Origin of the sequence: Streptomyces zaehneri, from assembly GCF_032248645.1 — a bacterium.
GTDB lineage: Bacteria > Actinomycetota > Actinomycetes > Streptomycetales > Streptomycetaceae > Streptomyces > Streptomyces coriariae.
The window spans coordinates 1-57,671 of sequence record NZ_JASTTJ010000027.1 but is presented as its reverse complement, the minus strand read 5'-3'; the positions used below and the strand labels follow the sequence as shown (position 1 = coordinate 57,671).

Annotated in this window: 39 protein-coding genes (1 of these 39 running past the window's edge); 24 read left to right on the top strand and 15 right to left on the bottom strand. The window is 72.5% G+C overall.

Translation table 11 applies throughout. The annotated features are described in order from the left end of the window. From QQM72_RS34045 to QQM72_RS34010, 8 genes are all read left to right on the top strand, one after another. On the top strand, positions 1 to 1,974 hold the 3' portion of the coding sequence (locus QQM72_RS34045) for a serine/threonine-protein kinase (RefSeq protein ID WP_314224694.1). Its footprint begins 216 nt before the window's first position; 1,974 of the gene's 2,190 nt are visible here — the last part of the coding sequence; its start codon lies off the left edge, out of view; its stop codon occupies positions 1,972 to 1,974. Positions 1,975 to 2,150: 176 nt separating this feature from the next. Then, on the top strand, positions 2,151 to 4,910 hold the full coding sequence (locus QQM72_RS34040; RefSeq protein WP_314224693.1) for a protein kinase: 2,760 nt from the start codon (positions 2,151 to 2,153) through the stop codon (positions 4,908 to 4,910). Positions 4,911 to 5,068: 158 nt separating this feature from the next. Continuing rightward, positions 5,069 to 6,766, top strand: coding sequence for a serine/threonine-protein kinase (locus QQM72_RS34035; protein ID WP_314224692.1), 1,698 nt, complete (start codon positions 5,069 to 5,071; stop codon positions 6,764 to 6,766). Positions 6,767 to 6,838: 72 nt separating this feature from the next. Further along, positions 6,839 to 8,497: a serine/threonine-protein kinase gene (locus QQM72_RS34030; RefSeq protein WP_314224691.1), complete on the top strand. Its 1,659-nt coding sequence runs from the start codon at positions 6,839 to 6,841 to the stop codon at positions 8,495 to 8,497. A 92-nt stretch (positions 8,498 to 8,589) separates the two neighbouring features. Further along, a complete protein-coding gene (locus tag QQM72_RS34025) occupies positions 8,590 to 10,203 on the top strand; it encodes a serine/threonine-protein kinase (protein ID WP_314224690.1) in 1,614 nt (537 codons plus the stop codon). A 114-nt stretch (positions 10,204 to 10,317) separates the two neighbouring features. Continuing rightward, positions 10,318 to 12,201 carry a serine/threonine-protein kinase gene (locus tag QQM72_RS34020; protein WP_314224689.1) on the top strand — a complete coding sequence of 628 codons (1,884 nt, stop codon included), beginning with the start codon at positions 10,318 to 10,320 and terminating at the stop codon, positions 12,199 to 12,201. A gap of 122 nt (positions 12,202 to 12,323) precedes the next feature. Continuing rightward, a complete protein-coding gene (locus QQM72_RS34015) occupies positions 12,324 to 13,967 on the top strand; it encodes a succinic semialdehyde dehydrogenase (protein ID WP_314224688.1) in 1,644 nt (547 codons plus the stop codon). A gap of 217 nt (positions 13,968 to 14,184) precedes the next feature. Beyond that, on the top strand, positions 14,185 to 15,963 hold the full coding sequence (locus tag QQM72_RS34010) for a GMC family oxidoreductase (RefSeq protein WP_314224687.1): 1,779 nt from the start codon (positions 14,185 to 14,187) through the stop codon (positions 15,961 to 15,963). A 76-nt stretch (positions 15,964 to 16,039) separates the two neighbouring features. Here QQM72_RS34010 and QQM72_RS34005 read toward each other — a convergent pair whose 3' ends face one another. Then, a complete protein-coding gene (locus QQM72_RS34005; RefSeq protein WP_314224686.1) occupies positions 16,040 to 17,071 on the bottom strand; it encodes an LPXTG cell wall anchor domain-containing protein in 1,032 nt (343 codons plus the stop codon). Positions 17,072 to 17,886: 815 nt separating this feature from the next. After that, on the bottom strand, positions 17,887 to 18,168 hold the full coding sequence (locus QQM72_RS34000) for a chorismate mutase (RefSeq protein ID WP_314224685.1): 282 nt from the start codon (positions 18,166 to 18,168) through the stop codon (positions 17,887 to 17,889). A gap of 342 nt (positions 18,169 to 18,510) precedes the next feature. Between QQM72_RS34000 and guaA the strand changes: the two genes are divergently transcribed. Then, positions 18,511 to 20,091 carry a glutamine-hydrolyzing GMP synthase gene (gene guaA, locus QQM72_RS33995; protein WP_314224684.1) on the top strand — a complete coding sequence of 527 codons (1,581 nt, stop codon included), beginning with the start codon at positions 18,511 to 18,513 and terminating at the stop codon, positions 20,089 to 20,091. 57 nt (positions 20,092 to 20,148) lie between these two features. Here the strand turns inward: guaA and QQM72_RS33990 are convergent, their stop codons facing one another. Beyond that, positions 20,149 to 20,622, bottom strand: coding sequence for a pyridoxamine 5'-phosphate oxidase family protein (locus QQM72_RS33990; RefSeq protein ID WP_314224683.1), 474 nt, complete (start codon positions 20,620 to 20,622; stop codon positions 20,149 to 20,151). A 121-nt stretch (positions 20,623 to 20,743) separates the two neighbouring features. Then, positions 20,744 to 21,370, bottom strand: a complete 627-nt coding sequence (locus QQM72_RS33985; protein WP_314224682.1) for a hypothetical protein — start codon at positions 21,368 to 21,370, stop codon at positions 20,744 to 20,746. 109 nt (positions 21,371 to 21,479) lie between these two features. Here QQM72_RS33985 and QQM72_RS33980 point away from each other — a divergent pair, with 109 nt between their 5' ends. Continuing rightward, on the top strand, positions 21,480 to 22,274 hold the full coding sequence (locus QQM72_RS33980) for a class II aldolase/adducin family protein (protein WP_020132127.1): 795 nt from the start codon (positions 21,480 to 21,482) through the stop codon (positions 22,272 to 22,274). A gap of 186 nt (positions 22,275 to 22,460) precedes the next feature. Here QQM72_RS33980 and QQM72_RS33975 read toward each other — a convergent pair whose 3' ends face one another. After that, the gene (locus QQM72_RS33975) at positions 22,461 to 23,426 is read right to left on the bottom strand and encodes a DUF4429 domain-containing protein (RefSeq protein ID WP_314224680.1); all 966 of its coding nucleotides are present in this window, start codon (positions 23,424 to 23,426) and stop codon (positions 22,461 to 22,463) included. Positions 23,427 to 23,627: 201 nt separating this feature from the next. Here QQM72_RS33975 and QQM72_RS33970 point away from each other — a divergent pair, with 201 nt between their 5' ends. Continuing rightward, on the top strand, positions 23,628 to 24,917 hold the full coding sequence (locus tag QQM72_RS33970) for a hypothetical protein (protein ID WP_314224678.1): 1,290 nt from the start codon (positions 23,628 to 23,630) through the stop codon (positions 24,915 to 24,917). Positions 24,918 to 25,150: 233 nt separating this feature from the next. Then, positions 25,151 to 25,687, top strand: a complete 537-nt coding sequence (locus QQM72_RS33965) for a DoxX family protein (RefSeq protein ID WP_314224677.1) — start codon at positions 25,151 to 25,153, stop codon at positions 25,685 to 25,687. A 170-nt stretch (positions 25,688 to 25,857) separates the two neighbouring features. Here the strand turns inward: QQM72_RS33965 and QQM72_RS33960 are convergent, their stop codons facing one another. Both QQM72_RS33960 and QQM72_RS33955 read right to left on the bottom strand, forming a co-directional pair. Then, positions 25,858 to 26,103, bottom strand: a complete 246-nt coding sequence (locus tag QQM72_RS33960) for a hypothetical protein (protein WP_314224675.1) — start codon at positions 26,101 to 26,103, stop codon at positions 25,858 to 25,860. Further along, positions 26,090 to 27,574: a PspC domain-containing protein gene (locus QQM72_RS33955; RefSeq protein WP_314224745.1), complete on the bottom strand. Its 1,485-nt coding sequence runs from the start codon at positions 27,572 to 27,574 to the stop codon at positions 26,090 to 26,092. The genes QQM72_RS33960 and QQM72_RS33955 overlap by 14 nt, the downstream gene beginning before the upstream one ends. A 461-nt stretch (positions 27,575 to 28,035) precedes the next feature. On the opposite strand from QQM72_RS33955, the gene QQM72_RS33950 reads away from it, so the two are divergent. After that, positions 28,036 to 29,364, top strand: coding sequence for an ATP-binding protein (locus QQM72_RS33950; protein WP_399079661.1), 1,329 nt, complete (start codon positions 28,036 to 28,038; stop codon positions 29,362 to 29,364). Next, a complete protein-coding gene (locus tag QQM72_RS33945; protein WP_314224673.1) occupies positions 29,361 to 30,107 on the top strand; it encodes a response regulator transcription factor in 747 nt (248 codons plus the stop codon). Before QQM72_RS33950 ends, QQM72_RS33945 begins: the two co-directional genes overlap by 4 nt. A 40-nt stretch (positions 30,108 to 30,147) precedes the next feature. Here the strand turns inward: QQM72_RS33945 and QQM72_RS33940 are convergent, their stop codons facing one another. Further along, positions 30,148 to 31,227: a C40 family peptidase gene (locus QQM72_RS33940; RefSeq protein WP_314224672.1), complete on the bottom strand. Its 1,080-nt coding sequence runs from the start codon at positions 31,225 to 31,227 to the stop codon at positions 30,148 to 30,150. A gap of 462 nt (positions 31,228 to 31,689) precedes the next feature. On the opposite strand from QQM72_RS33940, the gene QQM72_RS33935 reads away from it, so the two are divergent. Further along, a complete protein-coding gene (locus QQM72_RS33935) occupies positions 31,690 to 32,043 on the top strand; it encodes a hypothetical protein (RefSeq protein WP_171398995.1) in 354 nt (117 codons plus the stop codon). Here QQM72_RS33935 and QQM72_RS33930 read toward each other — a convergent pair. After that, entirely contained in the window at positions 32,021 to 33,028 is a 1,008-nt protein-coding gene (locus QQM72_RS33930) for a tellurite resistance/C4-dicarboxylate transporter family protein (RefSeq protein ID WP_314224671.1), read from the bottom strand. The two genes, QQM72_RS33935 and QQM72_RS33930, sit on opposite strands and share 23 nt — an antisense overlap. A 302-nt stretch (positions 33,029 to 33,330) precedes the next feature. Continuing rightward, the gene (locus QQM72_RS33925) at positions 33,331 to 34,506 is read right to left on the bottom strand and encodes a C40 family peptidase (RefSeq protein WP_314224670.1); all 1,176 of its coding nucleotides are present in this window, start codon (positions 34,504 to 34,506) and stop codon (positions 33,331 to 33,333) included. A 456-nt stretch (positions 34,507 to 34,962) separates the two neighbouring features. Here QQM72_RS33925 and pcrA point away from each other — a divergent pair, with 456 nt between their 5' ends. Continuing rightward, positions 34,963 to 37,488 (top strand): DNA helicase PcrA, encoded by a 2,526-nt coding sequence (gene pcrA / locus QQM72_RS33920; protein ID WP_314224669.1) that lies wholly within the window; start codon positions 34,963 to 34,965, stop codon positions 37,486 to 37,488. Positions 37,489 to 37,660: 172 nt separating this feature from the next. Here pcrA and QQM72_RS33915 read toward each other — a convergent pair whose 3' ends face one another. Both QQM72_RS33915 and QQM72_RS33910 read right to left on the bottom strand, forming a co-directional pair. After that, positions 37,661 to 39,157 (bottom strand): M23 family metallopeptidase, encoded by a 1,497-nt coding sequence (locus QQM72_RS33915; protein WP_314224668.1) that lies wholly within the window; start codon positions 39,155 to 39,157, stop codon positions 37,661 to 37,663. A 408-nt stretch (positions 39,158 to 39,565) separates the two neighbouring features. Beyond that, positions 39,566 to 40,546 (bottom strand): esterase/lipase family protein, encoded by a 981-nt coding sequence (locus QQM72_RS33910; protein ID WP_314224667.1) that lies wholly within the window; start codon positions 40,544 to 40,546, stop codon positions 39,566 to 39,568. A gap of 500 nt (positions 40,547 to 41,046) precedes the next feature. On the opposite strand from QQM72_RS33910, the gene QQM72_RS33905 reads away from it, so the two are divergent. Continuing rightward, positions 41,047 to 41,463 (top strand): cobalamin B12-binding domain-containing protein, encoded by a 417-nt coding sequence (locus QQM72_RS33905; RefSeq protein ID WP_020132112.1) that lies wholly within the window; start codon positions 41,047 to 41,049, stop codon positions 41,461 to 41,463. Between the two features lie 297 nt (positions 41,464 to 41,760). Here the strand turns inward: QQM72_RS33905 and QQM72_RS33900 are convergent, their stop codons facing one another. Further along, positions 41,761 to 43,371 (bottom strand): DUF5691 domain-containing protein, encoded by a 1,611-nt coding sequence (locus QQM72_RS33900; protein ID WP_314224666.1) that lies wholly within the window; start codon positions 43,369 to 43,371, stop codon positions 41,761 to 41,763. A 97-nt stretch (positions 43,372 to 43,468) separates the two neighbouring features. Next, positions 43,469 to 44,824, bottom strand: a complete 1,356-nt coding sequence (locus tag QQM72_RS33895; RefSeq protein ID WP_314224665.1) for an SWIM zinc finger family protein — start codon at positions 44,822 to 44,824, stop codon at positions 43,469 to 43,471. 179 nt (positions 44,825 to 45,003) lie between these two features. Here QQM72_RS33895 and QQM72_RS33890 point away from each other — a divergent pair, with 179 nt between their 5' ends. The 6 genes from QQM72_RS33890 to sucD all read left to right on the top strand — a co-directional run bounded on the left by QQM72_RS33890 (position 45,004) and on the right by sucD (position 54,244). Continuing rightward, the gene (locus QQM72_RS33890; protein ID WP_314224664.1) at positions 45,004 to 46,146 is read left to right on the top strand and encodes an ATP-binding protein; all 1,143 of its coding nucleotides are present in this window, start codon (positions 45,004 to 45,006) and stop codon (positions 46,144 to 46,146) included. 112 nt (positions 46,147 to 46,258) lie between these two features. After that, complete coding sequence (locus QQM72_RS33885; protein WP_314224663.1) at positions 46,259 to 49,009, top strand: DUF5682 family protein; 2,751 nt, start codon at positions 46,259 to 46,261, stop codon at positions 49,007 to 49,009. Then, positions 49,006 to 50,178, top strand: a complete 1,173-nt coding sequence (locus QQM72_RS33880; RefSeq protein ID WP_314224662.1) for a VWA domain-containing protein — start codon at positions 49,006 to 49,008, stop codon at positions 50,176 to 50,178. The genes QQM72_RS33885 and QQM72_RS33880 overlap by 4 nt, the downstream gene beginning before the upstream one ends. 65 nt (positions 50,179 to 50,243) lie before the next feature. After that, positions 50,244 to 51,413 carry a hypothetical protein gene (locus QQM72_RS33875; protein WP_314224661.1) on the top strand — a complete coding sequence of 390 codons (1,170 nt, stop codon included), beginning with the start codon at positions 50,244 to 50,246 and terminating at the stop codon, positions 51,411 to 51,413. 743 nt (positions 51,414 to 52,156) lie between these two features. Continuing rightward, positions 52,157 to 53,335, top strand: a complete 1,179-nt coding sequence (gene sucC / locus QQM72_RS33870; RefSeq protein WP_314224660.1) for an ADP-forming succinate--CoA ligase subunit beta — start codon at positions 52,157 to 52,159, stop codon at positions 53,333 to 53,335. A 21-nt stretch (positions 53,336 to 53,356) separates the two neighbouring features. Beyond that, positions 53,357 to 54,244 (top strand): succinate--CoA ligase subunit alpha, encoded by an 888-nt coding sequence (gene sucD, locus QQM72_RS33865; protein ID WP_314224659.1) that lies wholly within the window; start codon positions 53,357 to 53,359, stop codon positions 54,242 to 54,244. Positions 54,245 to 54,344: 100 nt separating this feature from the next. Here sucD and QQM72_RS33860 read toward each other — a convergent pair whose 3' ends face one another. Further along, on the bottom strand, positions 54,345 to 55,550 hold the full coding sequence (locus QQM72_RS33860) for a helix-turn-helix domain-containing protein (protein WP_314224658.1): 1,206 nt from the start codon (positions 55,548 to 55,550) through the stop codon (positions 54,345 to 54,347). Between the two features lie 96 nt (positions 55,551 to 55,646). Here QQM72_RS33860 and QQM72_RS33855 point away from each other — a divergent pair, with 96 nt between their 5' ends. Beyond that, positions 55,647 to 57,527 carry a cell division protein PerM gene (locus tag QQM72_RS33855; protein ID WP_314224657.1) on the top strand — a complete coding sequence of 627 codons (1,881 nt, stop codon included), beginning with the start codon at positions 55,647 to 55,649 and terminating at the stop codon, positions 57,525 to 57,527. Positions 57,528 to 57,671 lie beyond the last annotated feature (144 nt).

Below are 57,671 nucleotides of genomic sequence, written 5' to 3'. Positions count from 1 at the left end.
CTGCGCGAAGCCAAGGCCATCGCGCGGATCCGCAACAACAGCGCGGTGACGGTCTTCGACGTGGTCGAGGAGGACGACCGGCCGTGGATCGTGATGGAACTCGTCGAGGGCAAGTCGCTCGCCGAGGCCATCCGCGAGGACGGCGTGCTGGAGCCGAAGCGTGCGGCGGAGGTCGGGCTGGCCATCCTCGACGTGCTGCGTTCGGCGCACCGCGAAGGCATCCTGCACCGTGACGTGAAGCCGTCGAACGTGCTGATCGCCGAGGACGGCCGGGTCGTGCTCACCGACTTCGGTATCGCGCAGGTCGAGGGCGACCCGTCGATCACCTCCACCGGAATGCTCGTGGGCGCGCCGTCGTACATCTCCCCGGAGCGGGCCCGCGGTCACAAGCCGGGCCCGGCGGCCGACCTGTGGTCGCTCGGCGGTCTGCTGTACGCGGCGGTCGAGGGCTCGCCCCCGTACGACAAGGGTTCGGCGATCGCCACGCTCACCGCGGTGATGACCGAGCAGCTGGAGGAGCCGAAGAACGCGGGTCCGCTGAAGGACGTCATCTACGGCCTGCTCACCAAGGATCCCGCGCGGCGGCTCGACGACGCCGGTGCGCGGGCGATGTTCAACGCGGTGCTGCACGCGCCCGAGCCACGGCACGCCGAGCCTGCGGACGCGACGAAGGTCGTGCCCTTGCCGATGCTGCCGGACGCCGCCGGAGGCAGGGGGAGTTCGGCGGGCGCCGAGGCGGGCGAGAAGCTGCGCGGCGCGTTCCGCTCCGTGCGCAAGGCCGCCGTCGCGGCGGGCGCCGCGACCTCGGCGGCCGCGGCTCGCGCCAAGTCGGCGAACGGCACGAGTGCTTCCGGTTCCGTGGGTGCGCCCGAGACGCGGCAGAGCGACGCACGGCAGGGCGGTGCGCAGCAGGGTGGTGCGGGCCGGGGTACCGGGGCCACCGCTTCCGCCGCCGCTCCGTCCGCCGCCGCGCCCGCGGCCCCGGTCTCCCGGGCCACGACGGGATCGGCGCCGGCTTCGGCGTCCAGGCCGGCGTCCGGGCCGGTGTCCGGTGCGGCGCAGGCCTCGCCGTCCGTACCGGCGGCGCGTTCCGGTACCGGTTCGGGTGCAGGCAGCGGCGCGGGTGCTGGTGCTGGTTCCGGGGGTAATGGCGGGGGTGCCGGGCGGAGTTCCGGGTGGCCCGTGATGACGCCGCCGGATCTGCCGCCGCGGTCCGTGCCCAGGGCGCCGCTGACCGATGTGGTGCCCAAGCGGACGCTGGTGATCATCGCCGTCGTCGTGGCGCTCGCGGTGCTCGGTACCGTGCTGGCTCTCACCCTCGGCGGTGGCGACGACACCGCCGGCGGCGCGAAGGGCGGCAGCGGTTCCCGGTCGGTGGCCAGTGCGAGCGCGAGCACGAGCGCGGACACCAAGGAGGACGAGGCCAGCGGGACCCGTACGGACGGCTCGCCGTCCTCGGAGTCCGCCGCGTCCTCCGGTTCCGCGTCCGGCGACACCTCCGCGGCCGGGGGCGCCGGATCCGGCGTCTCCGCGTCCGGGGACAGCAGGACGACGACGCACAAGGGCGGCCAGGGGTACTCGATCGGGCTGCCCACGGGGTGGAAGTACCGGTCCTCGGACTCCGCGGGCGACCGTTTCACCGGGCCCGACGGACAGAAGCTGCTCGTCGCCTGGACGACCACGCCCAAGGGCGATCCCGTAGCCGACTGGAAGAACCAGGAGCGCTATATGACGCGCTCTCAGTACAAGAAGATCCGAATAGCGGCGGTGGACTACCGCGGCTGGAACACGGCCGACTGGGAGTTCACCTACACGGACGGCGGGACGGCGTACCGCACCATCGACCGCGGGTTCGTCGTGAACGACGGCCTCGGGTACGCGCTGATGTACACGGCGAAGTCCGCCGCCTGGGGTACCGACCTGCGGCAGACCACCTGGACGACGTTGACGGAGACGTTCACGCCCAAGAAGTAGCGGCCGCCGAGCAGCCGTGTTCGGGCGTGAGATCTGGCATCCCCTCTTTGCGAGTTGCCTCCGGCACGTATCGTGAGTGCTTGCGGACCGTACGCATCCAGCTATACGGCCGGATACGGCTGTAACGGCACGCAACGCGAACGGAATTGACCGACCGGGCGGCCGGGGGAGGCAACGTGGACGACTACGCGGGTCGAGTGCTCGTCGACCGGTACCGCCTGCCGTTGCCGCCCTCCGACGAGTACGAACTCACCGAGACGCGCGCCTTCGACACCTACAGCGGGCAGGAAGTCCTGGTCCGCCAGGTGCCGTTGCCGGAGGTGGTCGAGGCCGAGGTGCTCGACGCCGAGGGGTTGCCCGAGGGCTTCACGGCCCGTGAACGCGGGGCACGGGGACCGAGGCCCCGGGGCGTGGGAGTGGGCGAGGGAACACGACGGCCCGCCGACCCCGTCGTCCGGCGTGCCATGGAGGCGGCGCAGGCCACGGCGAGCATCCCCGACCATCCGCGGCTCGACCAGGTCTTCGACGTGTTCGCCGAGGGCGGCTCGCTGTGGATAGTGAGTGAACTGGTGGCCGCACGGCCGCTGTCGGCACTGCTCGCCGAGAAGCCCCTGACGCCGTACCGGGCCGCCGAGGTCGCCTCCGACGTTCTCATGGCGCTGCGGGTGCTGCACGCTCACGGCTGGGTGCACCGCAACATCACCGCGCGCACGGTCCTCGTCTGCGACGACGGGCGGGTCATGCTGACCGGCCTGGCGGTCGGCGCGGCGGAAGAGGCGCTGTGCGGGTACGACCCGGTGCCGGCGCCGGAGCCGGCAGAGCGTGAGCGGGGCGCGGCGGGCCGGGGGAACGGGGACGCGGGCGGCCACGGCGGGAGCGTCGTCGGGCCCCGGACCTCCGAGGCTCCGCCCCGACAGGGACAGGACGGACCGGACGCTCTGGGCGGCCCGGGTGGTCCCGTCGGTTCCGGCGGCTCGGGCGGCTTCGGTGGATTCGCCGGTTCCGTCGGGGGCGGACCCGGTGGGGGTGAGCTCGGTACCGGTGCGGTCGATCCCGAGGCCGCTCGGCGGGCCGCCATAGAGGCGCGGGCGTCCGGTGCGTTGCCGGTGCCGGCGGGTGAGCCGTCCGGTGGCGGCGGGGCATCCGGGGCGGTGGCCCGCAGGGCGCCCGTGGAGACCGGCGGAGACATTCGGGCCGCGCGTGCCGGGGCGATCGCCGCGTACCGCGCGGGAGCGCGGGCGGCGGCCCGGGTGCAGGAGGCCCAGGAAGCACAGCAGAACGGACGTGCGGCCCTGCCCGGCGCCCGTACCCCGGGCGACGACGGCCACGGGACCCCGGCAGGCAATCCCCCCGGGCAGATCGCCGACCCCTACGGCGTCTCGGGCGCGCCCGTGCCCGGCCCCGCCGGGTACGGCCAGGGCCAGGGTCAGCCCGGCGGCTACGGCCAGGGCCAGCCGGCTCACCTCCACACCGCAGGTCCAGGTCCCGGTCCCGGCGGCGCACCGCATGCCGCCCCTGCGGCGTCGCATCCTTCGCTCACGCCCGTCCCCGGCGCCCAGGTGCCCGCTCAGGGGCAGGGCCAGGGGCCGTCGGGTGAGCTGCGGGGCGGGGCCCGGTGGGACGAGCGGGTGGCCGGGACGCCGGGGAGTGTGCCCCGGCGCGGGCCTGCCACCGCGTTGGCCGCCGAGCGGGCGCGGCAGGCGAGGATGGCCGTGGTCGGGCCGGTCACCGAACGGTGGGCGCCCGAGCAGGCCGGGCCGGTGCACGAGAACTGGCAGCTGGCCGCGCCGATCGGCCCCGCGACCGACCTGTGGGCGCTGGGCGCGCTGCTCTTCCGGGCCGTACAGGGGCATGCGCCCTATCCGGAGGAGTCGACGGCGGAGCTGGTGCAGATGGTGTGCGCCGAGCCGCCCGCCTTCGCCGAGGAGTGCGGACCGCTCAGGCCGGTCGTCGAGTCGCTGCTGCGCCAGGACCCGACCGAGCGCCTCGGCTTCGAGGAACTGCGGGGCTGGCTGCGTTCGCTGGTGCGGTCCGCGCCGGAGCCGGAGGCGGGCACGTACGTCGTCGCCGCGCCGCCGGCCGATCCGCGCCGGCTGCCGATCGTCCGCCGCCGGGGCGAACTGGTGCGCAGGCGCCGTGCCCGGCTGCCCGCCACCCACGCGCGGCACAAACGCGGCCGGCCGGAGACGAGCGGTTCGCCCCGCAGCCTGGGCCGCACCCTGCTGGTACTGATCCTGCTGCTGCTGGCCGGGGCGATCGCGTACGCCCTGATGTTCATGCCCAAGGCGGACGAGGAGGGCGCGGCCGGTACGGACGGCGCCCAGCGGACCGGGGCCACCGGGGCACCGGGCGGCCAGGCGCCCGAGGCGAGCAGCGAGCCCCGGCCCGACCAGACCTCGCCGGGCACCGGCGCCTCCCCGTCCTCCGCGTCCTCGGGAGCGGAGGCCACCCAGACGCAGACCGGCGGGTCCGGCGCACAGGCCGCTGCCGGGTTCACCGTCCGCGCCGACGACGCCGGTTTCCGGGTCGCCGTGGCCAACGGCTGGGACCGTACCCCGAAGAACGGACGCGGCCAGGTCGTGTACACGCACGGCGACTTCGAGCTGATCGTGGTACCCGGCCGCGACAGCGCGGCGTCGAACGGCAGCGACCCGATGGTCTACCAGCGGGAGAAGGAGAGCGAGCTCCAGCCGTACCGTGACTCCAGCTGGGCGACGGCGTCCGGGCTGCGTACGACGACGGTGGGCGCGCGGACCATGGCCGAGGGGCAGTTCACCTGGACCGGCGGCGACGGGCGGGCGCTGTACGTCCGCAATGTCGCGATCCTCATCTCGGGGCGGTACCACATCGTGCAGGTCAGGGGTCCGGAGGCGGAGCGGGACGAGGTCACCCGGCTGTTCGAGCAGGCGTCGGCCACCTACCAGTACACCGGCTGAGCGCCCGTCCGGTCCCACCCGGTTCCGTTCGGTTCCCCGCCGGCCGGGGAAGCGACAACCGTCACAGTGCTGTCACCTTGGCACCCTGCCGGTTCCCCGGAAGCTGCCCGGTCCTTAGGCTTGCGCTGTCAAGAGCATTGCGGGGCAACGTGAATCAGATGCAGGGCCTGCTCCTGGCGGGTCGCTACCGGCTCGCCGACGCCATCGGGAGCGGCGGTATGGGCCGGGTGTGGCGTGCGCACGACGAGCTGCTCCACCGGGCGGTCGCCATCAAGGAGTTGACGGCGGCGCTCTATGTCGCGGAGGGTGACCAGGCAGTCCTGCTGGCGCGGACCAGGGCGGAGGCCCGCGCGGCCGCGCGGATCAACCACTCCGCCGTGGTCACCGTGCACGACGTGCTCGAGCACGACGGCCGGCCGTGGATCGTGATGGAACTGGTCGAGGGCCGCTCGCTGGCCGACGCCGTCAAGGAGGACGGGCGGGTCGAGCCCACCGAGGCGGCCCGGATCGGTCTGTGGGTGCTGCGCGCCCTGCGCGCCGCGCACTCCGCGGGCGTCCTGCACCGTGACGTCAAGCCCGGCAACGTGCTGCTCTCGCACGACGGCCGCGTCCTCCTCACCGACTTCGGCATCGCCCAGATCGAGGGCGACAGCACCATCACCCGGACCGGGGAGGTGGTCGGCTCGGTCGACTACCTGGCCCCCGAGCGGGTGCGCGGTCAGGACCCCGGCCCGTCCTCCGACCTGTGGGCGCTGGGCGCGACGCTGTACACGGCGGTCGAGGGGCGGTCGCCGTTCCGGCGCACCTCGCCGCTGACCACGCTTCAGGCCGTCGTCGAGGAGGAGGCCGCCGACCCCCGGTACGCCGGCCCGCTCGGCCCGGTCATCGCCGCCCTGCTGCGCAAGGACCCGGCCACCCGTCCCGACACCGCCGAGACCGAGCAACTCCTCGCGGAGGCGGCCGAGGGCCGGCGTCCCAGCGGGGCACAGGCATACGTGCCGACGCAGTACGGGGGGCCGGACCGCACCGCCGGGGATCGTCACTCCGGGGCGCACCCGCTGTCCCACCCGACGGCCGGTACCGCGTACGTTCCGGTGTCGCCGGAGGCGGCGACGCCCGTTCCCGGTCACCCGGTCACCGCCGCGACGGCCGTGGGACCGACGGACATCGGCCCGGTACCGGACACCCGCCTGTCCCCGCCGCCTCGGCGCCGTCGTCGGGTGCTGGCGCTCGTGGTCGTCCTCGCCGCGCTGGTCGGCGGGGGTACGGCCGTGGCGTGGCAGAAGTGGGACGAGGGGCGGCAGGACACCGGAGGGTCCGCCACGGCGTCCACCTCGCCGAACCCGAGCACCCCCGCCGGGACGAGCACCCCCGGCGGGCAGGGCGCCGACTCCTGGAAGGACGTCAACGACCCGCTGGGCTTCGGGCTCTCGCTCCCCGAGGGCTGGGAGCGGGACGTGTACCAGGACGCCGGCGACCTCAAGCAGATCGACTACACGCCCGACGGCGGCGAGCACTTCATCCGTATCGCCCTCGACAAGTCCCCCGACTTCAGCGACCCGTACGCGCACCAGATCGACCTCGAACAGCAGCTCGAGCGGCTGGTCGCCTACAACCGGGTCACCCTGGAGAAGAACGTCTACCGGGACCGGGAGGGCTCCGAGTGGGAGTACACCTGGACCGCACTGGCGAAGGACACGGAGTTCCCCGGGCCGCGCCGCGCGATCGAGGAGACGTACGTGTCCCGCGACGGCACCGAGTACGCGATCTACATGTCCTCGCCCGCCGAGGACTGGGCCGAGGCGGCCAAGCAGTTCAAGTCCGTACTGCAGAGCTGGCGGGAGCCGACTTCGTAGAGTTCCGCCCGTCCCGGTAGTTGGCCGGACGGCGCCCCGGAGGCGTGACGTCCGGTGGGGCATGATGTGCCCATGGGGACCGAGGGGGGCGGGAGCGCCGTACGGGTCATCGCGGGCCGTTACCGGCTGGACGCGAGACTCGGGCGTGGAGGCATGGGGGTCGTGTGGCGTGCCACCGACCAGCTGCTCGGACGGCGTGTCGCCGTCAAGGAGCTGACCCAGGACGACGCGCTCTCCGACGAGGAGGCGCGTGGCCGCCGCGACCGGACACTGCGCGAGGCTCGCGCGGTGGCCCAGCTGAGCCACCCGCACATCATCGTCGTGCACGACGTCGTCGAGGACGGCGAACGCCCGTACATCGTGATGGAGTTGATCGACGGCGGCTCGCTCGCCGACCGGATCGCCGCGCGGGGACCGATCGAGCCGGCCGAGGCGGCCCGGATCGGCATCGCCCTGATCGGGGCCCTGCGCGCCGCACACGCGGCCGGGGTCCTGCACCGGGACATCAAGCCCGCCAACGTCCTGCTCGAACGCGACAGCGACCGCGTCGTCCTCACCGACTTCGGTATCGCGCAGGTCGCGGGCGCCACCACGCTCACCGAGACCGGGTCGTTCGTCGGCTCGCCCGAGTACACCGCGCCGGAGCGGATGTCCGGGGCGCGGACCGGCGCGGAGGCCGACCTGTGGTCGCTGGGCGCACTGCTGTGCACGGCGCTCAGCGGCGAATCCCCCTTCCGCCGCGACTCGTTGGGCGGCATCCTGCACGCCGTCGTCTTCGCCGAGATCCGGACCCCCGCGCAGGCCGAGCCGTTGCTGCCCGTCGTCCGCGGGCTGCTGGAGCGCGATCCGGACCGGCGACTGGGCGCCGAGGAGGCGGAGCGGCTGCTGCGCGCCTATCTGGACACCGGGCGCACGCCGACGCCGGTGTCGTCGAGGTACACGCCGACCCAGGCGGACCTGCCCCGGCCGCAGTGGGAGGCGCCGGCCAGGGAGCGCTCCACGCGGGGTGTGCTCGTGGCCGCGCTGCTGGTCGCCGCGATGGCGGGGGCGGGGGTGTCGGCGGCGGCGCTGCTGCTGAACGGTGACGGCGACGGCGGACGCACACCCACGAGTTCGGCGCCGGGGTCCTCGGCGAGCGGCTCGACGAGCCCCGCGCCCACCCGGGCCTCCTCGGCGACCCGTTCCCCGTCCGGTGCCACCGCGTCGTCTGGGCCCTCCCGGCCGGCCGCGTCCTCCACGGCCGGCTCCGCCTCCCCCGCCTCGGACGACCGTCCCGGTACGCCCACCGCCCCCTCCGGCTACCGCGTGGCGGTGGATCCCGCCGGGTTCTCGCTCGCCGTGCCGGAGGACTTCACCCGCGTGCCGCAGGGCGAGCGGGTCTTCTACATGTCCCCCGGGCAGGTCTTCCGGCTCGGCATCAAGGTGGCCGCCGCCCCGCCCGGCGGCCCGCTCGCGGTGATGGAGTCGGCCGCGGCCAAGGGCCCGGACACCAACCCGGGTTATCACGACGGCCGGGTCACCGAGACCGGTCACGGCGGGCGCCCCGCCGCCCTCTGGGAGTTCACCTGGAACGGATTCAGCGCGGCGGAGGGGCCCCGGCACACGTACGACCTGTGCTGGGAGGAGGACGGGCTGCTGTACGACGTGTGGGTGTCGGCGCCGGTCGGGAAGGTGCGGGAGGCGCGGGAGTACTTCGACGTCGCGGTCGACACGTTCGCCGTATCGACCTAAACGGGAAATAAGGAACGTTGCGCGTCACGGGTCTGTGACCGGTGGACGCCGCCGGTGGATACCGGCCTGCCTGGCGCGATATGGATGGACTCATGAGTTTCGACGGGGGCGCCGGCCACGAGGCCGACGATACGACGAGTTTTGTTCTGCAACCGCCCAGGCCGGCACCGCAGCAGCAGGCCGCGGTGCCCGTCCAGGTCGCCCCGCCGCAGGATCCGGGCGTCGGGCGGCTCATCGCGGGACGCTACCGGCTGCTCGCCAAGCTCGGGCACGGCGGCATGGGCACGGTGTGGCGCGCCAAGGACGAGACGGTGGACCGCGAGGTCGCCGTCAAGGAACCCCGCGTCCCGGACCACCTTCCCGAACGTGAACAGGCCAACGCGTTCGAGCGGATGCGCCGTGAGGCGCGGGCCGCGGCCCGGCTGGACCATCCGGCCGTGGTGAACGTGCACGACGTGGCGGTCGTCGACGGCCGGCCGTGGATCGTGATGGAGCTCGTCCACGGCCGCTCGCTCGGCGACGCCCTCCAGGAGGGCACGCTCGGCGCGCGGGAGGCGGCCAGGGTCGGCCTGGAGGTGCTCGGCGCGCTGGAGGCCGCGCACGCGGCGGGCATCCTGCACCGGGACGTGAAGCCGGACAACATCCTCCTCGGCCGCCACGACCGGATCGTCCTCACGGACTTCGGCATCGCCCAGATCGAGGGCGAGACCAACCTGACCGACACCGGCGGCTTCGTCGGCTCACCCGAGTACATCGCCCCCGAGCGGGTGCTGGGCCAGCGCCCCGGCCCGGCCTCCGACCTGTGGTCCCTGGGCGTGGTGCTGTACGCGGCGACGGAGGGCGTCTCGCCGTTCCGCCGCAGCAACACCCCGGCCACGCTCCAGTCCGTCCTCAACGCGGTGCCCGCGCCGCCCGCCGCCGCCCAGGGCCCGCTCGCCGAGGCCGTCAACGGACTGCTGGAGAAGGATCCTGCGCGCCGCCCGGCCGCCGCACGGGTGCGGGCCCTGCTGGAGGCCGCCGCGAACCCGCCCGCGCCCCAGGCCACCCAGGTCGTACGGCAGGTGGAAGTCCCGCGTGCCCGGCGCCGGTTCGGCCGCGCGGTGTGGACCGGGCTCGGTGCGGCGGTCGTCGCGGTGGCTGTGGCGGCGTACCTGGTGGTCGCCGACCCGTTCGCGGGGCCGCTGCCGGACGGCTGGACGACGAAGCCCGAGAAGACGGTCACCGCGACGCTGGCGGTGCCCCACAGCTACGTACGCGGCGAGCCCGGGAAGAACGCCGCCGCCGACGAACACTGGGTCAGCTACACCGACCCGAGCGGCGCGATCTCGGTCGTCCTGGTGGTGGACCGCAAGGCCGAGGACACCGGGCACGAGATCAAGGCCTCCGCGGCCGCCGAGATGTACGCCGACGACGGGGACTTCAAGGAGTCCGGCAGCTACGAACTCGAGATGCCGGAGGGGCCGAAGACCTCGACCGACGACAACCTGACCTTCCACGACCGGAAGGCCGCGGGGAACACGGTCGTCTACACCACCACGGACACCCAGGAACCGGCCCCGCGCGAGCTCAGGATCCTGTACTACAAGTCCACCGGCGGTGACATGTACAAACTGATGATCGGCTATCCGGGCAAGGGTGACTTCACCCGGCGCGGCCGCGAGGTGGCCGACACCGCGATCGCCAACCTGAAGATCGACAAGCTCTAGTCGTATTGACCCGCAGGGTTGTCGGGGCGGGTGCGGTGGAGGTGCGACGGCTGGAAACGGGGCGGTTCGCCGTGGGCGGGTGAGGGCGCCGGGGATCGTGGTAGTCATGGAGACATGAGCAACGACGGGGACCCCGGCGGCGCCGGAAGCCGGACGGTGGGCGGGCGCTACCGGCTGCTGGAACGTATCGGCTCCGGCGGTATGGGCACCGTCTGGCGGGCTCGTGACGAACTCATGGAACGCGAGGTCGCAGTCAAGCAGCCCCGGCTGCCGGGGGATCCGGGGGACGAGTTCCACCGCCGGGCCGCCCGCCGCCTTCACCGCGAGGCCAGGGCCGCCGCCCGGGTCGACCACCCCTCCGCCGTCGCCATCCACGACGTCGTGGTCGAGGAGGGCCCGGGTGCCGACGCGGAGGGCGGACTCCCCTGGATCGTCATGGAGTTGGTCCGCGGCGAGTCCCTGCACGAGGTACTGAAGCGCGGCCCCCTCGACCCGGCCGAGGCCGCCCGGATCGGCCTCGACGTCCTCGGCGCCCTGCGTGCCGCGCACGCCGTCGGTATCGTCCACCGGGACGTGAAACCCGCCAACGTCCTGCTCGGCCCTCCCCCACTCCCGACTTCGCTCGAGCGGGGACACCCCCATGGCCGGGTCGTCCTCACCGACTTCGGCATCGCCCACATCCAGGGCGAGGAATCCCTCACCGTCAGTGGCGAGTTCGTCGGCTCGCTGGAGTTCGTCGCGCCCGAGCGGATGGCCGGACGGGGCGGCGGTCCCGCCTCCGACCTCTGGTCCTTGGGCGTCCTGCTGTACGCGGCCGTCGAGGGCTGGTCCCCGTTCCGCCGTACGACCGTGGAGTCCACGCTCGCCGCGGTCATCGCCGCGGACCCGCCGGAGCCGAAACAGGCGGGCCCGCTCGGCCCGCTCGTCGTACGGCTCCTGGTGCGCGACCCGGTACAGCGGCCCGACCCGGCGGAGGTCGCCGAGATCCTCGCCGCGGTCGCGCAGGGCCGACCGGTCCCCGCCGGGGAGACCGGGGAGACCGGGGAGCACAGGACGGGGCGGTCGGAGGAGGGGGCCGAGGGGGAGAAGGCGGAGGAGAGGACCGAGGGGGAGAGGACCGAGGGGGAGAAGGCGGAGGGTGCCGAGCCTCAGGACCCGCGGGCCTTACGGGAGTTCGGTGAGGACGCGGGAACGGTGCGCGTGGGGGCGGCACGGCCCGACCCGGCGCGACCGAGCGCGGAGCCCGCGGCGAACGACCGCCCCGGACCACAGCCCCACCCCGCCTCGGCCACCGAGCCGGGATTGGCCGGTGCGGGCCGCCTCCGGCGGCCGCTGACGCGAAGCTCGCCGGCGCTGGCGCTGGCCGTGCTCGTCGGGCTGCTCGCCGGCGGGACCTGGTGGGGGAGCGCCTGGCTCGGCGGAGCCGACAGCGGGGCGGCCGAGCGGCCGGTGACCTACGCCGCTCCGACGCCGACGCCGACGCAACCGTCCGCCTCTGCCTCGTCCTCCGCCTCGGTCTCCGCCTCCGTCCCCGCCGTCGCGGGGGCGCGGTGGGTTGCTCACCGCGAGGCCGGGCTGGCCGCCGTCCTCTCCCTCCCGAGCCGGTACCGGCAGTCGGCCCGGCAGGCCGACGCGGATCGGCAGCCGCGCCTGGTGGTCTACTCGGCGGGCGCGGTCGACGTACGCCTCACCCTCTGGGACAAGGCGCCCGCCGCCCCGATGGCCAGGGCCGCCCAGGCGCACGAGACCTGGAACGGCTACGCCCCGGACGCGCGCACGCAGACCACCCGCACCAGCTTCCACGGCGACCAGGCCGCCCTCGCCGACACCACCTACGGGCTGGACGACACCCCGACCCGTGTCATGGAGCTGTTCGTCCTCACCGCCGACGCCCGCATGTACGAGCTGCGCGTCGACATGCCCAAGGGCACGCCGGAGGAGAAGCAGGGCACGGCGGTGTTCAAGGAGGCGCGTGACCGCCTGGAGATCGGCAAATGACCGGGCATGACGTCCTGATCAGCAGGTTTGTTGCCAGTGAACGCTGGCGTCATGTGTGCGGTCGGTGAAACCGTATTACCGGCGGGTACCCAAAGTCTTCCCCACGTCATACCCTGCGCCTCATGACGGACTCGCAGGCCCCGGAAAAGACCGGCACCGAGATCAGTGGGACGACCACGACCGGTACCAACCCCCTCGCCCCCGCCCCCACCGGCGTCCGTACCGCCGCGGACGTGGTCACGCCGGAGCTGGTCGCCCAGCTCACCAAGGGGGTGACCGGCTCCGGCCGTACCGCCAACCACACGCCGTTCACCGGCGGGAAGCTGGCCGACCTGCCCGAGTCCACGCCGGACGACGTACTCAAGGCCTTCGAGGCGGCCCGCAAGGCGCAGGCGGTCTGGGAGCGGACGCCCGTGCGGGAACGCGCCGCCGTCCTGCTCCGCTTCCACGACCTGGTGCTGGAGCGCCAGGCCGAGGTGCTCGACCTCATCCAACTGGAGACCGGCAAGGCCCGGCTGCACGCCCACGAGGAGGTGCAGGCGGTGGTCGTCGCCGCCCGGCACTACGGCCGCAAGGCCCCCGCCTACCTCCGCCCCAAGCGGCACGCGGGCGCCATGCCGACGCTGACGAAGGTGACCGAACTGCGCCACCCGCGCGGTGTCGTGGGCCAGATCGCCCCCTGGAACTACCCGCTGGAGCTGTCGGTCGGCGACGCCCTGCCGGCGTTCGTCGCGGGCAACGCGGTCGTGATGAAGCCGGACACCGAGACCTGCCTGACCGCGCTCTGGGCCCGTGACCTGCTCGTCGAGGCGGGTCTGCCCGCCGAGGTCTTCCAGGTCGTCCTCGGAGAGGGTCCGGTCGTCGGCCCGGAGATAGTCCGGCACGCCGACTACGTCTCGTTCACCGGCTCCACCCGTACCGGCCGCGAGGTCGCCCAGGGCGCCGCCGCCCGTCTCGTCGGCGTCTCCCTCGAACTCGGCGGCAAGAACGCGATGCTGGTCCTCGAGGACGCCGACATCGAGAAGGCCGCGGCCGGCGCCGTCCGCGCCTGCTTCTCCTCCGCGGGCCAGCTCTGCATCTCCATCGAGCGGCTGTACGTCCACGAGTCGATAGCGGACGCCTTCGTCGAGCGCTTCGCCGCCCGCACCAAGGCCATGCGCCTGGGCACCTCACTGGCCTACGGCGCCGACATGGGCTCCCTGGTGGGCGAGCGCCAGCTGGAGACGGTGACCCGGCACGTGGAGGAAGCCGTCGCCAAGGGCGCCAAGGTCGTCGCCGGCGGGGTCGCCCGCCCGGACATCGGCCCGTACTTCTTCGAGCCGACGATCCTCGACGGAGTGACGGAACCCATGTCCGTCTGCTCCGAGGAGACCTTCGGCCCGGTCGTCTCGATCTACCGCTTCAAGACCGACGACGAGGCCGTCGAGCAGGCCAACTCCACGCCGTACGGGCTGAACTCGTCGGTCTGGACGAAGGACGGCCGCCGCGGCCGTGACGTCGCCTCCCGCCTGCGCACCGGCACGGTGAACGTCAACGAGGGCTACGCCCCCGCCTACGGCAGCGTCCAGTCCCCGATGGGCGGCATGAAGGACTCCGGTCTCGGCCGCCGCCACGGCTCCGAGGGCATCCTCAAGTACACCGAGGCCCAGACGGTGGCCCAGCAGCGGCTCCTCCCGATGGCTCCGGCACTGGGCATGAACGACGAGAAGTACGCGGAGTTCATGAGCCGGAGTCTGAGGCTGATGAAGGCGTTCCGCTTCCGCTAGGGCGCTTCTTTCGGATCAGCCCGGGTCCGCGGCGCCCGGCACGGCACCTCGCGGCGTTGTCGCACGACCCGCGTACACCCGGTACGCGGATCATGCTCCGCCTTGCGATGCACCGCACCGGACACCGCGGCCTGATCCGACCCGATCCAAAAGAAACGCCCCAGGCCGCCCGCGCCGGCGCGCACCCCATCACACCCGTTCTCAAAGAGGAGAGCACGTGTCCCAGGACACCTACGACTACGACGTCCTCGTCGTCGGATCAGGCTTCGGCGGCTCGGTGACCGCCCTGCGCCTGACGGAGAAGGGCTACCGGGTCGGCGTCCTGGAGGCGGGCCGCCGTTTCACCCGGGAGTCGCTGCCCAGGAACTCCTGGGATCTGAAGAACTACCTCTGGGCCCCCAGGCTCGGCATGTACGGCATCCAGCGCATCCATCTGCTGGGCAACGTCATGGTGCTGGCCGGCGCGGGCGTGGGCGGCGGCTCCCTCAACTACGCCAACACCCTCTACGTGCCGCCGAAGCCCTTCTTCGACGACCCCCAGTGGCGCGACATCACCGACTGGCAGGAGGAGCTGAAGCCGTACTACGACCAGGCGCGGCGCATGCTAGGCGTACGGCTCAACCCGACGACGACCCCCTCCGACGTGCATCTGAAGGCGGCCGCGGAGCGGATGGGCGTCGGCGACACCTTCCACATGGCGCCCGTCGGCGTGTTCTTCGGCGACGGCGAGGACGCCGACGGGACGGCGAAGGCCGAGCCGGGGGAGCAGGTCGCCGACCCCTACTTCGGGGGCGTCGGCCCGGCCCGCAAGGCCTGCACCGAGTGCGGCGAGTGCATGACCGGCTGCCGGCACGGCGCGAAGAACACCCTGAACGAGAACTACCTCCACCTCGCCGAGAGGGCGGGCGCGGTCGTGCACCCGTTGACGACGGTCGTCTCGGTCACGGACGACTCGCAGGGCGGCTACGCGGTCGCCACCCTCCCCACCGACGACCGCCGCAAGGCGAAGGGCCGGGTCTTCAAGGCCCGCCGCGTGGTGCTCGCCGCGGGTACCTACGGCACCCAGACGCTGCTGCACCGTATGAAGTCCAACGGCCAACTCCCTTACCTCTCAGAGCGGTTGGGTGAGCTGACCCGCACCAACTCGGAGGCGCTGGTCGGTGCGCAGACCGACGACCGCCGCTACCGCAAGGCGACCGGCGCGGCGAAGGTGGACTTCACCCGCGGAGTCGCCATCACCTCCTCCGTCCACCCGGACGACAGCACCCACATCGAGCCGGTCCGCTACGGCAAGGGCTCCAACTCGATGGGCGGCCTGTCGATCCTGCAAGTGCCCTACGCGGAGGGTTCGTCGAGGGTCGCCGGCTGGCTCGCCAACGCGGCCCGCCACCCGCTCCTCGTCCTGCGCTCGCTCTCCAACCGCCGCTGGTCGGAGCGGACCATCATCGGCCTGGTGATGCAGTCCCTGGACAACTCTCTGACGACGTACCTGAAGCCGACGGGTGTGGGCCGCGGCCTGCTGACGGCACGCCAGGGACACGGCGCCCCCAACCCCAAGCAGATCAGGGCCGCTTCCGAGGCCGCCTCCGCGATCGCCGCCGACATCAACGGCTTCGCCGGCTCCAACGTGGGCGAGCTGATGGGCACCCCGCTCACCGCGCACTTCCTCGGCGGCTGCCCGATCGGCGACTCGCGTGACACGGGCGTCATCGACCCGTACCACCGCCTCTACGGCCACCCCGGCATCTCGGTCGTCGACGGCGCCGCGGTCTCGGCGAACCTGGGCGTGAACCCGTCGCTCACCATCACCGCCCAGGCCGAGCGCGCGATGTCGTACTGGCCGAACAAGGGCGAGACGGACCCGCGTCCGACGCAGGGCGCGGCCTACGAGCGGCTGAAGCCGGTGGAGCCGGTCAGCCCGGCGGTACCGGCGGAGGCGTTCGGCGCGCTGCGCCTGCCGTTCCTGGGAATCCCGGCCGTCCCGCCCAAGCAGTAGCGGATCCTCCCGGACAAAGGCGAAGGGACCTGCGCCCCCCTCCGAGCGCAGGTCCCTTCGCTGGTCTGTACGCGCGTTACGCGTGCGTGCCCGCCTTGCGGCGACGGGCCGCGAACACCGCACCGGCGCCGGCCACCACGGCGACCCCGCCGACCAGTCCGATCATCGGCAGCGCGGAGTTCGAACCGGTCGAGGCGAGGCTGCCGCTGATCGGCTTGGCGCTGCCCTGGGGCTTGGCGCCGTCGGTGGGCTTGTCACCGTTCGGCTTGGCGTCGTCGACACCGTCCGCGTCGCCGCCGGCGGCGAGTATCTCGACGTCGTAGTAGTCACCGTTGATGTGGCAGTCGGACTCGTCGCCCACGTACAGGGCGTCGCTCATCGCCAGCGAGGAGCCCGCCGGGGCCGACGCCGCAACCTTCACGCGGAGGTCGAGAGACGCGGAGGAGTCCTTCTCCAGTTCGTCGAGCTGGGCGAGGAAGGAACCCGTGACGTTGACCGTCTTGCCGTTCTCGTCCTCGTAGGAGTCCTGGTAGGCGTTGGTCCACTTACCGTCTTCCTTGACCTGGATGATCGCGAGCCCGTCAGCCAGCCAGGCGTCCGTGTCGTCGGCGTAGTCCAGGAACATGGTCATGTACACGTTCTTGAAGTCGACGTCGGAGTTGTTCCCGACCTCGTACGTGAAGCCGTGCCAGCCGGAACCGGCGACGATCTTGCTGGGCAGACCCTTGATCTCGGCCGTGAGGTTCTCGTCCAGGTCGAAGGTCTTGCAGTCCGTGGTCGGGTCGAACCCGTCCTCGCTCTCGCTCGCCGACGGGCTCGCGAAGGCCTTGCCCGAGCCGGACGCGGACGGCGACGAGTTGCCGGACGGGGAACCGGAGGCGCTGCCGCTCTGCGATCCGGACGCCGACGGGGACGAGGTGTCGGACTCCGAGGCCGAGGCGGACGGGCTCGAGTCGCTCGAACCGGACGGCGAGGCGGAGGTGCCGTCGGACGCGCTCGCGGACGGCGAGCCGCTCTCCTCCGCGAAGGCGGCGGGCGCGGACAGCAGGGCGAGCGGCGCGATGACGGCCGTCGCGGCCACGGTGACGAGCGTGCGGCGAAGCTTCATGAAGACCTCGGTCGATCCGGTGGGAGGCCTTCCGCATGGGGGTTGGGATGTGGCCTTTGGTTCGGTAGGTGTGACAGGCCAAAGCTGTGAACAGTTGTACTGGGCTCACAGGATCTTTATATGGCGCGCGTCACACCTGCCCGGCGAGGCCTTCCGCTCAGCCCTTCGTGCCACCGTCGGCGCCCGTGCCGCCGTTTCTTGTGGGGGCATCTTGTGGGGCGCCTGGAGGGGCACTCCGCGGGGCGCCTGGAGGGGCATTCTGCGGGGGCATGACGAAGGGCCCCGCGGGACGGATCCGCGAGGCCCTTCTCTATCGTCAGCACCGGCGTCAGGGCAGCGCCGGTGCCTGGGAGCGGCGCCGGGGGGTCGCGCCGCTGGCCTGGACCTGTGACAGTGCGGGCAACGCACCGAAGAGGGTTGCCCGGAGGGGGACTTGGGGCTGGTCGGGGCCTTCTACGCATCGTGCTGGATGAGCGCGGTGCCCGCAACCGTTTGACCCAGCCCTTGTGCATTTTTGCATTTTTCGCCGGTCGGCTCGGCCCCGGGCGTCCCCGAGGCCGGCCGTTTCTCTTGGGTGACCGGGCTGCTGTCCCCTGCCGTCCGGTCACTTGTCCGGAGCGAGGTCCCACGGCGCACGGCACGATCCGTACGCCTCATCGCTCCAGCGAGCCACGCGTGGTTATTCCGGGCCCGCCCCTGGCTGGAACGGACACCGGGACCAACGAAGCCGTCCGGGAGGCGGTCACGCGCCCGTACGGGTGAGAAGAGTGCTGACGGGGGTCGAACGCTGACGGGGGTCGAACCGACACCCGGCCTCAGACGCGGCCCCGGCACAGTTCGAGGAGCGTCATCGCCAGGGACGTGCCGGGCTTGCCGAGGGCGTCCCTGTAGTGGCCCAGGATCTCCATCTCGCGGGAGAGGTTCACGCGCCGGCCGCCGGAGGTGATCCGCGCATCCTGGATGACGGCGGAGACGGCCATCCGTTCCTGGATCAGGCCGATGATCCGGTCGTCGAGCGAGTCGATGCGCTCACGGGCGCCGGTGATCACGTCGGCGGCCTCGGAGGTACGGGCGCCGGTCAGGTCGATGGTGGTCATGGGGGCTCCTGTGGTGGATAAGGGTGCCCCGGAGCGGCAGGACCCGGGAGAAACGACAGGCGCCCCGGGCCTTGTCGGCCCGGGGCGCCTGGGAAGTCGCTCGTCAGTTGCTCAAGCAGCACGACCATGGCAGCCGGTGGGCCGGTTGCCATAGGTAAAGACGAAGGTCGGGTGCGTGAGCATGGGGTCAGTATGCAGGGTCGCCGGGTGAGGTCCAAGGCGGTTCGCGACGCGGTTCGCATCCTGAGACGCGGTGGTGGATCCGGTGCCGGGACCGGTCCCACGTCCACCTCGGTAGAATCGGGTTACACAGAGACCCCGCCCCACCGCCGGAAGGCCCCCGTGTCATCAGCGACTCCTACTGCCGCCGCCCCCGACACCGTCCTGGTCGTCGACTTCGGTGCGCAGTACGCCCAGCTCATCGCCCGTCGAGTCCGCGAGGCGCGGGTCTACAGCGAGATCGTGCCGAGCACCATGCCGGTCCAGGAGATGCTCGCCAAGAACCCGGCGGCGATCATCCTCTCCGGCGGCCCCTCGTCCGTGTACGAGGAGGGCGCCCCCCGCCTCGACCGCGAGATCTTCGAGGCCGGCGTTCCCGTCTTCGGCATGTGCTACGGCTTCCAGCTGATGGCGCAGACCCTCGGCGGCACGGTCGACAACACCGGCGCCCGGGAGTACGGCCGCACCGAGCTGCACGTCTCCCGCTCGTCCTCCACCCTCTTCGAGGGCACCCCGGCCGAGCAGGCCGTGTGGATGTCGCACGGCGACGCCTGCTCCGCCGCCCCCGAGGGCTTCAGCGTCAGCGCCTCCACGGACGTCGTCCCGGTCGCCGCCTTCGAGAACGACGAGAAGAAGCTGTACGGCGTCCAGTACCACCCCGAGGTCATGCACTCCACGCACGGCCAGCAGGTGCTGGAGCACTTCCTGTACCGCGGCGCCGGCCTCACCCCGGACTGGACCACCGGCAACGTCATCGACGAGCAGGTCGCGGCCATCCGTGAGCAGGTCGGCGACAAGCGCGCCATCTGCGGCCTCTCCGGCGGCGTGGACTCGGCGGTCGCCGCGGCCCTCGTCCAGAAGGCCATCGGCTCCCAGCTGACCTGCGTGTACGTCGACCACGGTCTGATGCGCAAGGGCGAGACCGAGCAGGTCGAGAAGGACTTCGTGGCCGCGACCGGCGTCCAGCTGAAGGTCGTGGACGCGGAGGAGCGCTTCCTCACCGCCCTCAAGGGCGTCTCGGACCCCGAGGAGAAGCGGAAGATCATCGGCCGCGAGTTCATCCGGGTCTTCGAGCAGGCCCAGGCGGAGATCATCGCGGACGCGGGTCCGGCGGTGGAGTTCCTGGTCCAGGGCACGCTGTACCCGGACGTCGTCGAGTCCGGCGGCGGCACCGGCACCGCGAACATCAAGTCCCACCACAACGTGGGCGGTCTGCCGGAGGACCTCGAGTTCCAGCTGATCGAGCCGCTGCGCAAGCTGTTCAAGGACGAGGTCCGCATGGTCGGCCAGGAGCTCGGCCTGCCGGAGGAGATCGTCCAGCGCCAGCCGTTCCCGGGCCCCGGCCTCGGTATCCGGATCGTCGGCGAGGTCACCAAGGACCGTCTGGACCTGCTCCGCGACGCGGACGCGATCGCCCGCGAGGAGCTGACGGCCGCCGGTCTCGACCGTGAGATCTGGCAGTGCCCGGTGGTTCTCCTCGCGGACGTCCGCAGCGTCGGCGTGCAGGGCGACGGCCGCACCTACGGCCACCCGATCGTCCTGCGCCCGGTCTCCTCCGAGGACGCGATGACCGCCGACTGGTCGCGACTCCCGTACGACGTCCTGGCGAAGATCTCCACCCGGATCACCAACGAGGTGCGTGACGTCAACCGGGTCGTCGTCGACGTGACCTCGAAGCCGCCGGGCACCATCGAGTGGGAGTAGGTCCTTCCGAGGCCCTCTGAGGCCCTCTGCCCTCTGGGTCCCTCCGAGGCCCTGAGATCAGGTCCGTTTGAGCGTGCGCACCGGCGCTCCGGGCTGCCAGACCTGGGCGACCAGATAGGTGTCGTCCTCGACGTAGGTCCGTACGACCTCCGTCAGCTCGGTGCGGAAGAGGTGGAACGGCTGCGGCGGTTCCACCTCTTCCACGTACGCCGCCCTCGCCTCCCCGTCCGCGACCTCGACCGCCCGACCCGCGATCCGTACGTCGCCCCCGCCCATCCCGGTGCCCTCGCCCGGGTTGGCCTGGAGACAGAAGCGTGCGTCACGGCGCAGGTCGAGGGCCTTGAGCGAGTCCGGCATCATGCCGAGCCACAGCTCACCGCCGAGGAAGCGGACCTCGATGCCGGTGGTGCGGGGGGAACCGTCCTTGCGGAGCGTCGCGAGAACGTGATGCGTGAAGGCTCCGAACCGCTCCTCGGTGATCTTCGCGAGTGCGGGTTCGGCTGCGGCGAAGGCCGCCCAGTTCGCTGTCATACGGCGAGTGTGGCCCCGATACCCGACATCCGCTGTCGGGTATGGCCGGGCTGTGGGGCGCAAGCGCCGCGGATCACCAGCCCTGCGGGTCAGAAACCCTGCGGGTCAGAAACCCTGCGGGTCAGAAACCCTGCGGCACCGGCCGTACGTACCGTTCCAGCCCCGCCGCGTCCCGCACCGGTGTGCAGCCGGCCGCCGTGAGCCGCTGCGCCAGCTTCGCGCGCCGGGTCGTGTTGACCTTGAGGGAGCCCAGCATGAACAGCGGCATCAGCACGGCCAGCGGAAGCAGGACGGCGTAGTTGCCGGTCAGTACCGCCATGAGCAGGAACAGCACCGCCGAGCCCCAGCCGATGGCCAGCAGCTGCTTGCGGTTGGCGGCCGCGCCGAGGGCGTCGTGGCGGATGAGCGCCGTGATCACGTCGACCTCCGGCTGCACCTCGGGGACCGGGGTGAGCGAGCCCAGGTACATGCCCGGCACCGGGCGGCCGGGGCCCGGGTCGGGGAAGGCCGCCGAGTTCGCCGCGGCCCGCTGCCGTGCCCAGGGGCTGGAGTCGCGCACCAGCTGGACGTGCATGATGCGGTGCTTGCCGACCAGGCGCACGCTCTCGTACCGGAATCCGTAGCACTCGGCGAGGTAGACCAGCGCGCCGAACGTCTCCAGTTCCGCGAAGGGATGGACCAGCTCGATGTCGTTGCGCGTCGCGATCTGACGCATGAGGGCGGTGATGTGGCGGTCGGTGAGACTCACGGTGTGCTCCGAAGGTGACGGAAATCGTCATCTTTACATAACGGCTCTGCCCTTTTGCACTGACCGACGGTAACTTCCGCGTCGTAAAGCAACCAGTGCTGGAGGACCGATGCACGGGCCCACGCCGCCTGCCCCCCTGCCCACCGACCGGCTTCAGTTCGCGATGCCGCCGATGCACGACTCCGTGGAGGACGAGCGCCGACACCGCAAGGAACGCCTGGCGGGCGCGGTGCGCATCTTCGGGCGGCTCGGCTTCGAGGACGGGGTCTCGGGGCACATCACCGCCCGCGACCCGGAGTTCGACGACTGCTTCTGGGTCAACCCGTTCGGGATGCCCTTCAAGCACGTCACCGTCGGCGACCTGGTGCTGGCCAACGCCGACGGACAGGTCGTCGAGGGCCGCTACCACGTCAACCAGGCCGCCTTCACCGTGCACGCCCAGGTGCACGCCGCCCGCCCGGACGTCGTCGCGGTCGCCCACTGCCACTCGGTGCACGGCCGTGCCCTCGCCGCGCTCGGCGAGCTGCTCGACCCCATCACCCAGGAGAGCTGCGCGTTCTACGAGGACCACGCCCTCTACGACGCCTACACCGGCGTGGCCGTCGACGCGGAGGAGGGACGGCGGATCGCGTCCGCGCTCGGCTCCCGCAAGGCTCTCGTACTGCGCAACCACGGGCTGCTGACGGTCGGCGACTCGGTGGACGCGGCCGCCTGGTGGTTCCTGTCGATGGAACGCTCCAGCCAGGTCCAGCTGACCGCGCGGGCGGCGGGCCGGCCCGTCCTGATCGACCACCGGGCGGCGGTCGCGACCCGGGAACAACTCGGCGGCGACCTCGTGGCGTGGATCAACTACCAGCCGCTGTGGCAGGACATCAGCCGGGGAGAGCCGGACCTGCTGAGCTGAGCCCCACCCCGACGGCCTTGTCCGCAGGCCGTGTTCGCAGGTCGCGTCCGCAGGTCGTGTCCGGAAGGCGCGTTCGGAAGCCGCGTCCGCAGGCCCGGTGCTGGATGGCCGCCTCGTGCTGGATGGGCCGCCGCGTGCTGGCTGGGCCGCCGCGTGCTGGATGGAGGCCGTGTGGCGGTGCGCGTTCTAGAAACCGCGGAGCACGACCGCCTTCGTCCGGGAGAACTCCTCGTCGGTGAGCACCCCGTCCCGGTGCAGCTCGCCCAACTCGCGCAGTCGGCGCAGCAGGACGTCGTGGTGGTCGGACGGGTGCGGGACGGACGCCGCGAGCGCGCGCCCACGCCCGCGGGCCAGGTCCCCGTACTCACGTACCTGCTCACGTACCTGCTCACGTTCCTGCTCACGTTCCTGGTCGCGCTCGTGGTTGCGCTCCGCACCCGTGTGCGTGGAGGGATGCGGGAGACGGGCGGTGACCGCGGTCGCGACCAGGGCCGTCAGCAGGTCGCGGCTCACGTTCCCCCACAGGTCCAGGGCGTACGGGTCCTTCTCGGCCGGCAGCTTCGAGAACACCGTCTCGCGGGTCACGAACCGCAGGAAGCCGTCCTCCAGACCGGAGTTGGGCAGCCACTCGACCCCCACCACATCGCCGACGCTGATCACGCGAGGGCCCGTCGCCCGCTTCACCCGGTCCGAGGTGTCCGCCCAGTCGATCCGTACCTGGGTGCCGTCGAAGGAGACGGTGCCGTCGGAGGAGCGTACGGAGACCGGAACCGACGGACCCGGCAGGAGATAGGCCTTGGTCGGTTCGCCCGGGACCTGGTCCAGGAGCAGCGCGTGCCGGATCTCCTCGGCGAGGTACTCGGCGACCTCGGAACGGTCCACGTCCACGGTGAGCCGGTAGGGATCGGCACGATCGGGGAGCCGGCCGCCGGTCGCGTGCAGCAGCGGATCCGCCCCTTCACGCAGCCGCATCCGCAGCCGCCCGCGCTTGCGTTCGGGCTCGTAGACGATCCCGGCGACCGCCTCCAGGGGTACGGTGATCTCCCCGTACGTCTGCCGGAACAGCGGTACGGAGCGGTGGAGTCCCGGGGTGATCCTGACCGATGTGCCGTCGAAGGCCCAGGTCCCGTCACGCTGGATGATCTCGGCCATACGGAAATTCTCGCAGTCGGGTCAACACGGCCCGGCCCGCTTCACCCGCGCTGACCAGACCTGCCGGGAACAAGGGGTGTGCCGTAGGGCACAATTCGCTGTCATTGCGGGGGAGTTGTTCTCAGTGCGGCGGCCGGGATCCGGACAGGGTCCTTCGAGGGTCGCCATCCGATCGGGTCGTGGGGAAGGCGGGCGTCGGACATGGCGGTACAGGAGGCGAGACAGGGCACCGAGTCGAGCAGGGGGCCGGGCACTCACGAGGGGGGCTGTACCTGCGGGGACTGCCCGCACGGCGCCCGCGCGGGACACCGGCGAGCGGTGGCGGAGTTCCTGGTGCAGCGGGACGGGTTCGCGGCCGGGCACGGCCTGCCGGCCGCCGTCGCCCACTCCGTCTCGGCCTCCCGTCAGTGGGTCTCCGAGGAGCTCACCCAGTCCGCGGAACTCGTCGCCGAACGCGGCCGCGCCGAGGGCGAGGCCTGGCTGTCCCGCCTGTGGCTCCGCACAGCGGTCACCGTGTGGGTGTCGGTCGTGGCGCTGTTGCTGGTGCAGTCCCTGACCGCCATCGGCGCGGGCTGGACCGACGCCCGCACCGCAGGCCTCCTCGCCGCGCTCGTCGTGGCCGGCGCGCTGACCACCGCCTCCTGGTTCCACCGGGCGCGCGGCGGTGCCCTCGCCCCCGTGATCGGCGAGGACAACCGCCTCTCCACCTCCCGCGCGGTCGCCGTCGGCTGGGTGCTGCTCGTGGCCTACGCGGTACTGGTCCTGGTGGGCCGGCTCGCCGCCGCCTCCGGGCACGCCGAGCGCGACGCGCTGCTCGCCGGGCTCGATCTCTCCCGCGGCGCCGGCGTGGTGACCGTCCTCGCCGTCGTCTGCGGGATCGCCGTGCTGGTGCGCCGGGTGGTCGGCCTGCGGGTCCTCGGCCAGCGGCTGCAGAAGGTCCGCGCCCACCGCCCGCGGGCCGCCGACCTGCTGACCGACGACTCCGGCCGCGGTACCTTCGCCGACATCCAGTACGTCGTGATCTGCGCCGTCGCCCTGGCCTTCGCCGCGGTCCGGCTGGCCCGGCGCCCCGACCAGCTGCCCGACCTCCCCTGGGGCCTGGCGGGCGTGGTCCTGGTCTCGGCCGCGACCTACCTCGCCGGCAAGTACGCGGAGGGCGGCCGCCCCGTCATCCTCTCCGTCGTCCGCTCTCGCGAGGCGGGCGACCTCGACGCCCCGATCCGCACCGGAGACGACATCGAGATCCGCGGCGCCGGATTCGTCCCGCCCGGCGCCCAGACCGCCGACCGGCTCTCCCGCATGGTCGTCCGGATCGGCCCGGTCCATGTCCACGTCCCCCTCGTGCCGGTCACCGGTGGCTTCAGCAACCCCACCGACGCCGTCCTGACCGTCCCCGTCCCGGCGGACGTGGAACCGGGCCGGGTGGACGTACAGGTCGTCACCGCCGCGGGTACGGAGACGAACCGGTACGCCATCGACGTAACGGACTGAACCGACCAGGCCGAACCAGGCCGAACCAGACCCGACCGGACTGGAACGGGCTGAACCGGTGGGGTGGAGGGGACCCCTCGGACTCGGGCGGGCCGACGGGCCGGAGTGAATCCGTCGGGCGAAGTGAACCAGTGGTGCCGAGAGCTCGTGCAACCAGTTGAGCGCACCCCCCATTTCGTACGTATGGTCTGTTGAGGGGTCCCACCACTCCGGGCGAGAGGCGGCTACGGGAGATGACTCACGGCATGCGGACGGATACCCACCCCCCCTATCTCGACGGCGGCGGCCGCGACTGGCGGGACACCGCCACCCGGTACGCGCTCCTTCCCTTGCGCATCTTCCTCGGCGTCACCTTCATCTACGCAGGCCTCGACAAACTCACCGACGGTGCCTTCCTGAAGGACAGCGGCGCCGGCTCGATCGGCGACACCATGCGCGCCGTCCGTGACTCCTCGGCCATCCCGGCCCTGGTCGACATGGCCCTGAAGAGCCCCGTCGGCTTCGGCTACGCGATGGCCTTCGGCGAACTCGCCGTCGGTATCGGCGCCCTGCTGGGCGTTCTCACCCGGCTCGCCGCGCTCGGCGGCGCGCTGATCTCGCTCAGCCTGTGGCTCACGGTGAGCTGGGCCTCGGACCCTTACTACTACGGCAATGATCTTGCCTACCTGATGGCCTGGCTGCCCCTGGTTCTCGCCGGCGCCCCCGTCCTCTCCCTCGACGCCGCCTGGCGCTCCAGGCGGCGACAACGAGCGGGGACCCGAGCCAGGTAGGGCCTACGCCCGGACAGCCCCACCGACGCGTGGACCATGCGGTCTGCCGGTCTGCCGGTCAGTGTGTCCGTCGGTGGGTCGGTGGGTCGGTGGGTCGGTGGGCCCATCTGCCCGTGAGCCCGTGCGCCCCTCAGTCGGTGAGTCGGTGAGTCGGTGAGCCGGTCGGTCGATCAGGGGGCCGGGTCCGGGCCCGGTCCGGCCGGGGTGGTCCGGCGCGACGGGCCTCGTCGTCTGCGTATGCTCCTCGCCACGAAGCCCGTCGCGCCCGCCAGGCAGAGGCCGGCCGTGACGACCGGGATCACCACGAACCACGGCGTCTCCCAGAGGCCGCCCGCGTCACCTGCGTAGATGACGCCCGCGAGGGTGAAGAAGGCGCCCGCGACCAGCCTGCCGGGCCGGAACTCATGACGCAGCACGGGCCACCTCCGCCTGTCCCACGCCGACCTGCAGGTCGAGGTCGATGGTCCCGGCGTCCTTGCCGCCCGAGGCCGGCGACAGGGTCACCTCCTTGTGCTTGCCCGGCTGCACGTCCACATCCTTCTCGTCGTCGCCCGGCAGCTGGATGTCTCCCAGCCCCACGTCGATCCTCACCTTCACGGTCACGTCCGGCGGGACGATCACCCGCAGTCGGCCCGCCCCCACCTCGGCATTGGTGCTCACCGTCTGTCCCTTCGCGAGTTCCAGCCGGGACAGGTCCAGGGTGCCGTCCCCGGTGCCCAGGTCGTAGGCCCTCCGTACGTCCGCCACCGCGGCGGGCTGCCACACCGTGTCGGTCCAGTGCGTCCCGATGTCCTTGGGCAGGACACTCGTACCGGCCAGGAGACCCGCCGTGACGATCGCCAGGAACACCGACCCCGCTCCGGTCCGCCCCAGGAACGAGCTGACCGCGATACCCACGCCGAGCACGATGAGCGCGGTCGCGAGCCCGGCCTGCAGGCTGGTGCCGAGCGGGTGGTCGTCCCAGGTGAGCCGGGTGACGAGGGCGGCCGCGACAGCGGCGAGCAGGAAGAGCCAGCCACCGATCCAGCGCGGGCCGCGCGGTCCGGCGTACGGCTTGTGCAGGGTGCGTATGTCCTCGGGGCGGCGCGTGTGGCCGACGAGGTCGACGTCGATGGTCGCCGTGATGTCCCGGGCACGGGCATCCCACGGGCCCCACAGATAGCCCGTGCCGCCGTCGTGGGTGCCGTCCTTGACGATGGGGTCCCGCCACCAGGAGGGGTAGGCGGAGGGGACGGGCGGTGCCTGGGCCTCCGGTGGCGCGTCGGCCACGGCCTGGGCGGCCAGCGGGTCGGGGTCCGAGGAGTCCCGGTGCCGTGACCAGTAGCCGGCGCCCGCGAGGAGGAAGGAGACGACGACGGCGAAGGTCAGCACGCTGCCGTTGTTCAGCATCGACAGAAACACTCCGCAGCCGACCAGCGCGAACAGCACGGCCGCGAGAGCCTGGCCGTCGACCCGGCCGGTCAGGAGCTTGCGCACCTCGTTCTGCTCGTCGTCGGAGTAGGGGACGAAGAGCCAGGCGAAGCCGTAGAAGATGAGGCCGATGCCGCCGGTCGCGGAGAGCACGGCGAGCGTGATCCGGAAGATCACCGGATCCATGTCGCACTGCCGCCCGAGGCCCGCGCACACCCCGGCGAGCACCTTGTGCTCGCGGTCCCGTTGGAACCTGGGCGGAGGCCCGACCGCTTCGGCGTCTTGCGGTGTCCGGGGGCCACCAGGTCCCTGGCTTCCGCCCGGCCTCTGGCTTCCGCTTGCCCTCTGGCTTCCTCCCGGGCCCTGGCTTACTCCCGGGCCCTGGCTTCCTCCCGGGCCCTGGCTTACTCCCGGGCCCTGGCCTCCTCCCGGCCCCTGGCCTCCTCCCGGGCCTGGACCTTCTCCCTGCCCTCGGATTCCGTCCCGCGAAGCGTCGTCGGATTCCGTCCCGCCGTTGGTTGCCGCGCCGGTGCGGGCCGCCGCCGCGGCGGCGGTCGCGGCCTCCGTGGCAGCCTCGACCACTGTCCTGTCCTCGGCGTTCGTGCCCGTGCCCGGGTCGGAGCCCTGCGACGGGTCGCGTTCTGCGCCCTCTCCCTGTTTCTCGTGCGCGCCCGCCCGCACGTGCGCGCGAGGTTCCTCACCCGCGGCGCCCCGGGCGCCGGAGGACGGGGCGGCCGCGTCGGGCGCGGTGCCCCCGTCGGGCACGGCGTCCGCGGCGTGCTGGTGATCTGTCATGAGTCCATGGTGGCGGGCGAGCCGCCCTCGCGGCAGTCGGAATGACCCTGGTCGGACCCTGATATCGGCCCTGATCCGGGGCGGGGGAGGCGTTCGACGGGCGAGGACCCCGGAGATCAGGGGAGTCTCGGGGGCGAACCCTGATGCCCGGGACCTGCGCCCGTGTGACCATCGTTGGCATGCCGGAAGCCGCAGCATTGCCACTCGTCGAACCGCGGCCGCCGCGCAAGCTCTACCGCAGCAGTGACGGACGCTGGCTCGGGGGCGTGGCGCGGGGGCTCGCCGGGCATCTCGGGCTGCCCGTGGTGTGGGTGCGGCTCGTCTTCGCCGGCCTGTTCATGGCGGACGGTCTCGGCGCCCTGCTCTACGCGGCCTTCTGGTTCTTCGTGCCGCTCGGTGTCGGCGGTGTCGGCGGACAGAAGCCCCCGGCGCTGGTCGGCACCGAGACGGCGCCGGACGGCCGCCGCAGGCTCGTCGCCCGCAAACCGGACAAGGGACAGATCGTCGCGCTGCTCCTCATGGTCGTCATCGCCATGGTCTTCGTGGGCAATGTGAATCTGGGCAGCGGGGCCAAGGCGTATCTGCTGCCCGCCGTCCTCGTCGGCGCGGGCGTCGCCCTGGTCTGGCGGCAGGCGGACAACGCGCGTCGGGCCCGCTGGGTCGAGGTCGGCCGCAGACGCCGTACGCTCACGCTCCTGCGCGCGGGCGCCGGCGTTCTGCTCGTCACGGCCGGTGTCTCCGGCATCTTCGTCCTCCAGGGCTCCGCCGCCCACCTCGGCTCCGTGCTCCAGGCGGCCCTCGCCGTCCTCGTCGGGATCACGCTCCTCGCCGGTCCCTACCTGGTCCGTATGACCCAGGACCTCTCCGAGGAGCGCCTGATGCGCATTCGGGCGCAGGAGCGCGCGGAGGTCGCCGCACATGTCCACGACTCGGTGCTGCACACCCTGACCCTGATCCAGCGCAACGCGGAGAACGCCGGGGAGGTGCGCCGCCTCGCCCGCGCCCAGGAGCGCGACCTGCGCACCTGGCTCTACAAACCCGAGGGGACCGGCAAGGAGGAGGCCGACGAGCCGACCACGGTCGCCGACGCGGTGCGGCGCAACGCCGCCGAGGTCGAGGACAAGCACGGCGTCCCCATCGAGGTCGTGGTCGTCGGCGACTGCCCGCTCGACGAACGGGTCGGGGCCCAGATGCAGGCCGCGCGTGAGGCGATGGTGAACGCGGCCAAGTACGGTGGCGAGGGCGGCGCCGTGCAGGTCTACGCCGAAGTCGAGGGCAGGACGGTCTTCGTGTCCGTCCGGGACCGCGGACCCGGCTTCGACCTCGACTCGATACCCGCCGACCGCATGGGCGTCAGAGAATCGATCATCGGCCGCATGGAGCGCCACGGGGGCACGGCGCGACTGCGGGCCGTCCCGGACGGCGGCACGGAGGTCGAACTGGAGATGGAGAGGGCGGAGAAGACGTCATGAGCGACCCGACCGACACGAACGGCACAGGGGGAGCGGCGGAGGCGGCCGAGCCGGCGCAGTCCTCCGGCGGCGGCACGGGCGGGCGCCATGTGCGCGTGGTCCTCGTCGACGACCACCGCATGTTCCGTACGGGAGTACAGGCCGAGATCGGCCAGACCGAGCAGACCGGCGTCGAGGTGGTCGGTGAGGCGGCGGACGTCGACCAGGCGGTCACGGTGATCACCGCGACCCGGCCCGAGGTGGTTCTCCTCGACGTCCATCTGCCGGGCGGCGGCGGGGTCGAAGTACTGCGCCGCTGTGCTCCGTTGATGGCCGACGCCGAGCAGCCGGTGCGCTTCCTCGCCCTGTCCGTGTCGGACGCGGCGGAGGACGTGATCGGGGTGATCAGAGGCGGCGCCCGGGGCTATGTCACCAAGACGATCACCGGCGCCGACCTCGTGAACTCCATCTTCCGGGTGCAGGAGGGCGACGCCGTGTTCTCGCCGCGGCTCGCCGGGTTCGTGCTCGACGCCTTCGCCTCGACGGACGCCCCGCCGGTCGACGAGGACCTGGACCGTCTCACCCAGCGCGAGCGCGAGGTGCTGAGGCTCATCGCCCGGGGCTATGCCTACAAGGAGATCGCCAAGCAGCTCTTCATCTCCGTCAAGACGGTCGAGTCGCATGTCTCGGCGGTGCTGCGCAAGCTCCAGTTGTCCAACCGGCACGAGCTGACCCGCTGGGCGACGGCACGACGGCTGGTGTGAGGGACGGGCCGCCTGACCGGGCGTGCCCCACCGGGCGGTCTCACACGACGCGCGTCGCGCCCGCGAACGGCATTTCGTCGATGGGCGCCACGCGCACCGGAGCCGAGGGGTTCGGCGCGTGGATCATCTGGCCGTCGCCGATGTAGAGGCCGACGTGGGTGATGCCGGAGTAGAAGAACACCAGGTCGCCCGGGAGGAGTTCGGAGCGGGAGACGCGCTGTCCGGCGCCGATCTGGGCGTAGGTGGTGCGGGGCAGGGAGAGGCCGGCGGAGCGGTACGAGGCGAGGACCAGGCCCGAGCAGTCGAAGGCGTTCGGCCCGGTCGCGCCCCATACATAGGGGCTGCCGAGCTTGGAGTAGGCGTAGGAAACGGCTTCCGCGGCGCGGGAGTTGGGAGCATGGTCGGTGGCCGTGCCGGGGGTCTGGAGGCCGTCGCGCCCGCCTGTCGAGGAGCGTGAGGCGCGGCCGCTCGCGGTGCCGCCGCTCGTTCCCTCGCCGATCCGGGACCGGTCCGCCGCCGTCAGCCGGCTCAGCAGGCGGCGCGCCGCGTCGAGTTTGCCGGTGATCGTCTTCTTGTGGGTCTTCAGCTCGGCCTGGCGCGCCGTGAGCGAGGTCAGTTCGGCACGCGCGGCGCCGCGCAGCTGCTCGATCTCCCGCAGCTGTCTGCGTACTCGGGTGACGGCGGCAGACTGGCGGTCCCCGGCCCGTTCGGCGAAGGCGGCGCCGTCGAGGTAGCGGTCGGGGTCGTCGGAGAGGGCCAGTTGGACGGCCGGGTCGAGTCCGGTGCTGCGGTACTGCGCCGCCGCCATCGAACCCAGCGTCTCCCGTGCCGTGTTGAGCTTCTCCTCCTTGCGTGCCGCCTCGTCCCGCAGGCTCTCCAGTCGCTGCTCGGCCGCCGTCGCCTTCTCCCGGGCGCCGTTGTACTTCTCGGTGGCTTCCTCCGCCTCCTGGTAGAGCTTCGCCACCTTCGCCTTGACCTGGACCGGAGTCAGGTTCGGTTCGGCCTGTCCGGTCCCGTCGAAGGCCGTCGCCGTCGCGGCGCCCGCGAGAGCGAGGGTGAACGCCGTGCGGGCCGTCTGGCCGCCGAGCGAGCGCTGTCGGGGCTTGCGGTGCGCTGCCACGTGGGACTGCACGTCCTTTCGTACGACCGCCTCATCCGTCCGTACAGCTACCGGAGAGCCGTCGTGGGAGCGGACGGACGGCCCCGGAGGGCGGTTGACGCGTCCGGCGACGGCCCGCACTGGGGGAGCGGGACGCCGCCGGACCTTCTCGGCGGTGGTGGCCGACTGCCGCCCCTGGCCCGGGCGGCGGTGGGGAGCCGGTCACCTGGGGGAGGACGCTAGGCCCGGTTGTGACAGTCCGGTAACGCGAAGTGCGGAAGTGACGCGAGGGGATCGCGTCATGATCACAAATGCCCGAAAATCCGGACCCGGTCCGTCGGGTTCGCGCGGCGTGCTGACCGAAACGGCGATTTCGTGACACGTCGGAGCGGCGGACTGCTATGGAGCGCATATATGCACATACGGCCGAAGGGGAGGGCCGGTGGCGAGTGACCCCCGCACGTGTCGTTAGCATCCGGCCTCATGGACGTACTCATCCATCTTTTCGTCGGCCTGCACATCATCGGCATCGCCGCGCTCCTCGGCGGCTTCCTCACGCAGATGAAGGCGATGGGCCAGGGCACGGCCCGCTTCGTCCCCGCGATGCTCCACGGCGCGGCGACGATGCTGGTCACCGGCGTGATCCTGGTCGGCCTCAACCAGGCGGACGACCAGCACGTCAACAACATCAAGATCGGCGTGAAGCTGGCCCTGCTGATCGTGATCCTCGGCCTCGTCTACGTGAAGCGGGACGACGAGACGGTGGAGAAGCCCCTGTTCGGTCTGGTCGGACTGCTGACCGTGGCGAACATCTTCATCGCGGTGCTCTGGACCTGACGGACGCCAGGGCCGTGACGAGGGCCGCCGCCGCGACCGCCAGCCACGCCGCCACCGCGACCCACAGCAGCACCTCGCCGGGCCCCTCCAGCGACGGCACGTCGACGGCGCCGGCGACGGACAGGGTCGCCGCCGCCGTCATGCCCATCGGGAAGACGGTCGCCCAGCGGCACATGTCGTGGCGCGGACGCGGCCACCGCACCTCGGCGACGAGCAGCACGGCGTACCAGGCCAGGGCGAACACCAACAGCGCCACGGTCACCGTGCGCAGGACGCCGGTGTCGTCGGCGTTCCACAGATACAGGCCCCCGTCGTCGGCCGCGAGGAGCCCCGCTCCCGCCAGCGCCGAGATGGCGAGTGCGCCGCCCGCCACCCACTGGTCCCCTGCGCCCTCGGCCACCTGCCGCAGGTCGAAGAGGGCCAGGGCGACGCCGTAGAGCACGAGCCCGAGCCAGAACAGCACGAGCGCGGTGTGCGCGAGCCAGGCCACGGCCTCCGCCTCGGCGAGGACCGCTCCCAGCACGGCGAGCCCCTGGGTGGCCACACAGCACAGGAACACCACCCCCGGCATGCCCCGCTTCCACTGCCGTACGACGGTCACGACAAGCACGGGCCACAGCACCGCCGCCAGCGCCAGCAGCGCCTCGGCGAGGGTGTGCCGGCCGAGCGTGGAGACCCGCGTGCCGAGCAGGGTCGTCGCCGCCACCGCGTTCAGCGCCCCGGGCGTGCCCGCCTCCGTCAGCCAGCGCTCGCGCTTGCGCACCAGCCGTACGACGAAGTCCGCCGCCAGCGCCACCCACGCCAGGCCCGCCATCGCCAGCGTGACGCGGGACAGGACGTCGTATCCCGTGAGGTGCAGTCCGATCGACATGATGCCGGTCGCCATGACCGCGGCCCCCGCCGCCGGTGGCCGCTGCGCCCACCAGACGCGGAGCGGGGAGCCGGGGGAGGGGGCCGGCGACGGGAGGGCGGGGGAGCCTGGCATGCGGCCGATGCTAAGGAGCACGGCGGGCTGCGGAAGCGGGGCACGCGCGCGGGCGCCCGGAAATACGCGCGGGTGCAGGGCGCGGGGCGTGCGCCCAGGGGCGCGGTGGATCATGTTGCCCGGGAACGAAGCTCCACGCGCGCGTGCCCTGCGATGCTCCACGCGCGCGTGCCCTGCGATGCTCCACGCGCGCGTGCCCTGCGTGTCCCACGCGCGTGTGTCCCGCGTGTCCCACGCGCGTGTGTCCCGCGTGTCCCACGCGTGCGTGGCCCCCGTGTCCCACGCGCGCGTGCCCCGCGTCCTCAGGCCGGGCGTACGACGCTGTGGATGCCCGACTCGCCGTCGTAGAAGACGGACTCCTCGCGGACGTATGCGCCCGGCTTCGGGGCGTGGATCATCATGCCGTTGCCGATGTAGACGCCGACGTGGCTGACGTCGTCGTAGAAGAAGACCAGGTCGCCGGGCCGGGCGTCGGCGAGGGAGACCGTGGTGCCCGCGTTCACCTGGTCGTAGGTGGTGCGCGGGAGGGTGACGCCGGCCGCCTTCCACACGGCCTGGGTGAGGCCCGAGCAGTCGTAGGAGTCGGGGCCCGTGGCACCCCAGACGTACGGCTTGCCGATCTGCGCGCGGGCGAAGGCGAGCGCCTTCTCCGCCTTGGTGGCGTACGCGGGGTCCTCGGAGGCGGAGGCGGAGGTGGAGGGGGCGGTCGAGGACGGTGCCGTGCCCGCCGACGCGTCGCCGCTCTCCTGCTGGGCCGTGGCCTGCTCCGCCGCCTGCTGCCGGGCGAGCTCCGCCGCCTTGCGCGCGGCCTCCTCCTGTCGCTGCTTCTCGATCGCCGCGAGGCGCGCCTTCTCCTGGGCCGTCAGCCGGGACAGCAGTTCGCGCGCGTCACCGAGCTTCTTCTGGACGGCGGCCTTGGCGATCTTCAGGTCGTTCTGCGCGTCGGTGAGCGTCGCGAGGCTCTCGGTGGCCTCCTGGCGCTGCTTCATCGTCGCGGACCGCTCGGTGACGTAGTCGTCGACCGCGCCCTTCTGGCGGTCGGTCAGCCGGCTCATCAGCTGGTTCTGGTCGAAGTAGTCCTGCGGGGTGTCCGCGAGCAGGAAGGCCGCCGTGCCGGGCGCGGAGGCGCCGGTGCGGTACTGGGCCGCGGCGTAGGAACCCAGCTCCTCCCGCGCCTCGTTGAGCTTCTGGGTGCGCTGGGCGACGTCGTCCATGAGGCCGTCGGTGCGCTTGCGCTGCTTGGTCGTCTTCTCCTTGGCGGCGTTGTACTTCTCGGTCGCCGACTCCGCCTGGCGGTAGAGGTCGTCGACCTTCTTCTCGACCTCCTCCAGACTCGGCTTGCCGTCGTCCGACGGAGCGGCGTTCGCCGTCTGGGAGAGCAGGGCCACGGACGTGAGGGCGGCGGTGGCGAGGGCGGGGGTGCGTATCCCCGCCACGCGCGCGCCCGCGGAGCGCGGCTTGCGGTGCTGCGACGCCAAGGGAGGCGACTCCTTCCAGTGCTCCGCCTGCCGGGTCAGCGGTAGGGGTCTCGCCCAGGCTGGTCAGGCACTGGGGGAGGATTCGGGCAGGTGTGTCGGAAGGGTTGCCCTACGGCCCGCCCCTGGAAGGGCGTCGGGCCGATTCACCCCGAGGTCTCGGTGACTCCCCGGTTCCGTCGGCGTGAGCGGACGCGGCGGACTCGGCGGAGGCCGTGCGGTCCGGCGGGGTTCGCCGGTGGGGGTCGTACGGCCTTTCGGCACGGTAGCCAACTCGTGTGGTCCGTGTGAAGGTTGATGGGCGATATGCCCGATACATTTTCGTGACCTTCGGTCGGAAGTCCGCGTCGCGGTCGTGCGGGTCGCGGATCGTGACAAGGGTGTCCCGGAGGGTGAGGGCGGGAGATGTTCCCGGGACGGCGGCGGGTTGTCAGTGGCGCCCCCTAGACTCGGAGAGCGATGAGCAGCCTCTTTGACGACAGCTTCCTGGCGAACCTCCAGGGCCCCCGCGCCCACGAGGAGGAGCCCCCGCCACCGCCCGAGGACGATCACGGACCGGAGTCGCTTCCGGACGATCTGTTCGGCGGGAAGTTCGACGTGCCCCCGGACCGGGACACCCACTACCGCGACGGCGCCCCGCGCCCGGTCCTGGATGCGGCCGCGCTCCTGGAGGGGCTGAACGAGAACCAGCGCGCCGCCGTCACCCACGCGGGCTCTCCGCTGCTCATCGTGGCCGGCGCCGGCTCCGGCAAGACGCGCGTGCTCACCCACCGCATCGCCCACCTCCTGGCCGAGCGGCATGTGCACCCGGGGCAGATCCTCGCGATCACCTTCACCAACAAGGCCGCGGGCGAGATGAAGGAACGCGTCGAAGCGCTCGTCGGCCCGCGCGCGCACGCGATGTGGGTGATGACCTTCCACAGCTCGTGCGTGCGCATCCTGCGCCGCGAGAGCAAGAGGCTCGGCTTCACGTCGTCGTTCTCGATCTACGACGCGGCCGACTCCAAGCGCCTCATGGCCCTGGTCTGCCGCGACCTGGACCTCGACCCCAAGCGCTACCCGCCCAAGTCCTTCAGCGCCAAGATCAGCAACCTGAAGAACGAGCTGATCGACGAGGAGGATTTCGCCGCCCAGGCCGCTGGGGGCACCTCCCAGACGGAGTCCGGGGGAGGGTTCGAGAAGACCCTCGCCCAGGCCTACGCCATGTACCAGTCCCGGCTGCGCGAGGCGAACGCCCTCGACTTCGACGACCTGATCATGACGACGGTCAATCTGCTGCGCGCCTTCCCGGACGTCGCCGAGCACTACCGCCGCCGGTTCCGTCATGTCCTGGTCGACGAGTACCAGGACACCAATCACGCCCAGTACGCCCTCGTGCGCGAGCTGGTCGGCACCTCCGAGCACCCCGTCGACGTACCCCCGGGCGAGTACGACGTACCACCGGCCGAGCTCTGCGTCGTCGGTGACGCCGACCAGTCGATCTACGCCTTCCGCGGCGCGACGATCCGCAACATCCTCCAGTTCGAGGAGGACTACCCGGACGCGACGACGATCCTGCTGGAGCAGAACTACCGCTCCACGCAGACGATCCTGTCCGCCGCCAACGCGGTCATCGAGCGCAACGAGTCCCGTCGCCCCAAGAACCTGTGGACCAACGCCGGCGCGGGCGCGCGCATCACCGGCTACGTCGCCGACACCGAGCACGACGAGGCGCAGTTCGTCGCCGACGAGATAGACCGCCTGACGGACGCGGGCGACGCGAAGGCGGGCGATGTCGCCGTCTTCTACCGCACCAACGCCCAGTCCCGTGTCTTCGAAGAGATCTTCATCCGCGTCGGCCTGCCCTACAAGGTCGTCGGCGGGGTCCGCTTCTACGAGCGCAAGGAGGTCCGGGACGTCCTGGCCTACCTGCGCGTGCTGGCCAATCCGGAGGACTCGGTGCCGCTGCGCCGTATCCTCAACGTGCCGAAGCGGGGCATCGGCGACCGCGCCGAGGCGATGATCGACGCCCTCTCCCAGCGCGAGAAGATCAGCTTCCCGCAGGCCCTGAAGCGGGTCGACGAGGCGTACGGCATGGCCTCGCGGTCGACGAACGCCGTGAAGCGGTTCAACGCGCTGATGGAGGAGCTGCGCACGATCGTCGAGTCGGGCGCCGCTCCGGCGACGGTCCTGGAGGCAGTGCTCGAACGCACCGGCTACCTCGCCGAGTTGCAGGCCTCCACCGACCCGCAGGACGAGACGCGGATCGAGAACCTCCAGGAACTCGCCGCCGTCGCCCTGGAGTTCGAGCAGGAGACCGGCGAGGCGGAGGGCGACGGCACGACGCCGGTCGGGCTCTCCGCATTCCTGGAGCGGGTCGCCCTGGTCGCCGACTCCGACCAGATCCCCGACGAGGACGACGGCTCGGGCGTCATCACCCTGATGACCCTGCACACCGCCAAGGGCCTCGAGTTCCCGGTCGTCTTCCTCACCGGCATGGAGGACGGCGTCTTCCCGCACATGCGCGCCCTCGGCCAGACCAAGGAGCTCGAGGAGGAGCGCCGCCTGGCGTACGTCGGGATCACCCGCGCGCGGGAGCGGCTCTACCTGACGCGGTCCGCGCTGCGCAGCGCGTGGGGGCAGCCGTCGTACAACCCGCCCTCCCGGTTCCTGGAGGAGATCCCGCCGACGCATGTGGACTGGAAGCGGACGGGGGCGACCGCGCCCGTGTCCTCCGGTCCCGTCTCCGGTGTGGCGGCCTCGCTGTCCTCGTCCCGCTCGCGTTCCTCGGCCGCGGGCGCGTCCGGCTTCGCGACACGCCGGTCCGCCGCAGACAAGCCGGTGGTCACGCTGGCCGTCGGCGACCGCGTCACCCACGACCAGTTCGGTCTCGGCACGGTCGTCGGCGTGAAGGGCACGGGCGCGAACGCGGAGGCGACGGTCGACTTCGGCGACATCAAGCCGAAGCGTCTGCTGCTGCGGTACGCGCCGGTGGAGAAGCTGTAGGGGCCGGGTCCGGGGCCGGGTCCGCGCCCGTGCCTGTGGCTGTGCGCATGAAGTGAGCCCCCGCTTCGACGGCGGGGGCTCACTTCATGCGCTTACGGCGAGCGGAAGCAGTCGTGCTCGGGCTTACGGCGGGTGGCTGCGTCGGATAGAGCGTCTACGTCGGGTCGAGCGTCTACGTCGGGTTGAGATCGTGGCTGCGCAGCCACGGCAGCGGGTCGATCGCGGAGCCTCCCGCGGGCCGGACCTCGAAGTGCAGGTGCGGGCCGGTGGAGTTGCCGGAGTTGCCGGAGTACGCGATCGGGTCGCCGGCCTTGACCGTCGTACCGGAGGAGACGCGATAGCTGGAGAGATGGCAGTACCAGGTCTCCGTGCCGTCCTTGGCCGTCACGATCATCATGTTGCCGTAGGCGCTGTTCCACTGCGTCCGTACGGTGCCGTCGGTCGCCGCCATCACGGTCGTGCCGTAGGAGACGGGGAAGTCGATACCGGTGTGCTGGGACATCCAGTTGATGCCGGCCTGGCCGAAGTAGGCGCTGAGGCCGTGCTGCGCGACCGGGAGGGCGTACTTGGGGCGCAGCCGCTCCTTGCGGGCCGCCTCGGCCGCCGCCTTCTTCTTCTCGGCTTCCTGCTGCGTCTTGAGGTCGATACGTTCCTGCGTCCGGCTGGCCCGGTCGGCGAAGTCGTCGGCTCCGGCGCTGAGGGTCTCGAGCTGGGCGTCCAGCTTGTTGTTGGCGGCGACCGGTTTCACCGGCTGCGCGTCCGAGGCGGAGGCCGTGGTGTCCTTGTCGTCGCCGCCGGTCAGCGTGCCGACCGAGGCCGCGGCGATCCCGGCGACCCCCATCACACAGGCCGAGGGCACGGCCACGGTCAGCAGCGCGGAGCGCTTCGCGGGCATCCGGCGCCGGGAACGGTTCGCGTTGCGGGCGGCCGCCCGCCCGCCCGGCGCGGGGGCCGGGGCCGCCTCCTCCTGGTCGTCGAGGAGGAGCAGCGGGGTGTCGTCGGACAACTCGCCTTCGTCCGGGGCGTGTTCGTCGAGCCCGACCTGTTCGAAGGTGGCGGTGGCCTGCTGGTCGAACGGGACCTCGGCGTGCTGTTCGTGCTCGCCGGAGGCCTGTTGGGTGCTCTCGCCGCCGTCGGAGTTCCACTGCGTGGCGTCGTAGGCGCCGGTGTCGAAGGCCTGCGTGCCCCATTCCCACTGCTGGGTCTGGTCGGCGGGGCTCACGGACTGGTCGGGCTGGTGCCAGGCGCTCGCGTCCCACTGTCCGCTGACATCCGGTGCCGTTCCCTGCTGCGGGACGGCGTTCAGTTGCTGGTGGGGATCCGCTGACCAGGCGGTGGCGTCGTATCCGCCCGTGTCGTAGGCGGCCTGGTGCTGGGCCGCGTACCCGTCGTAGTTCAGGGTCTGGTGACTGCCCGTGTCCGGGATCTGGTGGGTGCCGGTGCCCCACTGGGTGTTGTCGTACGTGCCGGTCGCGGAGGCCGTGCCGCCGCCGGGAAGCTCACCGAAGAGCGGGTCGGCCGGCGCGAAGTGGCCGGTCTCGTAACCGTGGTACGTGGTGAAGCCGTCTTGCTGGGCTTCCTGGGTGCCGTACGACGCGTAGTGCGCCGAAGCGGCGTCGGAAGCCGGGGTCGGGGTGGTCATGATCCCCGACGGGTGACGGTCGTTCACCAACTTCTCTTTCGCCGACAACAGGGGCTGCCAGAGCAGTGCGGCGACTGTACCCGGCAGTACGCGGGCACGACAATCTTCCGCAGGTTTCGTGCCTGCGGGAAAGGGGCATTCGGCCGTGTTTCGGGGGACGACGGACGCGGGTTTGGCCCTACGTTCGAATGACGTTCGATATCGGACGGCGGTCGGACGGCGGTCGGACGGCGGTCGGACGGCGGTCGGACGGCGGTCGGACGGCGGTCGGACGGCGGTCGGACGGCGGTCGAAGGGTGGACGGACGAGGGTCGGGCGGCGGTCGGACGGCGGTCGAAGGGTGGACGGACGAGGGTCGGGCGGGGGTCGGGCGGGGGTCGGGCGGTCGTGCGGGGCGCCGGCGGAGGTGTCGCGGAGGTGTTGGCAGGGGCGCCGTCAGGCCACCGTGAGGCCGTCGGCCTGGGTGTCCGTGCGGGCGCCGACGGGCGCTTGCGTACAGGTCGTGTCGAGGGCCTGCCGTATGCCGGTGGCGACAGCCGGGTGGACAGGCAGGGCGAGGTGGCCGATCCCGGTCACCCGGACGTTCTGTACCAACAGGTCGGGATGCTCGACACAGGCGGACTCCAGCGGGTCCATGAGGTGGTCGAGGTCGCTCCAGAAGCTGACGAACTGCGTACGGCAGCCCGGTGCCGGCCGGGAGAGTTCCTCGATCAGCTCGGAGCCCGGGCGCATCTGGCGCACGATCGGGTGCGCGTTCGCCAGCGGCGCCACCCGGGTGCCGGAGTGCGGGGTGCCCAGTGTGACCAGCGTCCTGACCCGGCCGTCACCGCCCAGCCGCTGCACGTAGTAGCGGGCGATGAGGCCGCCCAGGCTGTGTCCGACCACGTCGACCTGCGAGCTGCCGGTGCGTTCGCAGATCTCCTCTATGTGCCGGCCCAGCAGCTCGGCGGCCGTGCGGATGTCGCAGGTCAGAGGGGAGTAGTTGAGCGACTCCACCCGGTGCCTGCCGTGCTGGGCGAGGCTGCGGCGCAACAGGACGAACACGGAACGGTTGTCGATGAACCCGTGCAGCAGGACGACCGGGAGAGGGGCCTTGGTCGGCAGCTGTGCCGGGTCCTCGGCGCCGGTCGGCCTGGGCAGCGCGGGGCGGGCCGTGACGCGGCGCTCCTGGGCGATGCCGGAGGGGTAGAGGAGCAGATGGCCCGCGAGGATCGCGAGATCCAGGGCGGTCGCCTTCAGGAGCGTCAGGGACAGCCCGGCCAGTCTGCTGGGCAGTCCGGGGAGTCCGGGGAGTCCTGGGAGGTTCGGCAGGCTCGGGAGGCTTGAGAGGTTCAGGATGCCCGGAAGGGTCCGCATGTCCGGCAGCAGACGCTGGCACAGCGGAAGAATGGGCTGAAGTGCCCGGGTGACCTTCATGGCCGACCTCCTGTCGGCACGCTGAGGACTTCTCTGTCCCCCGTGTGCCCTCGTGGAAGTCGCGGTGGAGGAGGTCGATCGGGCACGGCAGGGAGTGGGGCGGGTGCGGCCTGGCGTGCGGGGCGTGTACGGCTTGTGTGACACCCGTTACACCGATGACGACAAGGAACCCTGCCGGTCTGGCGACGAGGCTCCCCGCTGTCGTGCCTTACCTGTCCTACGTGCCCATCGTGCCTTCCGATGCGCCGTACCGCCACGCCAGCGGCCTGTGGCGTGACGGTACGGCGACCTCTTTGCGGCTCCCGGTGCGACTGTTCCCCCGTGGTGCGGGGGATCGGTGCGCGGTGAAAGTGTCCCTTCGTGTGATTTCCCCCTCGGTCCACACCGTGAAACTGCCGGTTGCGGGATGCTGACGATAACGTTCGTTCACTTCCCCGGGCGGTGTGGCACGGGGTGTCCGTGCCGTTGAGGATGGACGTAGTCGCTTCATGGAGGCAGTGATGGGTGTGGCAGCCGGTCCGATCCGCGTGGTGGTGGCCAAGCCGGGGCTCGACGGCCACGATCGCGGGGCCAAGGTGATCGCGCGGGCGTTGCGTGACGCCGGTATGGAGGTCATCTACACCGGGCTCCACCAGACGCCCGAGCAGATCGTCGGCACGGCGATCCAGGAGGACGCCGACGCGATCGGTCTGTCCATCCTGTCCGGGGCCCACAACACGCTCTTCGCCGCGGTGATCGAGCTGCTGAAGGAGCGGGACGCGGCGGACATCCTGGTGTTCGGCGGGGGCATCATCCCGGAGGCGGACATCGCGCCGTTGAAGGAGAAGGGGGTCGCGGAGATCTTCACGCCGGGGGCGACCACCGCTTCGATCGTCGACTGGGTCCGGGCGAACGTGCGGCAGCCTGCCGGCGCCTGAGCGGTTGTTTCGCGGGTGGCTTCGGGTCGGCCTTCCCTGGGGGCGCTGCCCCAGACCCCCGGTCGGCCCTGAACGGGCCTCGTCCTCAATCGCCGGACGGGCCGGTCGATGTGGACCGGGGTTCCGGGTCTCCGGGGCGGGCTGGTCGATGTGGACCGGGGTTCCTGGGGTGCCGGGCGGGCTGGATGGGGTGGGTCGGCGCGTCTGAGGTGCTGAGCGGGCTGGATGGGATGGACCGGCGTTTCCTGAGGTGCCGGGCGGGATGGGTGGCCGGCCGGTGGGCGTCGGGTGCCGCTTCTAGGGGTTGAGTTCCGCTGCCATCACCGCCCGCAGGCGCAGCGTCCTGCACAGCCGTTGGAATGCCTCCGCCCAGTAGCCGCCGGCGCCCGGGGAGGCGTCCTCCGGTTCGTCCGGTACTGCCAAAAGGGCGTCCAGGCGGGTTGCCTCCTCCGGGTCGAGACAGCGTTCGGCCAGGCCCATGACGCCGCTGAAGCTCCAGGGGTAACTGCCCGCGTCCCGTGCGATGTTGAGCGCGTCCACGACGGCACGGCCGAGCGGCGTTGCCCACGGCACGGGGCACACGCCGAGCAGTTGGAACGCCTCCGACAGGCCGTGGGCGGCGATGAAACCGGCGACCCACTCGGCCCGTTCGGTCACCGGAAGCGTGCCCAGCAGTTTGGCCCGTTCGGCGAGGGAGACCGCGCCAGGCCCGCCCGCGCCCGGCGCCGACGGCACCCCGAGCAGCGCCCGCGACCAGCCGGCGTCGCGCTGCCGGACGGCGGCCCGGCACCAGGCGGCGTGCAGTTCGCCCAGCCAGTCGTCGGCCACCGGCAACGCCACGATCTGCTCCGGCGTACGGCCGCCCAGGCGCGTCCGCCAGGTGGCGAGCGGGGCCGCCTCCACGAGTTGGCCGAACCACCAGGACCGCTCACCCCGGCCGGGCGGCGCCTTCGCCGACACACCGTCGCGTTCCATGGCGGCGTCGCACTCGTGCGGGGCCTCCACGAGGAGCGTCGGGGTGTCCAGGGTGTGGTCGACGGCCACGCACGCGCCGGCCCGGACCGCCATCCGCGCGGCGAGAGCCGAACCCGGCAGCGCCGAGAGCAGTTCCGCGGCGGTGGCCCGCACGTTGCGGGACCGGTCGGTCAGGGCCTGTTCCAGGAAGGGTTCGTCCCGTGGGCCGAGGCCGGTGCGCAGCGAGTCGAGGAACATCAGCCGGTCCTCGGCACGCTCCGTCGACCAGGACGCGGCCAGCAGTTCGCGGGCCGCGTCGGGGTCGCGGAAGCGGATCGACGCCAGGAGGGCCACCCGCTCGGCGAACAGGCCTTCCCGCCAGAGCCTTTCGGCGCGTTCGGTCTCCGCGGGGCCCGGCAGCGAGGTGCCGCCGCCCGGTGTCGCGCGCAGTGCGAACCGCCAGTCGGGGTTCAGCCGGGCCAGCCACAGGGCGCGCGGTCCGGCGAACTCCAGCGCCGCCGGGCGCAGGTCCGTACGTCCGCGCGCCGCGTCGAGCAGCGCGGGCAGGGACTCGGCGGGCGCGGCGAACCCTCGGGCGTTCACCGCGGTCAGCCACTGGGGCAGCAGCTCCATGAGATCCGGTGCGGTGCCTCTGCGGCCGCCGGCGCCGGTGCCGGGGCGGTCGGCCAGCAGGAAGGCGAGCCGGCGGGCCGCCGCGACGGGCAGTGCCGGACGGGGATCCTCGGCCGCCGGCGCCGGCCGAGCGGCCGCCCGGCCCGGGCGCAGGCCGGCCCGTCGGCGTACGGTCTCCGCGGCCGCCGCGTCCAGGAGCGCGGCCGGCGCGGTCCGGCCGGGGGCCGCGCCCGGAGGTGTACGGCGATCCGTGCCGAGCAGGGCGGCGGTGACCAGGTCCTCCCAGGCGGGCGGTGGGGGGAGGGGCGGGATGGCGTTCACGAGACTCCCTTCCGTGGCTGTTGCCGTTTTGCGCCTGGTGCGCCTGGTGCGCCTGGTGCGCCCGGCGCGGCTGTTGTCGCTGTTGCGGGGCGATGGATCAGCACAGGCGTACCGCCTCTCCCGGGGCCGTCGGCCAGGCCGTCAGCGGGGTGAAACCACGATGGCCGCACTCGCCGAAGACCTTGACGGGGGTACCGCCCGAGAGCGCGACCAGGCGCCACAGGCCGGGGCGTGAGATCGCCGCGGGGGTGAGCGGCAGCGCCGTGTCGCCCTCGGTGTCCGCCAGTTGCCAGGAGTCGCCGTCCGGGGTCGGTATGACGTTGTCCAGCGTCACCGGGACGGAGTCCTGCCAGGGGTCGTGGCGCAGGGTCTCGCCGTAGCGGGCGGTCGCCTCGGTCGTCGTCATGCCAGGGGGACGGGTCCCGGTGAGGACGGGTGGGGCGAACTGCTCGCCGAGAGAGACCCGTTGTCGTCCCGCCGCCCCCGGGTGCGCCGACACCTCGGCGTCCAGCGCGAGGCCGACGGGCAGCGTGAGCTCCGGTGCGCGGCCCGCGGCGCCGTAGGACAGGAGGAGAGCCGTGCGGCCCGAGACGGTGCCGTACAGCCAGATACGGCGGGTCGTCAGTTTCGGGTCCGGCGTGTCGTACTGGGCGAGCACCAGCCAGTGGTCGCGGACCGGCGGACCCGCCGGGGCGGTCGGCAGACCCACGCGGGCGCGGACCGTCGCCGCCAGGGCCTCCGGCAGTCGCTCACGGTGCAACCAGCCCTGGTCGAGGAGATGGAGCAGCGCGCACTCCTCAAGCAACCGCACCGGCCAGTCCGGCCCGGACCCCGGGACCGCCCCCAACTCCCTCACGCGAGAGGCCAGTCCGGGTGCCTGCGCGTCGACCATGCGGGCCGCCGTCTCCTCCCACAGCGCGTACCCCGACTGCTCGGCGGTGGCCAGGCCCGAGCGCAGCAGATCGGCGAGCCGCTCCTCCAGTTCCGTCGCCCCCGCGGTGATCCGCGCGGCGCGTCGCTCGGCCCTGCGGCGCGCTCCCTCGGGATCGGCTGGAGCGGACCCGGAACCGGTGGGGCCGGCCTCCCGTTTCTCCTGTGTACGCCTGTGTCCCGCGATCCACTGCTCGGCCCAGTCCGGTGCCCGCCCCGCCGGCGTCGCCTCCTCGCCGCCCGACCAGAGCAGCAGCAGCCCGAGCGCGTGCTTGCACGGGAACTTCCGGCTCGGACAGCTGCACCTGTACGCCGGACCGGTCCCGTCCGCGGTGTCGACGACCGTCCGGTACGGCGTGCCGCCGCTGCCCTCGCACAAGCCCCATACCGCGCCCTCCCGCGAACTGCCCGTGCCCGACCACGGATCGGCCGTGCCGAGTTTGCTTCCCGCTTTGCGTGACGTGGAGTCAGGCGCCAGTGCCAGCACCTGGTCCGCCGTCCAGCGCACCCCCTGCTGAGTCATGTCATCGAAGGTAGATCCCACCACTGACAATCGGTCCGGCGAGCGTCCGCCGACCGCCGGCCGGCCGTCCTTCGCGGGTGACCGGGAGGGTGTTTTCGCAGGTCGGATCGCATTGTCAGTGGTGTGGTGCACGGTGGACACCAGATGCCGAACCGGCCGAGCTGGAGGGGGCCTCAGCCATGTCCGTGTCCGTAGATCCCACGACAGATCCGACGTCCGCGCAACCGAGTGGGACCGAGCCGGCGCAAGCATTGCGTCCGCACGCCGAGGACGCCTTCGCCGACGAACTCACCACGCTGGCCGCACAGGACGACCGCCCGCGTCCGGCCCGCTGGAAGCTGTCGCCGTGGGCCGTCGCCACCTATCTCCTCGGCGGCGTCCTGCCGGACGGCACAGTGATCTCGCCGAAGTACGTGGGCCCGCGCCGCCTCGTCGAGGTCGCGGTGTCCACCCTCGCCACCGACCGCGCCCTGCTGCTGCTCGGCGTCCCTGGCACCGCCAAGACCTGGGTCTCCGAACACCTGGCGGCGGCGGTCAGCGGTGACTCGACGCTGCTGGTGCAGGGCACCGCGGGCACGCCGGAGGAAGCGATCCGCTACGGCTGGAACTACGCGCAGCTGCTCGCGCACGGGCCGAGCCGGGACGCGCTGGTTCCCAGCCCCGTCATGCGGGCCATGGCGGAGGGGGCGACGGTGCGGGTGGAGGAGCTGACCCGGATCCCGGCCGATGTGCAGGACACCCTCATCACGATCCTGTCCGAGAAGACACTGCCGATACCGGAGTTGGGGCAGGAGGTGCAGGCGGTTCGCGGGTTCAGCCTCATCGCCACGGCCAACGACCGCGACCGCGGGGTCAACGAGCTGTCCAGTGCCCTGCGCCGCCGCTTCAACACGGTGGTGCTGCCGTTGCCCGAGAGCGTCGAGGCCGAGGTGGACATCGTGGCCCGGCGCGTCGACCAGATCGGCCGCTCCCTCGACCTGCCGGCCGCTCCCGACGGCATCGACGAGATCCGCCGGGTGGTGACGGTCTTCCGCGAACTGCGCGCGGGCGTCACCTCCGACGGACGTACGAAGGTGAAGTCGCCGAGCGGCACGCTGTCCACCGCCGAGGCCATCTCCGTCGTCACCGGCGGTCTCGCGCTGGCCGCGCACTTCGGCGACGGCGTGCTGCGGGCGGGGGACGTGGCCTCGGGCGTCCTCGGCGCCGTCGTCCGCGATCCGGCGGCCGACCGGGTCGTCTGGCAGGAGTACCTGGAGGCGGTCGTCCGGGAACGGGCCGGCTGGACGGACTTCTACCGGGCCTGCCGGGAGGTGAGCGCGTGAACGGGAGCGACGCAAGCGAGGGGAACGAGGAGATTCGGGCGTGGGCCCGCGGAGCGTGGAGGGTGGCTGTGGACGACGACACGAGGTGGCCCCGCAGGCGTGAGGGCAGGGGATGACGGGCGTCGCGGAGGGCGGCGGCCAGGGCCCGGAGGCGGGCCGGCCGTTGCTGCTCGGGGTGCGCCACCACGGGCCGGGGTCGGCGCGGGCGGTACGGGCGGCGCTGGACGCCGCCCGGCCCCGGACCGTACTGGTCGAGGGGCCGCCCGAGGCCGACTCGCTGATCCCGCTCGCCGCCGACGAGGACATGCGGCCGCCGGTCGCGCTGCTCGCGCACGCCGTCGACGAACCCGGCCGCTCGGTCTTCTGGCCGCTGGCCGAGTTCTCCCCGGAATGGGTGGCCCTCCGCTGGGCCCTGGAGCACGGCGTCCCCGCCCGCTTCATCGACCTCCCGGCCACCCACACCCTGGCCTGGGAGAAGGAGGGGCACGAGGAGGGCGATCAGGAGGGGCCGGAGAAGGGGCCGCGACCCGAAGAACGGAACGGGGGCGCGAGTGGGGACGGCGACGGGGGCGAGAGCAGGGACGGCGACGGGAACGGGGGCGCGAGTGGGGACGGCAACGGGAACGGGGGCGCGAGTGGGGACGGCGATGTGCCCGGTGCCTGGGAGGGGGTACGGGGGGACCCGCTCGGGCGGCTCGCCGCGGTCGCCGGATACGACGACCCGGAGCGGTGGTGGGAGGACGTCGTCGAGCACCGGCCGACGGGTGCGAAGGACCCGTTCGCGCCGTTCGCCGCCATCGAGGAGGCCATGGGGGCGCTGAGGGAGACGTGCGCAACCGAGGCGGGAGAGCACGGGAGCGGACGGGATCTCGTGCGGGAGGCGTACATGCGCATCCAAGTGCGAGCGGCACAAAGGGAGTTCGGGCCGGACGGGGTGGCCGTGGTGTGCGGGGCATGGCATGTGCCCGCGCTGCGCCGGAAGGTCGCCGTCACCGCCGACCGGGCGCTGCTCAAGGGGTTGCCCAAGGTCAAGGCCGACCTGACCTGGGTGCCGTGGACCCACCGCAGACTGGCCCGTGCCGGGGGGTACGGGGCGGGTATCGACTCGCCGGGCTGGTACGCCCACCTGTTCGGTGCGCCGGACCGGCCGGTCGAGCGCTGGCTGACGAAGGTGGCGGTCCTGCTCCGTGCGGAGGACCGGATGGTGTCCTCGGCGCATGTCATCGAGGCCGTCCGGCTGGCCGAGACGCTCGCCGCCCTGCGCGGCCGGCCGCTGCCCGGCCTGAGTGAGACGTCCGACGCCGTGCGCGCGGTGCTGTGCGAAGGCTCGGACGTTCCGCTGGCGCTGGTGCGCGACCGGCTGGTGGTCGGGGACGTCCTGGGCGAGGTGCCGGCGGGTGCGCCCGCCGTGCCGTTGCAGCGTGACCTCGACCGGCTTCAGCGCCGGCTGCGGCTCAAACCGGAGGCGGGAGCACGCGAGTTGGCGCTCGATCTGCGCAAGGACAACGACGCCGAGCGCAGCAGGCTCCTGCACCGGCTGCGGCTGCTGCGTATCGAGTGGGGCGATCCGGCCGCCTCGCCGGGCGGTACGGGGACGTTCCGGGAGGCGTGGCGGCTGCGGTGGGAGCCGGAGCTGTCGGTGCGGACCGCCGAGGCCGGGGTGTGGGGGACGACCGTCCTCGCCGCGGCCACCGCCAAGGCGGAAGCGGACGCCGTCGCCGCGCGGGGCCTCGCAGAGGTGACCGGGCTCGCCGAGCGCTGCCTCCTGGCCGGGTTGCCGGACGCGCTCCCGACGGTGATGCGGGTCCTCGCCGACCGGGCGGCACTCGACACGGACGTCGGCCATCTCGCCCAGGCCCTGCCCGCGCTGGTGCGTTCGCTGCGCTACGGCGACGTACGGGGCACCGACACCCGAGCGCTGGCGGAGGTGGCCGCCGGCCTCGCCGAACGGGTCTTCGTCGGCCTCCCCCCGGCCTGCGCCTCACTGGACGCGGACGCGGCGGACGAGATGCGGCGCCATGTGGACGCGGTGCACCGAGCGGTGGGGATGCTGGAGGAGACGTCGACGACCCCGGGACGGGCCGACGCGCCGACCGGGGCATCGGCAGACGCACCGACCGGGTCTCTGACCGACGCGCGGGCCGACGCCACCGACGCACTGACCGGGACGGAGGCCGGGACGGCGGCCGGGGCAGCGGAGGGCCGCTCCGGAGCCGTGCGGACGGACGGGGGCGAGGGGCGCCCGGGGGCCTCCACGGGGGTCGACCGGGGCCTCGGCGGCGGGTCCCGGGCGGGCCGCGGGGGTCTGCGGGAGCGCTGGCGGGGGGTGCTGCGGGCGCTCTCCGGGCGGGACACCGTGCCCGGGGTGATCCGGGGACGGGCCGTGCGGCTGCTTCTGGACGAGGGCGAGTTGGACCAGGACGAGGCCGCGCGGCTGATGGGGCTCGCCCTGTCACCGGGGACACCGCCGTCGGACGCGGCCGCCTGGATCGAGGGGTTCGTCGGAGGCGGCGCCGGGGGCGGGCTGCTCCTCGTGCACGACGAACGGCTGCTCGCGCTGGTCGACGGATGGCTCACGGCGGTGCCGGCGGACGCGTTCAAGGACGTACTGCCGTTGCTGCGGCGGACGTTCTCGGCGTACGAACCCGGGGTGCGCAGAACGCTCGGCGACCTGGTCCGACGCGGCCCGGGGCAGCGGGGCGGCGGGCCGGGAACCGACTCCGGGACGACCGGGTTCGCGGCCGGACTCGACGAGGGACGCGCGGACGCCGTCCTGCCGGTGGTGCGGCTGCTGCTGGGGCTGGGGCCGGGGCCGGAACCTGGCCCGGCCGACGACGACGAACTCGCGCGGGTGGGCACATGACGACGACCGACGCGGCGACGACCGAGGCCGGACAGGAGCGGCTGCGGCGCTGGCGGCTGGTGCTCGGGGGCGACACGGCGGACGGCACCGGCCACGGGCTCTCCGGGCGGGACGCCGAGATGGACGGGGCGCTCACCGCGCTCTACGGAAAGGAGAACGGGGCGCGGACGGGCCGGGACCGCTCGGCGGGGCTCGGGGCCTCGGCGCCGTCGGTGGCCCGCTGGCTCGGGGACATCCGCACGTACTTCCCCTCCTCCGTCGTCCAGGTCATGCAGCGCGACGCCATCGACCGGCTGGGGCTGTCCGCGCTGCTGCTGGAACCGGAGATGCTGGAGGCGGTCGAGGCCGACGTGCACCTCGTGGGCACGCTGCTCTCGCTGAACAGGGCGATGCCGGAGACGACGAAGGAGACGGCACGGGCCGTGGTCCGCAAGGTCGTCGATGACCTGGAGAAGCGGCTCGCCACCCGCACCCGGGCCACGCTCACCGGCGCCCTCGACCGAGGCACGCGCGTCAGCCGCCCGCGCCATCACGACATCGACTGGAACCGCACGATCGCCGTCAACCTCAAGCACTACCTGCCCGAGTACGGCACGGTCGTGCCGGAACGGCTCGTCGGCTACGGGCGGGCGTCGCGGTCCGTGAAGAAGGAGGTGATCCTCTGCATCGACCAGTCGGGTTCGATGGCGTCGTCGGTCGTGTACGCGTCGGTCTTCGGGGCGGTACTGGCGTCGATGCGGTCGATCAGCACCCGGCTCGTCGTCTTCGACACCGCGGTCGCCGATCTCACCGACCTGCTCGACGACCCGGTGGACGTCCTGTTCGGCACCAGGCTCGGCGGCGGAACGGACATCAACCGGGCGCTCGCGTACTGCCAGGCGCAGATCACGCGGCCCGCCGAGACGGTGGTGGTGCTCATCAGTGACCTGTACGAGGGAGGCATACGGGAGGAGATGCTCAAGCGCGTCGCGGCGATGAAGGCGTCCGGCGTGCAGTTCGTCGCGCTGCTCGCGCTGTCGGACGAGGGGGCGCCCGCCTACGACCGGGAGCACGCGGCGGCACTCGCGGCGCTGGGCGCACCGGCGTTCGCCTGCACGCCCGATCTGTTCCCGGACGTCATGGCGGCGGCGATCGAGAAGCGCCCGCTGCCCGTGCCGGACACCGCCTGACGCGATGCGGGACGCACATGCAAGGATCGGGGCACGTAGTCGCCGCACGGGAGGAACCTCCCCCCTTGACCTGGCCCACCGCCCTGCCTGGTGCCGCTCTGCGGATCCTGCGCGTCGTGCGCGGCGCGGCCGGGCGGCGCGTGGTGCAACTGGCGCTCCTGGTGGGCGGGTTGTTCGCGCTCGGGTTTCTCTGCGGGGAACAGGCACACGCGGCGGGGGGCCCGTCCGCACCGGCCCTGTCGGCGCCGGCGCTTTCCGCACCGGCCCTGCCGCAGGTCCCGTCCGTGCCGGCGCTTTCCGCACCGGCCCTGCCACCGGTCCCGTCCGTGCCGGCGCTTTCCGCACCGGCCCTGCCGCAGGTCCCGTCCGTGCCGGCCGGGGTGACCGACCAGGTCGTGGGCCTGAGTTCGGTTCCGGCGGGCGGTGATGTCGTGGTGGCGGCCGTGGGTGAACAGCGTGGGCGGCTCTCGGCGCAGGTGTCGCCGCCGCCCGTCTCGTCGTCGCCGCGGCTGCCGATCGCGCCTGCCCGTCCCGAGCTCCCTGACCCTTCCGAGCTCGCCAAGCTCCCCAAGCTCCCCGTGCTTGCAGATCTTCCCAAGCTCCCTGACGTCTCCGGCCCGACCTACCTCCCGAGTCTTCCCACCCTCCCAGCACTTCCTGACCTGCCCGACCTACCCGACCTGCCCGCACTCCCCGCACTCCCCGCCCTCTCCGACCTTCCGGCCCTTCCGTCGGTTCCGGTGCGGACGCTTCCGGTGCCGGTCGTGGAGGTGCCCGGACAGGGCTCCAGGGGCACCCCGTCACCGGACGGACACGGGCTCGGGCTCGGTGATCGGAAGGCTGTCGGCGCGGTGCCGGTGCCGGTGACCGCGAAGGTGACGGCGGCGGACACGGCGGCGGATGTGGCGGTGGATGCGGAGACGGCGTCGTACGGCCCGGTGAGCACCGACGGCGGGGGTTCGGTCGACGCCGGTCACGGCGTCGCGTCCGCCCGCACCGGTCAGGCTCCTGCGTACGCTCCCGGGCCGGTGCGCCGCGGGCCCGCCGATGACCGTGACGGGGTGCTGAGCTGCGGTGCGTCGGCGCTCGACGGCGGTGCGTCCCGGCACGGCGACACACATGCCGTCACCCTGAGTCACCGGATCCCGCTGCGGCTGGTGCCCGGCAGCGCCGCGCGCTCCGAGGCGGCCGGTACCCGGGACGGGCACCGGAACATCCCGGTCTTCCCCGGCTAGGGCCAGGCGCCCTTCCTCCCCGAGCCCCGGTTCGCTGGATCACCCGGATCACCGGTTCACCCGGATCACCGGTTCACCCGGATCGCCCGGTCCACGGGATCACCTGGTCCACGGGATCACCTGGTCCACGGGATCGCCCGGTCCACGGGATCACCTGGTCCACGGGATCGCCCGGTCCACGGGATCACCCGGTCCACCGGATCACCCGATCCACCGGTTCACCCAGGCCTTCCGGCGTTCGGGGCTCTGCGCAGATTGCGCGAACCACGGTCCACGGCAGCGCGTCACGCGTCTGACCGGTTGACTCCGTGAGGCGGCAGGCCCCCGGACGGCCGAAAGCCACCGGTTCGTCCGACCGAAACCTCACGGTTGGGGTCGAGTGGTCCTCATTGGGGTGAGGATCGACCGACCTGAGCCCCTGAGGGGCTGTTCAGGGGGCCTCACCGGGTCAACCCCAACCCGGTGAGGCCCTTCCCGTCTCCGCTCCCGTCTCCGCCCGATCTCCTCACACCCGGCACCGGGTGCCAGTGATCCCGGCATCATGTGACAGGTATCACCGCTCAGGTGTGACCCTCGATTTAGGGGCCTCATGCAAGCAGCGATAACCTGCGAGACGGACATGCCGCGCGCTCGGACACCGTGTGCGCCTCCCTTGTGACTGACAGACGGCGGACGTCACGTTGCCCTCGCGGCACGCCCACGCAGACAACGAACCGCGAGATCACTGATAGGGACGGAAGCGCGTGGACCTGTTCGAGTACCAGGCGAGGGACCTCTTCGCCAAGCACGATGTACCGGTGCTGGCCGGTGAAGTCATCGACACGCCTGAGGCGGCCCGCGCAGCCACCGAGCGTCTCGGTGGCAAGTCCGTCGTCAAGGCCCAGGTGAAGGTCGGCGGGCGTGGCAAGGCCGGCGGCGTGAAGCTCGCCGCCACCCCGGACGAGGCCGTCGCCCGTGCGACGGACATCCTCGGCATGGACATCAAGGGCCACACGGTCCACAAGGTGATGATCGCCGAGACGGCCCCGGAGATCCTGGAGGAGTACTACGTCTCCTTCCTCCTCGACCGTGCCAACCGCACCTTCCTCTCCATCGCGTCCGTCGAGGGCGGCATGGAGATCGAGGAGGTGGCGGAGACCCGCCCCGAGGCCGTCGCCAAGACGCCGATCGACGCCAACGAGGGTGTGACCCCCGAGAAGGCCCGTGAGATCGTCGAGGCCGCGAACTTCCCGGCCGAGGTCGCCGACAAGGTCGCCCATGTCCTCGTGACGCTGTGGAAGACCTTCATCGAGGAGGACGCCCTCCTCGTCGAGGTCAACCCGCTGGCGAAGGTCGCCTCCGGCGACGTCATCGCCCTCGACGGCAAGGTCTCGCTGGACGAGAACGCCGAGTTCCGTCAGCCGGGACACGAGGAGTTCGTCGACCACGCGTCGGCCAACCCGCTCGAGGCCGCCGCGAAGGCGAAGAACCTCAACTACGTCAAGCTCGACGGCGAGGTCGGCATCATCGGCAACGGCGCGGGTCTCGTGATGAGCACCCTGGACGTCGTCGCGTACGCCGGTGAGGCGCACGGTGGGGTCAAGCCCGCCAACTTCCTCGACATCGGCGGTGGCGCCTCCGCCGCCGTCATGGCGAACGGCCTGGAGATCATCCTCGGCGACCCGGACGTCAAGTCCGTCTTCGTCAACGTCTTCGGTGGCATCACCGCCTGTGACGAGGTCGCCAACGGCATCGTCCAGGCGCTTCAGCTGCTCGCGGACAGGGGTGAGGAAGTCACCAAGCCGCTGGTCGTGCGTCTCGACGGCAACAACGCCGAGCTGGGTCGCAAGATCCTCTCCGACGCCAACCACCCGCTGGTGCAGCGTGTGGACACCATGGACGGCGCGGCCGACAAGGCCGCCGAGCTCGCGGCTGCGAAGTAAGGGAAGAGGGACAGAACAGCCATGGCTATCTTCCTGAACAAGGACAGCAAGGTCATCGTCCAGGGCATGACCGGTGCCACGGGCATGAAGCACACCAAGCTCATGCTGGCGGACGGCACCAACATCGTCGGTGGCGTGAACCCCCGCAAGGCGGGCACGTCCGTCGACTTCGACGGTACCGAGATCCCGGTCTTCGGCACGGTCGCCGAGGCGATCGAGAAGACGGGCGCCAACGTGTCCGTCCTCTTCGTGCCGCCGGCCTTCGCGAAGGCCGCCGTCGTCGAGGCGATCGACGCGGAGATCCCGCTGGCCGTCGTCATCACCGAGGGCATCGCCGTCCACGACTCGGCCGCGTTCTACGCGTACGCCGTGTCCAAGGGCGACAAGACCCGGATCATCGGCCCGAACTGCCCCGGTCTCATCACCCCGGGCCAGTCGAACGCCGGCATCATCCCGGGCGACATCACGAAGCCGGGCCGTATCGGTCTGGTCTCGAAGTCCGGCACGCTGACCTACCAGATGATGTACGAGCTGCGTGACATCGGCTTCTCGTCCGCCGTCGGCATCGGTGGCGACCCGATCATCGGTACGACGCACATCGACGCCCTCGCCGCGTTCGAGGCCGACCCCGACACCGACCTGATCGTCATGATCGGTGAGATCGGCGGCGACGCCGAGGAGCGGGCCGCGGCCTTCATCAAGGACAACGTGAAGAAGCCGGTCGTCGGATACGTCGCGGGCTTCACCGCGCCCGAGGGCAAGACCATGGGCCACGCCGGCGCCATCGTCTCCGGCTCCTCCGGCACCGCCCAGGCGAAGAAGGAGGCCCTCGAGGCCGCCGGCGTCAAGGTCGGCAAGACGCCGACCGAGACGGCGAAGCTGGCCCGCGAGATCCTCGCGGCCGGCTGAGTTCCAGGCCGGGTGCCGGTGGGCCCGCTCCCCTTGTGGGGAGCGGGCCCACCGGCGTTTCCGGGGCGTGGGCGCCGCGCCGGGCGGATCCGGGCCGGTTTCATTCGGCCAGCGGGATCAGCCGTTGCGGGCCGTGCAGGATCCCGGACCTCAGCTTGGCGCGCAGGTTCAGTTCCGCGTCCGAGAGCGTGCCGGGGGCCGATCGCGGGGGGACGCCCTGCACCGTCTCGCCGGGGGGCACCGCGGGCTCGTAGCGGGTGGGGGCGGTGCGTACGGTCAGTGCGGTCGCGCCGATGATCGCGACCGTGAACGCGATCGCCGCCCTGGTCCAGAAGCGGGCTCGCTGTTCGCTGCCCGCCCGCACGGTGGTCGGCTCGGCCGCGCACAGCCGTTCGGCGGACGCCACCTCCGCCAGCCGTTGGTGCAGTGCCGAGGGGCTCGCCAGTTCGGGCAGCCGCGCGGCCACCGCCTCGCGGGCGTGCAGCAACCGGTTCGCGGTCGCGGGGGTGCTCGCCTCCGTCTCCGCCGCCGTCTCCGGGAGGTCGAGGCCGACACCGTCGTAGAGGAGGAGCGTGCGGCGGTAGGGTGCGGGGAGGGTCAGCAGGACGTCCAGCAGCGCGCGGTCGGCGGCGTCGGACGGGGGCGGCTCCGGGTGGCGGTAGCGGGGGCGGAACCGGTGCCAGGGCGAGAGCGCGTACTCGTACGCCGTCGCCCGCACCCAGCCCGCCGGGTCCCGGTCCACGGCCACCTCGGGCCAGCGCTGCCAGGCCAGTTGGAACGCCCGCTCGACCGATTCACGGGCGAGCTCGCGGCGGCCGGAGAGCAGGTATGCCTGCCGCACGAGGGCGGGGGCGCAGAAGGCGTAGAGGGCGTCGAAGGCCTGATCGGGCGTCAGGGTGGTCCCGGTGGGCCGGCCTCCGGGTGCTTCCGGGGCTCCAGGGTCTCCGGGGTCTTCAGGTCCTCCAGTGCCTCCAGTGCCTCCAGGTCCTCCAGTGCCTCCAGCGCCTCCGGGGATTTCCAGGGTTTCGGGGTGGTGGGAGTCGTTGTTCAGGCACACCGTCACCTGGGGTGGGCGCGCCGCCTCCCGGGTGTTCGTCACCATGTCCGCCTCGGTCAGCGATGCCAGCAGTTTCGCGTACGCCTCCCGCCTGCGGCCGCGCGGCGTCGTGCGGCCGGACTCCCACGCGTGCACCGTCTCCCGGGTGACGCCCACCCGCTCGGCGACCTGATCAGGTGTCAGCGAGGCCGCCTCGCGCAGGTGTCTGCGCAGCTCGGGCGGGGGGAGTGGGGCAGGGCTCTGTGTCACAGGGGAACCCTTCGCACGAAAATGTACATAAACGTATATTGAGCGACACAACGGGACTTCGCCTGTTACGACGGGAAAGCGCGTGTCGTTGGGAGCATGACGGGCGTGACCCAGATGACCGCTCGCCGACTGTCGTTGTCGCCCCTGCTCAGCCGGATGCGTGACCGATCTTCCGGGCTGGCCGCCGGCCTCCTGGGCGGTGCGCTCGCGGCCGGGCTCGGGCTCGGTTCGTTCGCCGTGCTCGTGATGGTGCTGTGGATCAGCTCGCCGTATCCCGACAGCGGGCCGGACGGCGCGCTGCACGTCGCCGCCGCGCTGTGGCTGCTGGCCCATGGCGCCGAACTGGTGCGCGTCGACACACTGTCCGGGATCCCCGCGCCGGTCGGCGTCACCCCGCTGCTGTTGCTCGCGTTGCCGGTGTGGCTGGTGCGGCGCGCCGCGCGGGACGCGGTGGACGGGGGCGGCCGTGACGACGAGGGCGCGACGCGTCGGGGAGCCCGTACGGCGTGGGCGGGTGTCGTGCTCGGCTACCTCGCCGTAGGGACGGGCGTCGCCTGTTACGCCGCCACCGGTGGCGCGCTGCGGCCCTCGTGGGCGTGGACGGCGGCGTGCGTGCCGGCGGTGGCGGTGCTGGCAGCCGGGGCGGGGGTGTGGTCGGCCTACGGCTGTCCCCGCGGGCCCGTCGACAGCGCGCTGCTGGTGCTGCCCCGCGGTGTGCGGCTGCTGCTGCTCGAGCCGGCCGGGCGGGAGCGGCTCGGGGTCGCCGGGCGCGCGGCGGGGGCCGGGGCGGCGGTGCTCCTCGGGGGCGGGGCGGCGCTGGTGGCGGTGTCCTCGGTGTGGCACGTGGGCGCGGCCCGCGAGGCGTTTCTCCAGCTGACGGAGGGTTGGTCGGGGCGGTTCGCGGTGCTGTTGCTGTGCGTGGCGCTGGTTCCGAACGCGGCGGTGTGGGGGGCGGCCTACGCCCTCGGGCCGGGGTACGTCCTCGGCGCCGGACATGTGGTGGCGCCGTTGTCCTCGGACCCGGCGCCCCTGCTGCCGCCGTTCCCGCTGCTGGCGGCGGTGCCGGAGGCGGGGGGCGGGACGCCGTGGAACTGGGCGGTGGGGGTGGTACCGGTGGTCGCCGGAGTGATGGTGGGGGTGTGCGTGGCGCGGGAGGCGGGGGCCGGCGGCGCGTGGTCGCGCGGGCGGACCGCGGGGGCTGTGGTGCTGGCGGGGGTGTCGTGCGGGGTGCTGATGGGAGGGCTCGCGGGTTTGGCCGGTGGGCCGTTGGGGGTTTCCGCGTTGGCTCGGTTCGGGCCGGTGTGGTGGCAGGTGGGGGGTGCGGTGGTGTTGTGGACCGTGGGTGTGGGGGTGCCGGTGGCCTTGGTGGTGCGGGGGTGGCTGCGCTGGGGGACGGCGAGGGCGGGGAAGGGTGGCTCTGCGGGCTCTATGGGCTCTATGGGCTCTGCGGGTTCTGCTGTCGCCGGCTCGGTGGTGGGGGCCGAGCTGTACGACTTCTCGCCGGTGGTGCGCGGCGGCGGTACGTTCGCGCATGGCGACGCTGCCGAGACTGTCGCGCCGGTGTCGTCCGCGCCGTCCGCGCCGTCCGCGTCGTCCGTGTCGGCCGCGCCGTCCGTGCCGCCTGTGCCCGCCATGCCGACCGCTCCGCCCGTGCCTGCGGTTGCGCCCGCGTCTGTCGAGCTGGTGGATCCAGGCGGCCCGCTGGACGCCATGGACCAGCGGGACCCCACGCACCCTATGGACCTCGGGGACCCCATGCGCCCTATGGGCCCCCGGGATCCCATGTACCCCCTGGACCTCATCGATCCCCTGGACCTCATCGACCCACTGGACCCCGGGCGCCCCGAGGGCTACGTGGAGCCGGTGTGGCATGGGGATGTGGCTCGGGAGGTTCGGTGGGCGGAGTTGCGGGAGGCGGGGGAGGGCGAGGAAGTGGACGGTTCGGAGGGGAGTGAGGCGGGTGGAGTGGGGCGGTGACCGCCCAGGGGGTTTTCGCCCCCGCCGCCCCGTCCCCTCCCGTCCCCGCCGCCCCTTCCCTTCCCGTCCCCGGGGGCTGCCGCCCCCGGACCCCCGCTTCGGCCCCTGAAGGGCCTCGTCCTCAAGCGCCGGACGGGCTGAAAA

Bases quoted from the DNA above. Each gene is read 5' to 3' on its own strand.
- QQM72_RS34035 (WP_314224692.1), top strand. From the start codon at position 5,069: ATGCAGGGCCTGCTCCTGGCGGGTCGCTACCGGCTCGCCGACGCCATC.
- QQM72_RS34030 (WP_314224691.1), top strand. From the start codon at position 6,839: ATGGGGACCGAGGGGGGCGGGAGCGCCGTACGGGTCATCGCGGGCCGT.
- QQM72_RS34025 (WP_314224690.1), top strand. From the start codon at position 8,590: ATGAGTTTCGACGGGGGCGCCGGCCACGAGGCCGACGATACGACGAGT.
- QQM72_RS34020 (WP_314224689.1), top strand. From the start codon at position 10,318: ATGAGCAACGACGGGGACCCCGGCGGCGCCGGAAGCCGGACGGTGGGC.
- QQM72_RS34015 (WP_314224688.1), top strand. From the start codon at position 12,324: ATGACGGACTCGCAGGCCCCGGAAAAGACCGGCACCGAGATCAGTGGG.
- QQM72_RS34005 (WP_314224686.1), bottom strand. From the start codon at position 17,071: ATGAAGCTTCGCCGCACGCTCGTCACCGTGGCCGCGACGGCCGTCATC.
- QQM72_RS34000 (WP_314224685.1), bottom strand. From the start codon at position 18,168: ATGACCACCATCGACCTGACCGGCGCCCGTACCTCCGAGGCCGCCGAC.
- QQM72_RS33990 (WP_314224683.1), bottom strand. From the start codon at position 20,622: ATGACAGCGAACTGGGCGGCCTTCGCCGCAGCCGAACCCGCACTCGCG.
- QQM72_RS33980 (WP_020132127.1), top strand. From the start codon at position 21,480: ATGCACGGGCCCACGCCGCCTGCCCCCCTGCCCACCGACCGGCTTCAG.
- QQM72_RS33975 (WP_314224680.1), bottom strand. From the start codon at position 23,426: ATGGCCGAGATCATCCAGCGTGACGGGACCTGGGCCTTCGACGGCACA.
- QQM72_RS33970 (WP_314224678.1), top strand. From the start codon at position 23,628: ATGGCGGTACAGGAGGCGAGACAGGGCACCGAGTCGAGCAGGGGGCCG.
- QQM72_RS33965 (WP_314224677.1), top strand. From the start codon at position 25,151: ATGACTCACGGCATGCGGACGGATACCCACCCCCCCTATCTCGACGGC.
- QQM72_RS33950 (WP_399079661.1), top strand. From the start codon at position 28,036: ATGCCCGGGACCTGCGCCCGTGTGACCATCGTTGGCATGCCGGAAGCC.
- QQM72_RS33945 (WP_314224673.1), top strand. From the start codon at position 29,361: ATGAGCGACCCGACCGACACGAACGGCACAGGGGGAGCGGCGGAGGCG.
- QQM72_RS33935 (WP_171398995.1), top strand. From the start codon at position 31,690: ATGGACGTACTCATCCATCTTTTCGTCGGCCTGCACATCATCGGCATC.
- QQM72_RS33930 (WP_314224671.1), bottom strand. From the start codon at position 33,028: ATGCCAGGCTCCCCCGCCCTCCCGTCGCCGGCCCCCTCCCCCGGCTCC.
- pcrA (WP_314224669.1), top strand. From the start codon at position 34,963: ATGAGCAGCCTCTTTGACGACAGCTTCCTGGCGAACCTCCAGGGCCCC.
- QQM72_RS33910 (WP_314224667.1), bottom strand. From the start codon at position 40,546: ATGAAGGTCACCCGGGCACTTCAGCCCATTCTTCCGCTGTGCCAGCGT.
- QQM72_RS33905 (WP_020132112.1), top strand. From the start codon at position 41,047: ATGGGTGTGGCAGCCGGTCCGATCCGCGTGGTGGTGGCCAAGCCGGGG.
- QQM72_RS33895 (WP_314224665.1), bottom strand. From the start codon at position 44,824: ATGACTCAGCAGGGGGTGCGCTGGACGGCGGACCAGGTGCTGGCACTG.
- QQM72_RS33890 (WP_314224664.1), top strand. From the start codon at position 45,004: ATGTCCGTGTCCGTAGATCCCACGACAGATCCGACGTCCGCGCAACCG.
- QQM72_RS33885 (WP_314224663.1), top strand. From the start codon at position 46,259: ATGACGGGCGTCGCGGAGGGCGGCGGCCAGGGCCCGGAGGCGGGCCGG.
- QQM72_RS33880 (WP_314224662.1), top strand. From the start codon at position 49,006: ATGACGACGACCGACGCGGCGACGACCGAGGCCGGACAGGAGCGGCTG.
- sucD (WP_314224659.1), top strand. From the start codon at position 53,357: ATGGCTATCTTCCTGAACAAGGACAGCAAGGTCATCGTCCAGGGCATG.
- QQM72_RS33855 (WP_314224657.1), top strand. From the start codon at position 55,647: ATGACGGGCGTGACCCAGATGACCGCTCGCCGACTGTCGTTGTCGCCC.